Genomic DNA, 55457 nt, shown 5'->3' with positions numbered 1-55457 from the left:
GTGCGTGGCCTGGCCTTGAGAAGATCAAGAGCGACAGCGAAAAAGGCTGCCGCCAGGGGCTCCCGAAGCATGATGCGAGCGGGCATCCCGTGAGCCTCAGGTACATCCACCCGACCGAGGAGAGCTGGAAGCTCGGCGATCGTCTGGTCGTCTGCTCCGATGGACGGAAGGATCACAAGAAGCTGACCGCTGCCCTTTGACATCGCAGCGTCGAAGGGCAGACGGGCGCCGCGGACGCGCATGGGGCGGAGCGTACGGGAGCGGCGGGCGGTCAGGTGAAGGTGGCGGTGACGGTGTGGCCGTGGTCGGGGTCGCCGGTCCAGGTGACGCGGGTGGCGAGGTCGGCGACGATGGGGAGGCCGCGGCCGTTCTCGGCGAGGTCGTCGTCCTGCGGTCTTCGGTGCGGACCGCTGTCCTCGAGCGACCCGCCCTGATCGGTGACGGAGACCGCGAGGCCGTCCTCCCAGCGGCGGACCTCGACGACGAACGTGCCGCCGGGCCGACCGGAGCGCGTGTGGATGAGGGCGTTGCCGGCCAGCTCGGCCACCACCTGGACCGCGTCGTCGGCGTGCCGGCAGTCATCGAGGAGGAAGGCCACGAACCGGCGGACGAGCCGAGCCTGGTCCGGGCGGCCGGGGAACGTACGACGCCAGTACATCAGCGCCGTGGTGGCGGTCGACATCGTCTCGTGGAGCGTGGCGGTCACGGTGGTGCGCCCTCCCGTCGGATGGGGTGAGTGCCGAGGGCACGGGGAGACAGGTCGATCTCCCAGTGGTCCCGGGGAGCACGACACGGACCCGAGGGGCGGGTCGGGGGCCGGCCCCGCCGGAGCGGTGGTGATTCAAGCGGCCGGTGACGTAGCGGCGCGCCTGCGATTCCCTGCCGTACCCAACTCGAGCGACCCCCTCGATCACATGGCGTGTTCGGGTTCTTACGCATAGTGCTCCGCGCTGCTCATCCACGCAAGCGATTCGCTGAGAATTCTCACAATGTACCGTTCGGTAACAATCTGAAACCGATTGCTTGCACTGAGTGACGTCGCCACACTGGGCTCGTGCCGGATCCCTCACCGACCATCCGCGAACGCCGAATCGCGATCGAGCTACGGCGTCTTCGCGAACAGACCGGTCTCACGCTCGACCAGGCGGCGGAGCGGCTCAAGTGGAGCCGTGCCACGCTCGGCCGGATGGAGACCGCCGTCCGACGGATCAAACCCGTTGAGCTCCAACGGCTCCTCAACACCTACAAGGTGGACGGCCGGCGCCGCGCCGACCTCGTGGAGCTGGCCCGCGGCGCACGAGAACGCGGCTGGTGGCATCGCTACACCGACACCCTGCCCGCCGCGTACGCCACCTATATCGCCCTGGAAGCCGAGGCCCGCTCACTGCGGTGCTACGACGCGTTGGTCGTCCACGGACTGCTGCAGACCGAGGACTACGCACGGGAGGTGATCCGAGCCGGGCTCATGCAGCTCGCCCCCGACTCCGAGGTCGAGCGGCGGGTCGAGGTGCGCCTCAACCGGCAAGTGCTTCTCGCCGAGCGAAAGCCTCCGCTGGAGCTCTGGTGTGTCATCGACGAGAACGTCCTGCGCCGCATGATCGGCGGTGCGGACGTCATGCGGGCCCAATACGCCCGTCTCGCCGAACTCGCCGAGCTCCCCAACGTGACCCTTCAAGTCCTGCCGCACGACGTCGGCGCGCATCCAGGCGCGGCGGGCACGTTCGCCATCCTGGAGTTCCCAGAGCGTTACATGCCCGAGGTGGGGTACATCGAGGCATTCAACAGCGCCTTGTACCTCGAGGACGACGCCGACGTCCATGCCTACTCGCTCGTGTTCAACCGACTTGTCGCCGAGGCCATCGGCATCGACGAATCCGCCGCCGTCCTTCGTCGGCTGGCGGCGTCACAACCCTAGGGAAGGCTCAGATGACCCGCATCGATCAGTTCAGGCTCGCATGGCGCAAGTCCATCCGCAGCAACGCTTCAGGGGGCTGCGTCGAAGTCGCCCCCGTCGACGGCCTGCGGCCCGACGAGGTGGACATCCTCACGGTCCGCTCATCCGGCTGACGACGCGGCGCGAAGCTCCGTCCATGTATGTCGTCGGTACCCGAGGTGGCCGCCTCGGGTACCGATCCGTGGTCGTTCAGGCGTGGTCCTTGCGGAGGGCGTCGAGGGCGAGCAGGGCGACGTGCAGGGAGGCGCACGACTCGACGTCCTCCAGGTCCACGCCGAGCACGCGTTCGATGCGGCGCAGCCGCTCGTACAGCGCCGGCCGGGACAGGTGGGCGCGCTGGGCGGTGAGGACCTTGTTGCGCCCGCTCCCCAGGTAGAGGCCGAGCACGTGGACGAGGTCGCTGCCGCGCTGCGCGTCGTACGTCAGCAGCGGTTCCAGCTCGCGCTCGGTGAACGTCTGCAGGCGCGCGTCGTCGCGGAGCAGGTGCAGGAGGCCGCGCAGCCGCAGGTCGGGCAGGCGGTAGAACAGCCGGTCGTCGGTGCGCCCGGCGGCGACGTCGGCGACCTGCTCGGCCTCCAGGAACGATCGGCGGACATCGCGTACGGACTCCACGGTCGAGCCGACGGCCATGACGAACGCGTCCGCGCCGCCGCGTGCCCGGGCGGACCGGCCGCCGTGGTCGCGCCCGGTCACGGCGGCACCGCAGTGGTGGGCGCGGAGACGGCGCGCGACCTCGCACAGGACGTCGTCCTCGACGGCGCGGGAGGGGAGTGAGGCGAGCACGCCGACCCGGGCCTGCGGGGAGCTCTCGTCGAGGGCGCCGACGAGGGCGGACAGGTTCGCCTCCCGGCAGGCGGCGGCGGTCGCCTCGGCCAGGTCGGCGATCGATGCGGCGGACGACGTGGCGCCGCCGTCGGCCAGGCCGAAGGCCGGGGGAGAGGCGGGCCGGGCGGACGGCCGGGGGAGGACCACGATGCCGAGCAGGCGGCGTCCGGTGAGCGGTACGCCGAGGGCGCGGGCGCGGGCGGCCGCCTCCTGCGGGTCGGCGTACGCGTGGGCGAGGATGCCGCTGATGATCGAGCCGTGGGCCTGGCGTTCGAGGCTCTCGGCGTGCCGGTCGAGCAGCCGGCCGAGGGCGAGGGTGGTCGCCGCGCGCTCGACGAGGACGACGTCGCGGGGTGACGGCGGGTCCATCGAGGTGATGATGAGCCGTCCCCAGTCCTCGCCGCGCGCGCCGACGACCGTGACCAGCCAGCGCGAGGACTCGTCGTACGCGGTGCGCTCCTCGGGGCGTACGGCACGCGAGCGGATCTCCCAGCCGGTCAGCAGCTCGGCGGGGTCGGAGCCGGACATCTCGGCGGCGAGCACCTGGTGGGCGAGGTTCTCCAGCACGACGGGATGCCCGGCCAGGCCGGCCACCTGACGGACCACCTCGGCCGGCGGCGCGCCGTCGACGGACAGCTGGGTGAACACCTCGTGCAGCTTCTCCGAGGCGCGCAGCTCGGCGATCTGGGCGTCGATGATCTGGGCGTGCACCGCCTCGGTGACGTCCACGAAGGGCGTCTCCCGGGCCCAGGCGATCAGCGGGAGGCCGTGCTCCTCGGCTGCCGCGACGAACGCGTCGGGCAGCTCGCGCGCGTACTTACGGCCCAGCTCGACGATGAGGCCGCTGACGCCCACATCGGCCAGCTCCGCGACGTACGTCCGGAGGCGCGATGGATCGTCCGGCAGCGCGATTCCGGTGGTGAGCACCAGCTCGCCGCCGCGCAGCAGGTGGGCGATGTCGGTGACCTCGGCGACGTGGACCCACCGCACGCGGGCGTCGAGGTGGTCCGCGCCGGCGATGATCCGGGGCTCGCCCCGCCGGACCGCGTCGAGCCGCAAGACGTCGGCCAGAGTGGGCAGCACAATTGTGATGCTAGTTAACCGACGCGAGGAGGAGCCAGATGGACCGGCTGGACAGCGATGCCATCGACCGCGAGCTGGCGACGACCCCGGGCTGGGAGCTCGCCGAGGACGCGATCGTCAAGACGGTGACGTTCAAGGACTTCAAGGAGGCGATGGCGTTCGTGAACCGGGTGGCGGAGGTCGCCGAGGAGCACAACCACCACCCGGACATCGCGATCCGGTGGAACAAGGTCACCCTGACGCAGAGCACGCACGTCGCCGGAGGCCTGACGGAGTACGACTTCCGGCTCGCCCGCCACCTCAACGAGCTCTGACGGTGACGGCACGCCCGACACATTGCCAGATGCGGCGTATCGACGTTGACAGTCTGTCGGCTGGCGCTTTGGGGTGTTCAGCGGGAAGACTCGTGTTATGTCGGACTTGCTTGCACGTCATCGCGCGGTCATGCCGAACTGGATGGCCCTCTACTACGACGAGCCCATCGAGATCGTCAGCGGGAAGGGCAACCGCGTCACCGACGCGGGCGGCCGCTCGTACCTCGACTTCTTCGCCGGGATCGTCACCAACACGCTCGGCTACGACCTCGCCGAGGTGCGCGAGGCCGTCGAGCGCCAGCTCCGTACCGGGGTCGTGCACACCTCGACGCTCTATCTGATGCGCGGCCAGGTCGAGCTCGCCGAGAAGATCGCCCGCCTCTCCGGCATCGACGACGCCAAGGTGTTCTTCACCAACTCCGGGACCGAGGCGAACGAGACGGCCCTGCTGCTCGCGACGTACGCGCGCAAGAGCAACCAGATCCTCGCCATGCGGCAGAGCTACCACGGCCGGTCGTTCGGCGCGACCGCGATCACCAGCAACCGCACCTGGAAGAACAACGCGCTCTCCCCGCTCACCGTGAACTTCCTGCACGGCGGCGACCGGCATCTGCCGCAGTTCCGGGGGCTCTCGGACGCCGACTTCATCGAGGTCTGCGTGGCGGACCTGCGGCACAACCTCGCCACCGTCACGGGCGGCGACGTGGCCGCGATCATCGCCGAGCCGATCCAGGGCGTCGGCGGCTACACCGTTCCGCCGGACGGGCTGTACGCGGCGTACCAGGAGGTTCTGGCCGAGCAGGGCATCCTGTTCATCGCCGACGAGGTGCAGACCGGCTGGGGCCGGACCGGCCAGAACTTCTGGGGCATCCAGAACCACGGCGTGACGCCCGACATGATGACGTTCGCCAAGGGGCTCGGCAACGGCTTCGCGATCGGCGGCCTCGTCGCCCGCGGCGAGCTGATGGACTCGCTGCACGCGACCGGCCTGTCGACGTTCGGCGGCAACCCGATCTCCACCGCCGCCGCCAACGCGACGCTCGACTACATCCTCGACCACGACCTGCAGGCCAACGCAGCCAAGGTCGGCGGGCAGATCATCGACGGCCTGCGGGAGGCCGCCGCCCGGCTGCCGATCGTCACCGACGTGCGCGGCAAGGGCCTGATGTTCGCCGTCGAGCTGACCGAGCCGGAGCTCGCCGTACGGGCGCTGGAGGAGACCAAGGCCCGCGGCCTGCTCGTCGGCAAGGGCGGGCTGTACGGCAACACGCTGCGGATGGCCCCGCCGCTCACGCTCACCGAGGATGAGGGCAACGAGGGGCTCGGCATCCTCATCGACGCCCTGGAGGCGATCTCGTCATGAAGCAGATCACGCACTGGATCGGCGGCAAGCCCTGGACCGGGACCGCCGAACGTCAGGGCGACGTGTACGACCCGGCGACCGGGCAGGTCGCCGGGCGGGTGGACTTCGCCTCGGCCGACGAGGTGAACGCCGCCGTGGCGGCGGCGCGCGAGGCGTTCCCCGCCTGGCGGGACGCGTCCCTCGCCAAGCGCGCGAACGTGCTGTTCGCGTTCCGTGAGCTGGTCAACCGGCACCGCGACGAGCTCGCCGCCGTGATCACGTCCGAGCACGGCAAGGTACGGGCCGACGCGGCCGGCGAGGTCGCCCGTGGCCTGGAGGTGGTGGAGTTCGCCTGCGGGATTCCGCACCTGCTCAAGGGCGGCTACTCGGAGAATGTCTCCACGCGGGTCGACTCCTTCTCCATCCGCCAGCCGCTGGGCGTGGTGGCCGGCATCACGCCGTTCAACTTCCCCGCCATGGTGCCGATGTGGATGTTCCCCCTCGCCATCGCCTGCGGGAACACCTTCGTGCTCAAGCCCTCGGAGAAGGACCCGTCGGCCTCGGTGCTCATCGCCGAGCTGTGGAAGGAGGCCGGGCTCCCCGAAGGCGTCTTCAACGTCGTGCACGGGGACAAGGCGGCCGTCGACGGGCTGCTCACCCACCCGGACGTGAGCGCGGTGAGCTTCGTCGGCTCCACGCCGATCGCGCGCTACGTGTACGAGACCGGTACCGCGCACGGCAAGCGGGTGCAGGCCCTCGGCGGCGCGAAGAACCACATGCTCGTGCTGCCCGACGCCGACCTGGACCTGGCCGCCGACGCGGCCGTCTCCGCCGGGTTCGGCTCGGCGGGGGAGCGCTGCATGGCGATCTCCGCGGTCGTCGCGGTCGACCCGGTCGGCGACGAGCTGGTCGCCAAGATCAAGGAGCGGGTCGCGAAGCTGACCGTCGGACCCGGCGACGACGACCGCTCGGAGATGGGCCCCCTGGTCACCGGGGTGCACCGGGACAAGGTCGCGTCCTACCTCGACGGCGGCGTCGCCCAGGGCGCCACGCTGGCCGTGGACGGGCGCGAGCACGGCCTGCCCGACGGCGACGGCTTCTGGCTCGGCCCGACGGTCCTCGACCACGTGACGCCGGAGATGGCCTGCTACCGGGACGAGATCTTCGGTCCCGTCCTGTCCGTCGTACGGACGTCGTCGTACGAGACCGGCATGGAGCTGATCGCCGCCAACCCGTACGGCAACGGCACCGCCGTCTTCACCAACGACGGGGGCGCGGCCCGGCGGTTCACCAACGAGGTCGAGGTCGGGATGGTCGGCGTGAACGTTCCGATCCCGGTGCCGATGGCCTACTACTCCTTCGGCGGCTGGAAGGCCTCGCTGTTCGGCGACACCCACGTGCACGGCACCGAGGGCGTGCACTTCTACACGCGCGGGAAGGTCGTCACCTCCCGCTGGCTCGACCCGTCCCACGGCGGCGTCAACCTGGGGTTCCCCACGAACGGCTGACCGGCGTCGGCGTGATCGCATCCGCGCCGGCGGGTGCGGTCACGCGGCCGGGCCGGGCAGCGTGCTCACGAGGCGAGGGACGCTTGGCGCCGGCCTGGTGACGAAAGGGCGGCATGGTGCGTTCCAAACCGCTCGTCACGCGTGCCGTTATTCGGCTTTAAAGAGTCTGATGCCCGTTTCATCGTGCAGGTCGCTGAATTTCGATATCGGCGGCCTGTTTTCAATTCACGTTAAAAGGGATTTCCGGACGGCGTGAAATCGGGTGGTTGTCACCTGGAGGTCAAAGCGGGGTGGCGGAGGGTGGCCTCGGGCGGCGGGGTGGGTCACGATGGGGCGAGGGGTCCGTCCGCGGGGGATTGAACAAGATCATCTTCGCGCGTCCATCGCGAGCATCCGATCATCTTGAAAATCTCTCAGCTTTGGCGAGTATTGGTTTGCCCTGACGTGGCAGCTTGACAGCCAAAACTACAAATACTAGCCGGAGCTCTTGACCTGCTCTGTGGCATACGACACACTGCGTTTGTCGATAGCTGTTGGCGCAAACTTCAGAAGTTCCCCGGTTCCCAGGGAGCACCCCATGTCTGCCGACGACTCGCCCGACCAGACGCCGTTCTCGTTGCTCGCCGTGCTGGCGGCGCGCTACCCGGAGTGGACGATCTGGTTCGGCGAGGCCACCGGTCACTGGTGGGCGCTCCCTCCCCACGACCGGGGGCCCGGCGAGTTCATCGAGGCTCCGACCGTGAAGGAACTGGTCGAGTCGATCGAGGCGCTCAAAGCGCGCCCCCGAATCCCCTACCAGACCGGCGGTCCACCGCCGGGCACCGCGTCGGGACGGCTTCCCGCCGCTTCCCGACCAGGCAGGTCGTTCCGATGACCCGCCGCCGTACGCGACCCGAGATGGCCGCACCGAAGCCGCGGTCTCAGGCGAGCATTTGTCGGTCACGCCGCCTCCCCCTCCAACACCTCCGTGACAGGCGTGACCGCAGAGGGGCGCTCTCCTGAGGCCGCAGGAGTCCGGGCAACCGTGTAGCCCCCGGCACGGTTGCCCGGACCTCCACCCCGCCTCATCGTGGGTCCGGTCCGCACCCGCCCGCACATGTCGTTACGCTCGCGAGAGACGTGTTCGATGAGACGGGAGCGGGATGAGGGGTTCACGACGGCGCGCGGCAGCCGTGGCGGCGACCGTGCTGGCCGCCGTGCTCGGCCTGGCCGGCTGTAGCGGAGGCGGTAAGGACGGCGGCCACCCCGTACGAGAGGTCCGGGCGGCCGACACCATGGGACCGGGCGAGGGCTCGGTCTCGCTCCTGACCTGGAGCGGCTACGCCGAGGACGGCTCCAACGACCCCCGGGTCGACTGGGTCACGCCGTTCCAGAAGAAGACCCGGTGCCGGGTGGACGTCAAGTACGCGGCCAACGCGCAGGAGATGCTCCAGCTGATGTCCAAGCCGAATCTCCACTACGACGGCGTCGCCGCGCCGCCGGAGATCGCCGGGCAGCTCGTGGCCGACCGCCAGGTCGTACCGGTCAATCCCGACCTGATCGACGGGTACAAGGACCTCGAACCGGCCCTCCGCGCACAGCTCACCAAGGACGGCAAGCCCTACGGAGTGCCCTTCACCTGGGGGGCGAACCTCCTGATGTACGACCAGAAGGTCGTGCGCACGGCCCCGGACAGCTGGGGCGCGCTGTTCGACCCGGCGGAGGCCAAGAAGTACGCCGGCCGTCTCGTGGTCCGCGACAGCCCGCTGACGTTCGGTGACGTCGCCCTCTACCTCAAGGCGCACGATCCGAAGCTGCACATCAAGAACCCGTTCGCGCTGACCGCCAAGCAACTCGCCGCGGCGCAGTCGGTCATCGACAAGCAGCACCCGTACGTCAGCACGTACTGGCTCAATCCGTCCGACGCCATCGCGCCGTTCGCCGACGGGCAGGCCGCGCTGGGTCAGGTCTGGCCCTACCAGGTGGACGTCCTCAGCCGGAGCGGCCGGTCCGTCGCCGGGGTGACCCCGCGCGAGGGCGTCACCGGCTGGATGGACGCCTGGATGATCGGGGCCCGCGGGGACCATCCCAACTGCATGTACCAGTGGCTCAACTGGGCGAGTTCCCCGGAGGTCCAGCAGCAGGTGGCGGAGTGGGACGGCGTCGCCCCGGCCAATCCGGAGGCCTGCGGGCACGACCGGCTGCGTGCCCAGTTCTGCAGCGCCTACCACGTCGGCGACCGGTCGTACCTCGACAAGATCATCTTTGCCCGTACGCCGACGAAGGACTGCGGCGGGGCCGGTGGCGACTGCGCCGACTACGCCGCCTGGACGCGCGCCTGGCAGGCCGCGCGCCACTGAGCCGTGTCCGGCGAAACACCCATGAGCCCGCGAAAAGCCGGAATCCGCGAAACGTCATGACCCTGTGAAGCGCCATGAGCCCGCTGGGTGGAACATCCGCCACTGAGCGGTCGCGGAATCCGCCGGATGACCGAAAAGAGGAGACGCGCGCTCGGCCGCCCCCGCCGAGCGCGCGTCCCCCATCGGGCGTCCCGGGCTCCCCCCGGACCCAGGACGCTCCTTTTCCGGTTAAGCTCTGATCTTCGCGCGCCGGCCCCGGGTCTGCTGGACCGGAATGCGCAGCGCGGGGGCGCAGTCGTCGCAGGCGAACACGCGAGAGTCGTCCGGCAGCCGGCCGACGTGGACACGAGGCCGAGGCCACCTCTTGTGGCAGATCACGCACGCCTCACCCCAGCACTGCTCGATGGTGAGACCCTTCGGATCGAATGTCGGTGTGGAACGGGCCATGACGTCCCCCCAAACTTCTCGGCTCCGTTCGGCCTCCATTTCTACCGGTGGGTCGGTGAGGCATCAGTGTGGGAAACCACAAGGAAGGGCAAAACCCTGGAGAATTGCCGGTCGCATACGATTCTCCGGGATTAGCGCTCAGTTTTGGTCAGGCACCCAACTGCCATGAAAGCCGGCCGGAACTCGGATCGGCAGGTGGACCCGAGCGACCGGTTCGCCGGTGAAATCCTGTGCGGCGAGAATGACGAGGTCGGTGGCGCCACGTCCGGGATCGAACGCAAGGGCCATTACGTAGCCGTCGTCCTCGGCGGCGTCGGGCGAGCGCGGGGCGAAGACCGCCTCCCCGACGGCGGAGCCCGCCGCGAACTCCCGGACCTCGGCGACGCCCGTCATGTAGTCGTGCTTGAGCAGTGCCTCGCCGGCCTTCGTGCGGAGCAGCTCCGCCGCGCTCACCGTGTAGCCGTAGCGGTGCGGCTCGGATACGCGACGCTCGTCGACCCGGGGGAACTCCTGCGGCCGGTCATCGACGCGCTGGGACGAGAGCTTCCCGGCCGCGGGGTCGATCGTCCAGCGGTCCAGGGCGGGCGCCGGGACGTCCTCGAGCCGGCCGGCCACCAGCATCTCCGGGTACCGCGCCACGTCGACGACGAGCCGGTCCCCGTCCTCGTACGCGTTGAGGGTGTGGAACACGAAGCAGGGATCGATGTCGATCCAGCGCACGGAGGAGCCGTCGCCGTCCCGGGGCATGATCCCCACCCGCGCCGGATGCGAAGGGTTCCAGGCGTAGGGCAGCCGCGCGCCGTCGGCCGCGAGGTCCATGCTGAAGGTCACCGGCAGGTCGTACAGGATCACGTGGCGTTCGGTGAGCGCGAAGTCGTGCATCATTGGGCCGCCCTGCACCGGGACGTTCACCGTGCGGGTGACGGCGCCCCGGGCGTCCACGACGACGTACTGGACGTACTCCCAGCCGAAGTGGTACGCGACGGCGTGCAGCTCGCCGGTGCGCGGGTCGTGTTTCGTGTGCGCGGTGTAGGCCCCCGGCAGCGTGCCGCCGAAGTCGCACGGGCCGACCGTGTCCAGCTCATAGGACAGCTCGTACGGGCGCGGGCCCGCCTCGACCAGCGCGAGTGTGCGGCCCGCGTGGGCGAGGACGTGCGTGTTGGCCGCGAAGTCGAAGTCCTCGGTGTCGGGGTCGCCGGACCACTCCTCGCCGAGCCGGCCTGCGACCTCCCGCGACCGGACCCACCGGTTGCGGTACCACTCGGCGCGGCCGTCGCGCAGCCGGACGCCGTGCACCATGCCCTCGCCGAGGAACAGGTGGTAGGCCTCCGGGTCCTCCAGGCCGAGCGGGTTGGGGCCGTTGCGCAGGTAGCGGCCGTTCAGTTCGTCCGGAATGCGTCCGGTCACGGGTAGGTCGAAGGCGGTCACCTCGTCGGTGGCCGGCGCGAACGCGCCGGTCAGGAATCGATTGGTCATCGGTCCTCCTCGGCCGGCGCGAAGCCGACTCCGATGGCGGTCACGGCCGCCGTGAACACGGCGTCCGGATCGGACAGGTGGCCGGCGAGCTCCAGGCTGACGACGCCGTGGGCCACCGACCAGAGCGACTCGGCGATCACCTTCGGATCACCCGAGGGGATGCGGCCCTGCTCCAGGCAGGCGGTGACGGCGCGCTCGAGGTGGCCGAAGGTCTCCTGGGCGACGTCCATCGCCTCGGGACTCGGCTCCCATCCGGGGATCGGCCGGCCGAACATGAGGTCGTAGTAGTTGCGTGCGGTGAGCGCGGTGGCGCGGTAGGCGTGGCCGAGCGCGTACAGGCGGTACAGCGGGTCTTCCTCGCGGACGGCTTCGAAACGCCGGCTGAAGCGGGAGAACCCCTCGACGTACAGCGCCTCGACCAGCCCGTCCTTCCCGCCGAAGAGGGTGTACAGGACCGTCGTGGAGCAGCCGGCGGCCGACGCGATGCGCCGCATGGACAACCCCTCGGGCCCCTCGGTCGCCAGGAGCTCGCCGGCGATGTCGAGCAGGGCCGTACGCAGGGCGGACTGTCCGCGTCCCTGGGCCTGCGCGTAGGGGGTTTCTGCCATCTACGATTCCCTCAAAAACAGCGTTATTTGCTGATAACACTGTTACTACGCTCGCCCGGGGCGGCGTGTCAAGTCCCTGGCCGGCTGACAGCGGAGCGGACGCTGTGCCATCCTGCTGACGGTGCGCAAGTACGTCATCATGGGAGTGCCGGGGAGCGGCAAGAGCACCCAGAGCACCATGCTGTCGCGCGAATACGACCTCGTGCAGATCAGCGTCGGCGACGTCTTCCGGTGGCACGTCAAGAACCACACCAAGATCGGCGCCCAGGTGCGCCGGGTCATGGCCGCCGGCCAGCTGGTCGGCGACGACCTCGTCGAGCGGATCGTCCGGGACCGCTTGGACCAGCACGACTGGAACTACGGGTTCATCATCGACGGGTTCCCGCGCAGCCGCCGCCAGGCCGAGTTCTTCCTGGAGAGCTACGACATCGACGGCGTGATCTACCTCGACCTGCCGGACTCCGAGGTCCGCCGCCGGGTCCTCGCGCGGCGGCTGTGCTCCGTGTGCGGCATGGACTACAACCTCATCGAGGACCGGCCGAAACGGCCCGGTTTCTGCGACGTCTGCGGCGGCGAGCTGGTCACCCGCGAGGATGACACCCCCGAGGCGCTGGCGACCCGCCTGCACGACTACCACGAGAAGACGAACCCGGTCCTGGAACTCTTCCGGCGCAAGGAGTTCGTCTTCGTGATCGACGCGCGGCGCGACCCGGAGGCGGTGCAGCGGGAGATCCGCGATCGCCTGGGTCTCGACGGGCGCCATCCCGTCCGGCCTCTGGAAGAGGACGACTCCGCGCGTCCCGATTGACGCGGGCGGCGGCCGGATGTTCGGCTGAGGCCATGACCGCCGCCGAGGACCTCGTCCGCCGTGCCCGCGAGGAGAACCCGCCGGGAGGCAACCGCTTCCTCGACCTGCTGGAGGCCTCGGCCGTGCCACGGGAGCGGCTGACCTGGCTCGCGGGGGAGCAGTGGCACATCGTGCGCAGCGACCGCCGCAGCTTCGCGCTCTTCGCCGCCCGCTTCCCGGACCCGCCGTCAGGCGACCTCTTCCTCGCCCTGGCGGGCGGCGAGGGCACCGCGCTGGACCTGCTGTCCGGCTTCGCCGGCGCCCTCGGCTGGACGGAGAACGACCTGCGGGCGTACGAGCCGCGCCCGCTCGCGCAGGCCTACCCGGCGTACCTCGCGTGGAGCGCCCTGTCGGGCACCCGCAGCGGCCTCGCGCTCGCGATGCTGGCCAACCTCGAGGAGTGGGGGACGTACTGCGGCCGGACGGCCGACGCCCTCGCCTCCCGGTACGACCTCGCCGAGGAGGGCGTCGCCTTCTTCCGCTACTTCGCCGCGCCGCCGCCCGGCTTCGCCGAGCAGGCGACGGCGGTCATCGAGCAGGGACTGGCGGCCGGGGAGGACCCACGGGAGGCGCTGCGCGCCGCCCGCATGCTCCACGCCTACGAGTCGGCGTTCTGGGCAGCGCTCGCCGAGGGGCTGTGACCCGGGGGAGCGGGCGATTCCAAGCCGAGGGACGTGAACATGTCGGCGAGTTCGGCCTCGAACAGGGGCGCCCCGTCGTCCAGCATGAACTTCACGTGCCCGAACGCCTCCATCGCGACGAGGCCGTACAGCCGCACCCAGGCTGCGGCGTAGAGGCGGATCAGGCCGAGCGGGATACCGGCCCGGTCGAGGCCGCACGCCTTGGCGAAGTGCAGGAGCTGGTCGCGCAGGGCGGGCGGGATGTCCTCGTCGGCGGGCACGGGGAACCGCTCGCGTTCCCATAGATCGGCGAGCATGGTGAAGAAGACGGCGCCGAAGCCCATGGGGGAGGGGCCGCCGTCCTTCGCCGGCGGCTCGTACCCCGGGAGCGGAGCCCCGAAGATCATCGTGAACTCCGGCCGGTGGTCGAGCGCCCAGTGCCGGAAGGCCCGCGACGCCTCGGCGAGCCGGCCGCTGAGATCCTCGGCCGGCATGGTGTCCCGGGCCGCCTCGACCGTCTCGCGGATCTCGCCCTTGTAGCCCTCGATCATGGCCGCGATGAGGTCGTCCAGGCTCGCGTAGTACCGGTAGAGGGCGGGCGCGGTCATGCCCATGTCGCGGGCGATGGCCCGCAGGGAGATGCCCGAGGGGCCGTGGGCCCGCAGGTGCCGGCGCGCCGCCTCCTGGATCTCGCGCACGGTGGCCTCGCGCATGCGTTCGCGGCGGGTCGTCACGCTGCTCCCTTGACATTTGTTAACGACGTATGCTTCGGTAAACGGCGTTAACGGATAAACGGTGTTAACTCTTCTGATCGTCGATAACAGGTTACTCCGGGGGGAGCCGACCATGCTCGAATCACTCGCCCGCCTGACCCACCGCCGACGCCGGTGGGTCCTGGGCGCGGCCGCCGTCTTCGCCGTTCTCGCCGTCGTGTGGGGCACCCAGGTCTTCGGGGCGCTCAAGGGGGGTGGCTTCGAGGATCCACACTCGGAGTCGGCCCGGGCCACCGCGCTCATCAACGAACGGATCGGCCCGCCCGCCGGAGACCTGGTCGTGCTCTACGAGAGCGCGTCGCGCACCGTCGACGACCCGGCCTTCCGCGACGCCGTCACCGGCACCCTCGGCCGGCTGCCCCGCGACCAGGTCCGGGGCGTCACGACGTTCTGGAGCACCGGCTCGCCGGCGCTGGTCTCCCGCGACCGGCACGCGACCTACGTCGCCGTACGGCTCGCCGGGGCCGACGTCCCCGCACGCGTCACGACCTACGAGAAGGTCCGCGACAGGTTCGCCGCGCCCGGCCTCACGACCCTGCGCGGCGGCACCGTCGCCGTGAACAGCCAACTCCACGACCAGACCTCGAAGGACCTGGCGCGGGCCGAGATGATCTCGATGCCCATCCTGCTGGTCCTGCTCGTCGTCATCTTCGGCAGCGTGGTGTCCGCGCTGCTCCCGCTCACGATCGGCGGCGTCGCCATCCTCGGCGCGTTCACCGTCCTGCGCCTGATCACCATGACGACCGACGTGTCCACGTTCGCGATCAACATCATCACCATGCTGGGGCTCGGGCTGGCCATCGACTACTCGCTCTTCGTCGTGACGCGCTTCCGCGAGGAGCTCGGCCGCACGGACTCCGAGCGGGAGGCCCTGACGCGCACCATGGCGACGGCCGGCCGCACCGTCGCCTTCTCCGGCGTCACGGTCGCCATCGCGTTCGGCGGCCTGCTGCTCTTCCCGCAGATGTTCCTGCGGTCCATGGGCCTCGGCGGCATCGCGGTCGTCCTCGTCGACATGGTGGCCGCCCTCACCGTCCTGCCGGCCCTGCTCGCGGTCCTCGGACGGCGGGTCGACGCGCTCCGCGTCCTGCCCCGGCGGCGGGCGGACGGCGCGGAGCGCGGGCCGTGGTTCCGGCTCGCGCACAGCGTCATGCGCCGGCCCGTGGCGTACGCGGTCGGTGTGACGATCGTGCTGCTCGCCCTGGGAGCGCCCTTCCTCGGCATCCGGTTCGGCAGCGTCGACGTCCGCGCCCTGCCGAGCGGCGCGGAGGGACGTACGGTCGCGACGACCCTCGACCGCGACTTCGCGCACGGCGCGCTCTCCCCGATCGACGTCGTGGTCGCCGGCCCCGTGTCCCGTCCGCAGACCGACGCCTACGTGAACCGGCTGCGCGGCGTCCCCGGGGTCACGGCGGCGGCGATCGCCGACACCGGACGGGACGCGACGCACATCGCCGTACGGTTCGGGGCCGACCCCCAGTCCGGCGACGCCCGCGACCTGGTCCGGCGGATCCGGTCGCTGCCCGCGCCCGGCGCCGCGTACGTCGGCGGGGAGACGGCTCAGCTGGTGGACCTGCTGAGCAGCCTCGGGCACGTCCTGCCCTGGGCCGCGCTGTTCGTCGGGGCGGTGACGTTCGCGCTGCTGTTCGCCGCGCTCGGATCGGTGCTGCTGCCGCTCAAGGCCCTGCTCATGAACGTGCTGTCGCTGAGCGCCGCGTTCGGCGTGATGGTCTGGGGATTCCAGGACGGCCACCTCGCCGGCGTGCTCGGCTTCACCTCCACCGGCACGGTCGAGGCGTCGCAGCCGGTGCTGATCCTGGCGGTGGCGTTCGGGCTGTCGATGGACTACGAGCTCTTCCTGCTCAGCCGGATCCGGGAGGAATGGCAGCGGACGCGGGACAACACCGCCGCCGTGGCCGCGGGGTTGCAGAGCACAGGCCGGATCATCACCAACGCCGCCCTCCTGCTGGCCATCGTGATCGCCGCGTTCACGACGTCCGGCATCTCCTTCATCAAGCTCATCGGCGTGGGCCTGCTGGTCGCCGTGCTCGTCGACGCCACGCTCGTACGGGCGCTGCTCGTGCCGGCGACGATGCGGTTGCTGGGCCGGGCCAACTGGTGGCTGCCCGCACCTCTGCGGCGTCTGCACGCCCGCGTCGCCCTCCGGGAGTCCGGCTGAGCCGAGCGGCGGGACCCGCGTTCGGAGTCGTGTTCGCAGGCCGGCCGATACGTGCTGACGGGGTCCGGCCGGTGCGGGCTCCCCGTTTCGACGGGGTGACCACACCGGCCGGTCACGGCGACGGAGGTCGTGGGCCGGCCTCCGCCCGGAGCGTCTTCTCGAAGCAGAGGCTTCGCGGCGGGTGGGACCCGAAGGGCGGGATGCGCACGTACCCGCTGGACTCGTACAGGCCCGCGTCCCGGAGATCCGCCGCCTTCAGGCGCGCGATCCGGCAGCCGCGCCGGCGAGCGAGATCCTCGGCCCCGCGCAGCAGGAGCCGGGTGACTCCGATGCCGCGGTACTCCGGCCGGACGTAGATCTGGCCGACCTCGGCGCCCTGCCCTCCGGACGGCTGCCCGCCCGCCGCGGCGACCCACCGCACCCCGGCGCAGCCGATCGGCTCACCGCGTTCACGGGCGACCAGGAAGACCGTTCCCGGCTCGGCCACCGGCGGGCGGTCGGCGTCCGCGCCGAACCGGGCGGCCAGCTCGGCCGCCTGCTCTACGTGCAGACCCGTCACGATCGGATCGTCGAAGGAGGTCTCGACCAGTTCCACGCGGGGGCTGTTGATCATGCCGGGCCAGAGTAGAGAATCCGCCGACCTTGCGCGGGGGATTTGCGGGTCACGCATGCTGTGCCTGTTCGTACACCCGGCGGACGGCCGCGCCGAAATACGGGCCGTACATCGTCGCCGGATCGTCGGAGTACTTGAAGCTGTTCACCGAGGTGACCACGCCTCTGCCGGTCACGGGGTCGAAACCGGCCAGCCACGGGCCGCCACTCGACCCCTCGGACATGTCGCAGCGCAGGCCCTGGTCCTGCGTGAGCCGATGGGCGTCGGGATAGGTCCGGCCGCTGCAGTAGGCCAGCCGCTCTCCGTCATAGTGGCCGCCTGTGGGGTAGCCGAAGCCGTAGACGACGGCGCCCCGCGGCTGGTCGAACCCCACGGTCTGGGCGCCGACCACGTCGGTGACGTGGCTGCCGCCGACGGTGGCCAGCGCCACGACTGCGACGTCGTGGTTCTCGTCGTGCCGTCCGGACCAGGCGGTCGGCACGAACAGATGCCGGGCCGTGAACGCGCCGTACGGCCGGCGGCCCTCGTCGTATCCGGGGACGTAGAGCCAGTTGCGGGCCCAGGCCCCCGCGGCGTCCTGCACGCAGTGCCCGGCCGTGACGACGAGGTCGCGGTTGGCGCCGGCGATGGTGCCCGCCGAGCATACGTAGTCGCCGCCGTTGATGGTGAAGAACACCTTGCCGGTCGTGGCCCGCACCGCGCCGGAAAAGCCCCAGGGCGAGCCGGGAGCACCGTGGACGGTGTACCGGTCCGCGGCGTCGACGACCCGCCGGCCGGTCATGGCGACGCCCTGCCGGCCCGGGGTGTCGGTGGTGTCCCGGTCCGGCACGGTGGCGGCCGGGCGCGCGATCGTCATGGTGACGGCGGCCGTGACCGGCGGGCTCACCGGCGGCGAAGCGACCGGCGGGCGGTGCCATAGCCGCTCGGGCGGGGTCACGGCGCGCAGCATCCGCCGCACGGTCCAGTACCGCAGGACCGCCGACCGCTTGGTGGCGATCACGTGGTCGGTCACCCCCGCCACGCCCGGCGCGGGGCGGGGCGCCCCGGTGCCGAGCGTGCCGAGGAGGGCTCCGATGGTGGACACGGTGCAGGCGATGCGGGCGGGCGTGGGCATGGATCGAAAGTGTGCAGGACCATGCGTGGTCGCATCGTGACTTGGTGTAAAGCGATGCCCCCGATCAGGTGTTCTGTGCTTTGTCGTAGAGGGCCTTGGCGGCGGTGCCGAAGTACGGCCCGAACATGACGTTCGGCATCGCGTCGTACTTGAAGGAGTTGACGGAGGTCTGCGTGCCGACGCCGGTCTTCTCGTCGAAGCTCAGAAACCACGGACCGCCGCTGGACCCGGAGGTCATGTTGCATGTCAGCCCCAGATCGTGGGTCTTGCCCGGGTCGTCCTTCGGCGTGCCGCTGCAGTAGGTCAGCTTCGACCCGTCGTACGGGGCCTCGGCGGGGTAGCCGAAGGCGTGCATCGGCCGGTGACGGCTCTGGTTGAACGCGATGCCCTGGCCGCCGACCACGCTGGTCAGCCTGCGGCCGTTCAGCGGGGCGACGGTGGCGACGCCGACGTCGTAGTCGAGGTCTTCGCGCGCCTCCCACTGGGCCGTGGTGAGCGTCCGCACGGCGGTCCACTTCCCGTATGGCGCCTGACCGTCGTGGTAACCGGGCACGAACACCCAGTCGGTGTGCCAGGCGCCGTCGAGCCGTACGCAGTGCCCCGCGGTGATGACCGTGCTCTGGTTCGCGCTGGTGACCGCGTCGCCCGAGCACGACGCCGGGTGGCCCTGATAGGTGAAGAACACCCGGCCGGCGGTCTGCGCCACCTTGCCGCCGGAGACCCAGGCGGCCCCGGTCGACGGCGTCGTCGCCGGCGTCTCGGAGGGGCGTCCGGCCGGGACGGGCCGCCAGGTCATCGGGACGGCGGCGAGATCGTCCAATGGGTCCGCGCGGCGCATGCGGTCGGGCGTCCACCAGCGCTCGAGCCGATCACGCGCGATCCGGGACGCCGCCATCGGGTGGACGGCCGGAGACACGTCCTGGGCATCGAGGGCGGGACCCCCGGAACGTACGGGAAGGGACGCGCCGGGAAGGCCGGGAACCACGGTCCTGGCGCGATCGGAGGACGCGCCGGGGCGGCCGGGTGCCCCCCGGCGCCCCTCGCGTACGGGATGGTGGCCGGTGCGGTCGGAGCCGGAGGGGGCCGCCGCGCGGAGGCCGGGGCGTGCCGGATCGGCCTGTGCCGCGTGGGCCGGGGGGACCGACAGGAGCGCGCCGACCGCCGCCGACACGGCCGCGAGGCGGGGGGAGTTCTTCATGGCCCTTGTGCCCTTCTGCGGTCGCCACGGGGAGACGGCCGCGATCGAGAGACGGTGGGCGAACCCTAGCGCGAAGAGTGTTCACATGACTACGGAGAGAAATCGCCATATAGGCGTCCTGCTCCGGTTCGCAGCGTTATCGCGATCGGGCATCGGTGGGCGGTCGGGGGTGGGGCGGGGCAGGGGACAATGGGGGCGTGATGCCCGACGACAGCCCTTCCGCAGCCGCCCGCAGAGATGTCGTGATCCTCGGTTCGACCGGGTCGGTCGGCACTCAGGCCATCGACGTGATCCACCGCAACCCCGACCGCTTCCGGGTGGTCGGCCTCGCCGCCGGCGGAGGCAAGGTCGACCTGCTCGCCCGTCAGGTCCTCGACCTGCGGCCCGACGTGGTCGCCGTCGCCAGGGGCTCGGTGGCCGAGGATCTCCAGCTCGCGCTCTACGCCGAGGCCCAGAAGCGGGGCTACTCCTCGGGGGACTACCGCCTGCCCAGGCTCCTCGCCGGGCCGGGCACGATCGCCGAAGTCGCCGCCTGGCCGTGCGACGTCGTGCTCAACGCCGTGGACGGCGCGGCGGGCCTCCGCTCCACGCTGGCCGCCCTCGACGCCGGGCGTACCCTCGCCCTGGCGAACAAGGAGTCGCTCATCATCGGCGGCCCGCTCGTCAAGCGCCGGGCCAAGCCGGGCCAGATCGTGCCGGTCGACTCCGAGCACTCCGCGTTGGCCCAGTGCCTGCGCGGAGGTACCCGCGGCGAGCTGCGCCGGCTGGTCGTCACCGCCAGCGGAGGGCCGTTCCGGGGGCGGACGCGCGCCGAGCTGGCCGACGTCACGCCCGAGCAGGCCCTCGCCCATCCCACCTGGGCGATGGGGCCGCTGGTCACGGTCAACTCCGCGACGCTCGTCAACAAGGGCCTGGAGGTCATCGAGGCCCACCTGCTGTTCGACGTGCCGTTCGACCGGATCGAGGTGATGGTGCACCCGCAGTCGATCATCCACTCGATGGTGGAGTTCACGGACGGGTCGACGATCGCGCAGGCGAGCCCGCCGGACATGCGCCTGCCCATCGCCCTCGGCCTCGGCTGGCCCGATCGGGTGCCCGACGCGGCGCCCGCCCTCGACTGGTCGCGGGCCCACACGTGGGAGCTCTTCCCGCTGGACGACGAGGCGTTCCCCGCCGTGCGGCTGGCCCGGGAGGTCGGAGAGGCCGGTGGCACGGCGCCCGCGGTCTACAACGGCGCGAACGAAGAGTGCGTCGCCGCCTTTCTCGCCGGAAGGCTGGCGTTCCCGGCGATTGTCGACACGGTCTCGCGGGTAGTGTCCGAGCACACGAATGGTCCGGGCCCCCTGAACAGGGACGATCCGGGTGGCGGGCTCGCCGTGGACGACGTGCTCGCCGCCGATCAGTGGGCGCGGACCCGGGCACGGGAGCTGACGTCTGGTTGACCTATCTGCTCGGAGCGCTGGCCTTCGTCCTCGCGCTGCTCCTCTCGGTGGTGTTGCACGAGGCGGGGCACCTCATGACGGCCAAGCGCTTCGGCATGAAGGCGACGCAGTTCTTCGTGGGTTTCGGCCCGACCCTGTGGTCGCGCCGCAAGGGTGAGACGGAGTACGGGGTCAAGGGCATCCCGCTCGGCGGCTTCGTGAGGATCGTCGGCTACACCCCGCTGGAGAAGATCGCGCCCGCCGACGAGCCTCGGGCGTTCTACCGCCAGCCGGCGCTGCGGCGGGCGATCGTCATCGTGACGGGCGTTGTGGTCAACATCGTCCTCGCGTTCCTGCTGCTGGTGGTCCTCGCCGTGGCGGTGGGCGTCCCGGACGGCAAGGACGCCACCACCCTCGTACGCCAGGTCTCGCCGTGTGTCCCGGCGAGCGGCGGTGCCTGCACGACCCGCGATCCGATCTCGCCCGCGTCAGCCGCGGGTCTGCGACCGCGGGACCGCGTCGTCTCGTTCGCCGGGACGCCCGTGCGCGAGTGGAACGGCCTGGCCGGCCTGATCCAGAGGACCCCGCCGGGCACCACCGTGCCGGTCATCGTCGAACGGCAGGGATCCCGGAGGACCGTGTGGGTCCGGATCGGGCGACTGGACGGGCACGGCTACCTCGGGATGGAACCGGTTCCGCGCATCCGCACACTGGGTCCCGTGGCGGCGCTGCGTTTCGCGGGCCGGTTCACCGGCCAGATGGCGGCCTCCATCGGCGGCATCGTCGTCGACATCCCGCAGGCGGTCCCGAAGCTGTTCTCCCGCGAGCGGGCCAGCACTCCGGGCGGCCAGGCCGGCAGCGTCGTGGGCGGAGCCCAGGTCTCGGGCCAGGTGTTCTCCTCCGGCGACGGCTGGCGCACGAAGATCGGCATGTTCCTGCTGCTGGTCTCGTCGCTCAACCTGTTCGTCGGGCTGCTCAACCTGATCCCGCTGCTGCCGCTGGACGGCGGCCATCTGGCGGTCGTCTGCTACGAACGGATCAAGGTGTGGATCTTCCGCCTGCGCGGCCGGCCCGATCCAGGTCCGGTCGACCTGACCAAGCTCATGCCCGTGACGTACGCCTTCGTGGTCCTGCTGGTGGGCCTGGGTGTTCTACTGATTCTTGCCGACCTTATAAATCCGCTCAAACTTCCCCAGTAGGCCCTGGCGTGTGCAGCATCCCCGCCGGTTGCCTAGGCTTGGTACCACTGTCGAGCACCCACTGGAAGGAGGGCGCGGCGTATCGGGGCATGGGCTCCGCGCCGCGTTGCCGATGAGCGTCGATCTTGGAATTCCGCAGGCCAAGCCCAGGCCGCTCGCCCCGCGCCGCAAGTCGCGCCAGATCATGGTCGGGTCGGTGCCGGTCGGCGGTGACGCTCCGGTGTCGGTCCAGTCGATGACGACGACCCTGACCGCCGACATCAACGCGACACTGCAGCAGATCGCCGAGCTGACCGCCTCCGGCTGCCAGATCGTACGGGTGGCGGTTCCGTCCCAGGACGACGCCGACGCGCTGCCGGCGATCGCCCGTAAGTCGCAGATCCCGGTCATCGCCGACATCCACTTCCAGCCGAAGTACGTCTTCGCCGCGATCGACGCGGGCTGTGCGGCGGTACGGGTCAACCCGGGCAACATCAAGAAGTTCGACGACAAGGTCGGTGAGATCGCCCGGGCCGCCAAGGACGCGGGCGTGCCGATCCGTATCGGGGTGAACGCCGGGTCCCTGGACAAGCGCCTGCTGGAGAAGTACGGCAAGGCGACCGCCGAGGCGCTCGTGGAGTCGGCGCTGTGGGAGTGCTCGCTGTTCGAGGAGCACGACTTCCGGGACATCAAGATCTCGGTCAAGCACAACGACCCGGTCGTCATGATCAACGCGTACCGCCAGCTCGCCGCCCGGTGCGACTACCCGCTGCACCTCGGCGTGACCGAGGCGGGCCCGGCGTTCCAGGGCACGATCAAGTCGGCGGTGGCGTTCGGCGCGCTGCTGGCCGAGGGCATCGGCGACACGATCCGGGTCTCGCTGTCGGCGCCCCCGGTGGAGGAGGTCAAGGTCGGCATCCAGATCCTGGAGTCGCTGAACCTCCGCGAGCGCGGCCTGGAGATCGTCTCCTGCCCCTCCTGCGGGCGCGCGCAGGTCGACGTCTACACCCTGGCCGACGAGGTCACGGCCGCGCTGAAGGACTTCCCGGTGCCGCTCCGGGTCGCGGTCATGGGTTGCGTCGTGAACGGCCCGGGCGAGGCGCGCGAGGCCGACCTCGGCGTCGCCTCCGGCAACGGCAAGGGCCAGATCTTCGTGAAGGGCCAGGTCATCAAGACGGTGCCCGAGTCGCAGATCGTCGAGACCCTCATCGAGGAGGCCGTCCGCATCGCCGAGGAGATGGGCGTCGACGTCACCGGCGACGGCCCGGGCGCCGACGTCACCATCTCCTGAACCGGGAGAGCCGCCGTCTCCTGAAAGGTCACCGTGCTGCGCGCGGTGACCTTTCGCAATCGTGACGTGAAGAGTTCGGTCACGCCCGAATTCGTGCCTGACATTTCTGTATTTGTCACGATTCCGCATCCTTGATTCGCAGGTCTTGATCGCCCTACCCGCCGCACGCGCACAATGCCCCGGCATCCACCGAATTGCGGGGCTCAGTGGGGAGCTCGCGCGGAGGAGGGGACAAGTGAAGAAGCTCGTAGTGGTCACGGCCGCCGCCGGCCTGACCCTCACCGGAGTGGGGGTGGCGGGAGCCGCCGGGCGTCAGCCGACGCCCACGCCGGCCCCGGCGGGAGAGTCCGCGCAGGCCGTGGCCGCCGGAGTCGCGTGGACCCCGTGCCCGGCCAACGACCCGATCGAGGGCACGAAGCTGCAGGGCCTGGAGTGCGGCACGCTGAAGGTCCCGCTCGACTACGCCCACCCGCACGGCCGGCAGATCACGCTCGCGCTGACGCGCGCCAAGGCGACCGACACCCAGCACTACCAGGGCATCGTGCTGCTCAACCGGGGCGGGCCGGGCGGGCACGGCCGTGACCTGCCCACCCGCTTCGCCAAAGGGACGTACGGTCTGCCGACGTCGGTCGGCGCGACGTACGACTGGATCGGCTTCGACCCGCGGGCCGTGGGCGCCAGCTCGATCGACGGCAGCGGCAAGGGCATCATCTGCGACCCGTCCTTCCAGGCGCCCGGCAAGGCCCGCCCCGACTACACGCCGGCCTCCAAGGCGGAGGAGCTGGCCTGGCGGGCGAAGGCGAAGGCGTACGCCGAGGACTGCGGCCGCCGGTACGGCTCGGCGCTGAAGTACATGACCTCCGCCAACTGGGCGCGCGACATGGACTCCATCCGCGCGGCGCTCGGCCAGCACAAGACCAGCTACTACGGCTACTCCTACGGGACGTACCTCGGGTCGGTCTACGCGTCGCTGTTCCCGACCCACGTGCGCCGCATGGTCCTGGACAGCGTCGTACGGCCCAGCGGGGTCTGGTACGACGACAACCTCGACCAGGACGTCGCGTTCCAGAAGCGCTTCGAGATCTTTCTGACCTGGATCGCGAAGTACGACTCGGTCTACCACCTCGGCGCGACGCACGACGCGGTGAAGGCGAACTACTACAAGGCCCGCGCGGCGCTCGCCAAGAACCCGGTCAACGGGCAGCTCGGCCCGGACGAGCTGGACGACACGATGCAGGCCGACGCCTACCGCGACTACACCTGGGTGGACCACGCGCAGGCGCTGTCGGACTACTTCGTCAAGCACGACGCCCAGCCGCTGCTCGACCAGTGGGGCGGCTTCCCCACCGACGACTTCCTCACCCAGAACAACTACGCGGTCTACGACGCCGTGCAGTGCGTGGACCGGCAGTGGCCCACCGACTGGAAGAAGTGGGACCGGGACAACTGGCAGCTCTACCGGCAGGGCAACAAGTTCCTGACCTGGGGCAACGCCTGGTACAACGCGCCGTGCGCGTACTGGCCGGTGCCCGGCGGCACCCCGGTGACGATCAAGGGCAAGAAGGGCCTGCCGCCGATCCTGATCGTCCAGGCCACGAACGACGCGGCCACCCCGTACGCCGGTGGGGTCGAGGTGCACAAGCGCTTCCCGAACTCCCGCCTGCTGGTCGAGAACGGCGGGATCAACCACGGCGTGGCGCTGACCCCGAACGGCGACACCTGCGCGAACAACCTCGTCTCCGCCTATCTCGGCTGGGGCGCGCTGCCGCCGAACAAACGCGGCGCGGACGCGCAGTGCGACGCCCCGCCGCTGCCGGTGCCCGGCAGCGCCTCCGCGAAGGCGACTTCCGCGAAAGCCGACGCGGCGGCGATCGCGAAGTAGGGCTCACTGAGTAGAGTCTCGAGAGCCCCCGGTCCTGCCGACCGGGGGCTCTCGCAGTTCGCGGCGGCGCTCCGACCTGGTCGGTCATGGCCGCGCCCCTCCCGGCCGCTTTCCGGAATCACCACCATCGTGCGTCACGCACGGCGGGGAGCCCTCCTGCGCTTCCCGCGAGAAAGGGGTTACGTGAACAAGCTCGTCATCACGTCGGCCGCCGCCGGGGCCGGGTTGGTCGCGCTGAGCCTCGCGCCGCTCACGGCGCAGGCGCATCCCGCCCAGCCCGCCACGGGCCTGACCTGGTCGCCGTGCGCCGAGGAGAGCCTCAGCGGACTCGAGTGCGCCACGCTGAAGGTGCCGCTCGACCACGCCGTTCCCCGCGGCCCGCAGATCACCCTCGCCCTGTCCCGGGCCAGGCACACCGGGACGACCGGCTACCAGGGCGCACTTCTGGTCAACCCGGGCGGACCCGGCGGCGCGGGCCGCGACTTCGCGTTGCGCGTCGCGAGCCGGCTGCCGGCGGCCCTCAAGGCCGCGTACGACGTGGTCGGTTTCGACCCGCGCGGCGTCGGCGCCAGCAGCCCCGCGCTCAGCTGCGACACGGGCTACTTCAAGCCCGTACGGCCCGACTACGTGCCGCGTACGGCGTCGATCGAGACGGCCTGGCTGCGGCGGTCGGCGGGCTACGCCGCGGCCTGCGGGCAGAAGTACCGGTCGGTGCTGCCGCACATGCGGACGATCGACACCGTCCAGGACATGGACGCCATCCGCACCGCCCTGGGTGAGCGGCAGCTCAACTACTTCGGGGCGTCGTACGGGACGTACCTCGGCGCGGTGTACGGCACGCTGTTCCCGACCCGGGTCCGGCGCATGGTGCTGGACAGCAACGTCCGGCCGAGCGGCGTCTGGTACGACGACAACATCGACCAGGACCGGGCGTTCGAGGGGAACATCGACGCGCTCTTCGCCTGGATCGCCAAGTACGACGCGATCTACCACCTCGGCGCCACCCAGCGGGAGGTCCGCGACTACTACTTCGCGACCCGGGAGAAGCTGGGGGCCGCTCCGGCGGAGGGCATCGTGGGCGCCGACGAGCTCGACGACGCCTTCCTGGTCGCCGGGTACATCGACCTCGGGTCGTACTGGCCGCACCTGGCGAGCGCGCTGGCCCGTTACAAGGCCGGTGACACGGCGCCGCTGATCAACGCTTACCGGACGTTCGGCGAGACGACGGACGACAACGGCTACGCGGTCTACAACGCCGTGCAGTGCACCGACATGGCGTGGCCCCGGGACTGGGCCCGGTGGCGTCAGGACAACCGGAGGCTGTACGCCCAGGGGTACCGGTTCGAGACGTGGGGCAACGCCTGGTACAACGCGCCGTGCGCCTTCTGGCCGGCCAGGGCGGGCCGTCCGATCGACGTCGGCGGCGTCTCGGCCCTGCCCCCCGTCCTGCTCTTCCAGGCGACCGCTGACGCCGCCACCCCGTACGCCGGCGGGCTGGAGATGAACCGGCGGCTCAAGGGCTCCCGGCTGGTGATCGAGGACGGCGGCCGGACGCACGGCGTCGTGGAGCGCGGCAACGCCTGCGTCGACGACAAGTTCGCCGCCTTTCTCGCGACCGGCGCCCTTCCGGCGAACCGGTCGCACTGCGCACGCCTGCCGGAACCGGTGCCGCCGTCCACCGTGGCGGCGCGCGAGCTGACCACGGACCGGTTCCCGCCGGTGCTGCGCCGGCCGTAAGGCACTGAGACCGGTGTCCCCGGCGGCCTTTCCGGTCGCCGGGGGGGTGCTGCGCCGGCTGTGAGGTACTGAGATCGCTGTCCCCGGTGGCCTTTCCGGTCGCCGGGGACAGCGCATTACGGCGGCCGCAACGGGCGAGCCGTCACGATCCAACAACGGTTCCTTGAGTCTCTTCCGTCCCTTTTCTCCCTAGCGCAACAATTCTTCGCATTCCTACCAGTGCGGGCCCGTTCGTGAGCCCGTGCGCAAGGGGGTCATGTGAAGAGACTCATGGTCATCACCGCTGCGGCGGGCGTCGGACTCTCCGGCGCGGCGGTGGCCGTTCCGGCGCAGGCGGAGCCGGCGCAGGCCACCGCCAAGATCGCCTGGTCGAAGTGCCCGACCGACCAGCCCTCCCTCGCCAAGGCCGAGTGCGGGCAGCTGACGGTGCCGCTGGACTACCGGCATCCGAAGGGCAAGAAGATCTCGATCGCGGTGTCGCGGCTCAAGCACACCGACACCAAGCACTACAAGGGCGCCCTGATCGCCAACCCCGGCGGTCCCGGCGGCAGCGGTCTGTACCTCGCCGGCTCGCTCGCGAGCTGGTTCGCCGGGGTGGGCCACAAGGAGATCCCGGCGCAGTACGACATCATCGGGTTCGACCCGCGCGGCGTCGGACTCAGCAAGCCGGCGCTGACCTGTGACCCGAACTACTCCAACCCGATCCGCGCGGACTACGTCCCCCACTCGGCGAAGGCGGAGGCGGCCTGGAAGGCCAGGTCCAAGGCGTACGCCAAGGACTGCGCCAAGAAGTACGGCTGGCTGCTGCCGCACCTGCGCACCACCGACGCGGCCCGCGACATCGACGCCATCCGCGCCGCCCTGGGCCAGAAGACGATCAGCTACTACGGCTTCTCGTACGGCACCTACCTCGGTGCGACGTACGGCACGCTCTTCCCCAAGCGCGTGAAGCACATGGTGCTCGACGGCAACGTCGACGTCCGTGAGGTCTGGTACGACGCGCAGCTGTCGCAGGACAAGGCGTTCGAGCGGAACATCAAGCTCTTCTTCGGCTGGATCGCCAAGTACGACTCGCGCTACCACCTCGGCACGACCGCCGCGGCGGTGGAGAAGAAGTACTACAGCGTCCGTTCCGCCGCGTTCGCCAAGCCGATCGGCGGCAAGCTCGGCGGCGACGAGCTCGACGACACCTTCCTCAACGCCGGCTACAGCACCGGCTGGTACCAGCCGGTCGCCGACGCGTTCTCGGCGTTCGCCACCAAGAACGATGCCTCCGGGCTCGTCGGCCTCTACACGAACTACATCCAGACCGCCGACGACAACGGCTTCGCCGTCTACAACGCCGTCCAGGCCGCGGACGCGAAGTGGCCGCGCAACTGGAGCAAGTGGCGGGGCGACGCCGCGAAGCTCTACAAGCAGGGCTACCACTTCAACACGTGGAGCAACGTCTGGTTCAACGCGCCGATCGCGTACTGGCCGTTCCAGGGCGGCCCGGCGCTGAAGATCAAGGCCAAGGGCATGGCCACCGCGCTCCTCGTGCAGTCCACGCTGGACGCGGCGACCCCGTACCCGGGCGGCGTGGAGATGCACAAGCTGCTGCCGTCCCGCCTGGTCGCCGAGCAGGGCGGCAAGACCCACGCCAACACGCTCAACGGCAACGCGTGCCTCGACGACAAGGTCGCGGCCTACCTGAGCACCGGCGCGCTGCCCAAGAACAAGCCGGGCAGCGGACCGGACGTGACCTGCAAGGCGCTTCCGGACCCGGTTCCGACCGACAGCGTGGCGCGTTCGGTCGCCCCGAAGGTGCTTGCCCGCCCGCTCATCGGCCGTCCGTGACGCTGTGACGCGCTCATCCCGTTGATCGGGATCGCGTGAGGACCCCCGGCCCCGGCCGGGGGTCCTTCGCGTTATGCCGGGAACGAGGCGGACTTATGCCGAGAACGAGGCAGGACGCGGTGTGCCGGACCTGGTTACCGATCTTGCCGGGATCCTCCCGTACCCTTACAGGGTGAGCGGAGCGAACGTGCCTCCACGGCGACCCGCCTCACCGAAGACCGGATCCTCAGCCCGGGAGCCAACGTGAGTCCGATGCTGCGCACGTCTCCGGTGCGCCTCCTGGACGACCGCCACCGTGACGCGGTCCTGGAGATCCTGGACGCCGATCCGGTCTCCAACGTGTTCGTCGGATCCCGCGTGTACGGCGCGGGCGTCGACCCGGGGCGGCTCGGCGCCGAGATCTGGGGATTCCACCGCGGCGGCCGCCTGACGTCCCTCTGCTACTCCGGCGCCAACCTCGTCCCGGTCGCGGCGGACCGGGAGGCCGCCCGCCACTTCGCCGACCGTGCCCGCTCCCAGGGGCGCCGCTGCTCCTCCATCGTCGGCCCGGTGCCCGCGGTCACCGAGATGTGGAACGCCCTGCGCCCGTCCTGGGGCCCGCCCCGCGCTGTCCGCGCCGCACAGCCGGTGATGTCGACGGTCGCGCCGCCGCCCGTCCAGCCCGACCCGGCCGTGCGCCGCGTCACCATGAACGACTTCGACATCCTGTACCCCGCCTGCGTCGCGATGTTCACCGAGGAGGTCGGCGTCTCCCCGCAGTCGGGCGACGGGGGAGTGCTGTACCGCGCGCGCGTCGCCGAGCTCATCCGCGCCCGCCGCGCCTTCGCGCGCATCGAGGACGGCCGCGTCGTGTTCAAGGCCGAGATCGGCGCCGTCACCCCCTACGCCTGCCAGGTGCAGGGCGTGTGGGTCCACCCGGAGCTGCGCGGACGCCGCTACGCCGTGCACGGCATGGCCGCGGTCGTCATCGAGGCGCTGCGCTCGATCGCCCCCGCGGTGACGCTCTACGTCAACGACTTCAACGCCCCGGCCCGCGCCACCTACCGCCGCGTCGGCTTCCACGACGTCGACACCTTCATGTCGGTGATGTTCTGACCGCTGTTGATGGTCGGTTCGAATCGAAGTTCGAAAAACATGCGTCACTAACAGCGATCATGTTGTAGCGTTCCGTGACATGCCGTCCCCCCGACATGACGCGATCAACGATATGTTCCGCAAGCGCCCGGAGTTCGCCGTGAAGGTCCTTCGCGAGATGAAGGGCGTCCAGGTGCCCGATGCCGCGCCGGTGCAAGTGGAGTCCAACGACTTCAACGACCGGCCGTCGAAGGACTTCCAGCCGGACACGGTGATCACGGTGGGTCCTCTGCAGGAGACACGGCACGGGATCATCGTGGAAGTCCAGCAGGAGAAGGCCGCGTCAAAGCGGCGGCAGCTGCCCCGTACGCAGCGCAGCTGTGGCTGCTGCTGCGCCGGCCGGTGACCGTGCTATGCGTGTGCCCGGACGCGGACGCGGCGGCGTACTACGCCGAGCCGATCGCGACCGAGCTACCCGGTTACATCTTCCAGGCCGTGGTGCTCGGTCCGAAGGACGTGCCCATCATCACCGACCCGGCCGAGGTCGCGGCTCACCCTGAGCTGGCCGCGATGGGGGTGATGATGCACGGCCGACAGGAGCCGGTGCTGAAGGCGTTCGTCGACGCGCTCGAACTGGTTGAGCCCGATTACGGTCCGCAATACCTTGAGTACGCTTACAACATGGCCGCAGCGGCGGTCCGACGCATCCTGGAGGAGCTCGTGTCTTCTACGTCCTGGCCCGTCTACACCCCCTTCGCAAAGCAACACTTCGGCCGCGGCAAAGCGGAAGGCCGCACGGAAGGAGAAGTCCACGCCGTTCTGACGGTTCTGGACTCGCGGGGCATCGAGGTTCCGGAAAGCGCTCGTGCACGCATCCATGCGTGCACGGACCTTCAGGAGATCGATGCGTGGCTCAAGAAGGCGGGGGTCGTCCAGACCGTCGACGAGCTGTTCGACTAAGCCGCGCTTTCAGCGGCGAGCGGTGCTCGTCGCTGCCGATCGCCTCCGCCGACAGGCGGCCGGCGCTCTCGGCGTTTTCTGCTGCAGCGCATGAGGCTGCTTGCCGTATGACCGCCGCAGCGGTCCGACTCATCGTGGAGGAAATCCGTGCCTACGGACCATTGGCCTGTCTACAGCCCCTTCGCGAAGGAACATTTCAATCGCGGCAAGGCGGAAGGCCTGGCGGAAGCTCGAGCGGAAGGCCGAGCCCGAGGGCGGGCTCGGGCCATCCTGATCGTTCTTGCCAGCCGAGGTTTCGAGGTGCCGGAAGACGTCCGTGCTCGTGTCGGCGAGTGCACGGATCTGGAACAACTCGATGTTTGGCTCAGGCGGGTGGCGGTGGCGACGTCCATCGACGACGTGTTTCTGAACGGCTGACTTCTGCCGCCGGCGGCGTGTCGCGTGAGGCGCCTCGGCTGATCAGCCGTCGGTCCTTTCGCTGGCGAGCCAGCGGCGGGCCTGGCGGGCGGTGTGCAGGTGGATCACGGTGACGGTGGGGTGGCGGGTGGCGCGTTCGGTGGTCTCTCGCCTTTTGCGGTCGAACTGCGTCCACGCCCAGCGGATGGGGTGGTCGGCGTCGAGCCAGTCGCGGAAGCTCTCCCGGTTGCCGTTCCACAGCAGCCGTCGTGTGATGGAGCGGGCGATGGACCGCCGGATGACCCGCCACATCACCGTACGGCGGGGCAGGTCCAGCCAGACGACCGTGTTGGCACGTTCCCAGAGCAGGTCGCCGAGTGCCCGGTGGTACTGGTCCTCGGTAACCCAGCGATCCCGCTCGCTGAACTCCTTCACGTCGGACTCGAACTCCGCACGCCTGACCCAGCCGGGGCCGTGGTGCAGCGCGTCCAGCTCATAGCGCGGCAGGCCTTACCGCTCGGACAGCTTCCGCGCGAGCGTCGTCTTCCCGGCTCCCGAGATGCCCGCGACGAGAACCCTGTCCACCAGCCCACCCGACTCCTGTGAATTTGATCAGGACGCACAGTAGCTGGTGCCGTCCAGCGATTCGAAGAGCTCCGGCTGCCATTGCTCTCACCGGATGACCTCGCGCGGTTCGATCAGCTCCTGGCCGAGTTGGAGGAACGATGCCACCAGGCCGGCAAGGAGATCGATGCACTCGACGAGCTACGCCGCATCGCCGCCGTGCGCTGGATGGCGTGGGCTTGCCAGCGGGATCGGGTCCGACGCATTCACGCCTCCAGCAGGCGCACCGCGTCGTCCAGGTGTCGGTGCACGACCTTCACGTACATGGGGTCTGCGTCCGGGTCGTTGATCCAGCGGATGGCCTGTTCCATGAACCATTCGACCGCCCAGACGCGGTGCCAGCCGAGCGCCCATGCTTCCGCTTGCAGGCCCCCACGCCGCGCCAGGGCGTCGGGGTGGCCACCCGCGTCGATGTATGACTCGATGAGCTCTCGCAAACGGGCCGGTTCAGGGTCGCCCACGGTGCCGTACCAGCTGGCCAGGTCCAGCAGTCCCGGCCCGGTGAACGCGCGGGCGAAGTCCAGCAGGTGCCGGCCTCGCTCGCCGATGTGGACGCTGGTGGGATGGAACTCCGAGTGCACCCAGCCGTACGGGGCCGTGCGGGTGCCCGCGGCGCGTTGCTCGGCGGCGTCGGCGGTCCGCAACAATGCCTCTCCGATGGCGGACGTGTTCTGCCATCGTCCGGCCTCCTGGAGTCCGTGCAGATGCCCCAAGGCTCGGCCGGGCAGGGCGCGCAAGGCTTCCTCGTCCAGTACCGGCAGTTCGGCGGCGCTGTCGGCGCGGTGCAGGACGACGGCGGCGGCGACGCCATCGCGATCGCCCGCGTCGCGAATCGCGGGGCCGAGGTCTTCCAGCAGCATCCCGAGCCGGCCGCCCGCGACAGTGGACGCGATCACTTTAGGTACGGGAACACCACGCCCGGCGGCGATCCTAAGGGCCTGATCCTCTCGGGTGAACGGCTCGGTGGCGTATTTGAAGACGGCGGTGGTGCCGTCGGGGAAGGCGAGACGTTCCACACCGGACATGGACCAGACCCGTATCCGCTCTCTGTGCGGGAGGGGCAGTCCAGCGGCCTGGCAGAGGTCGGCGAGCAGGTCGGCGTTGAGAGCGGTGTCCACGGATGACGCTCCGTTCGAATGGAGTGGCGCGGCGGTCCGGTGCCGGTCGTGCGGGAGCTTCCCGCACCGGCGTTCACCGACCGTGCGGGTATTTCAGGCGGCGGTCACGCGATGGGCATAGACTCGCGCCGGACCGCCCGGGTCAGCCTTGCAGGTAGGTGTGGAGTTCTTCGGCGGTCATCTCATCGAAGCGTGCCAGGGCCACGCCGAGGAACCGGAGCTGGTCGATGTCGCCGGTCGCCACACAGACCTGGCCGCCGGCCCACCGCCACAGCGGTAGCCCGTCGACGTCCGGCGTTGGTGACCAGCCCGGAGGCGCCGGTAGGTCGGTACGAGCCCGCTGCTGGAGCTGCAGGCTCTTCCGCGCGGCGGCCGGATACTTCCGGACGAGGAAATCAAGCTGAAGCAGTTCGTTGGCTGCGGAAGGGGAGCGCGTCGCCAATGAGTCGACCAGTGCGCGGAGCGTGGAAAGCGAGCGCATGAGCCGATCTTCGGGTGTCGTCATCGTCGCTCCGGAATCGCGACGACGTTCTTGATCGACCGAACCAGCTCCTCCACGTCGTCGACCCCGGGCAGCATATGTTCCGATGTGTACGGTTTCACGATTGATCTCCGTTGATTCGTCACGGTGATTTCGGTGACAAAACTCGCACGGCGCGTTACGTTACGCTATTAACTGCCGGCTACCGCAGCGGAACCTGACGCGAACCGCGCAAGCTTGATCGGCGGGCGCACCGACTGGTTTCGCCACTTACCTCCGGAGATCCCCCGATGGCAGCACAGCGTGACGCGCACGAAGCCCCGGCAATCCGCGCGTTCGGCATCGCGCTTGAGGCGCGGCGTTCCGCAGCAGGGCTGAGCAAGAACGAACTTGCCGAGAAGCTCGGATGCTCGCCGCAATACGTCGGCCAGATCGAGGTGGCGAAGAACACGCCATCGAAGGCATTCGCTCAAGATCTCGATACCCTATTCGAGGCCGGTGAGCAGTTCTACAAGCTCTGGAAGCTGGTCAACGACACACGCCACCTGACCACGCTTCCGCCGGGCTTCGAGAAGTACGTGAAGCTCGAAAAGCAGGCTTCGAAGATCCAGAAGTTTGAGCCGCTGCTGATCACCGGCCTGTTCCAAACCGAAGCATACTCGCGTACGATCATGGGCCATTCCTTGCAGCCTGACGCGGCCGACAGTGCGATCGCGGCACGCATGAAGCGGAAGGAACTCCTCTTCCAAGCCAACCCTCCGCACGTCTTCCTCATACTTGATGAAGGAGTGATCCGCCGGACCGTTGGGACCCGCGAGATTATGCGCGAGCAACTGGAGCACCTTCTCGAACTCAGCGATGAAGGCGGCAAGGTCAAGATCCAGATCGTCCCCAGCGGTGTGGGGTATTACGCTGGTCTTACGGGCGGATTCACTATTCTCGGATTCGACGATAAGCCCGATGTCGCCTATACCGAGTCCGCTGGAGAGGGCAAGCTCGTGGAAGGACGCGACAGGGTTGCACTCAAGGTCATAGCCTGGGATCTCATTCAAGGCCACACCCTTGACGTGGTCCGGTCACGAGCCCTGCTCAAAGAAGTGATGGAGAGCTATGAACGCGTCTGACCTGCTGGCCGTCCAGTGGCGCAAGAGCACCGCCAGTGGGCATGAGGGCGGAGACTGCGTCGAGGTCGCCGACCTCTGCATTGCGACCGTCGGGCGGGACACTAACGCGCCGGATGGCGCATAAGCGTCACGTTGCACCTCGGACGGCCCCGACCGGCATGCGGATCCAGCATTTAAGTCGTTTCGGCGCTCGACTACTGGAAGGGGCGGGCGGATCGCTCGGTGAAAGGCCGGAGCGGAGTCGTGATGCCGGGTGGTCTGCCCCGTTGCTAGCGGACAGCCGGAAGTGCAGGTAGGCGGACAGCTGTGTGGTGGCTGGTGGCCAGTGTCTGTGCTGGTGGGCGGACGGCCGAGTGTGGTCTGGCGGACAGGCTGAGTGCTGGCTGGCGGACAGCGGGTGCTGGTAGGCGGACAGGGAAAGTGCCGGTCGGTGATCGGGTCGGGGTTGATCAAGGGGGCGTGTTCATGGCTCGGGGTCCCCTGGGTTCGGTGATATCACTCAACGAACACCTCTCACGGAGGGACCCTGATAAGTGAACAATTTGGGGGCTTCGGTGACGGATCTTACGGACTCGATCGAATCGATGGAGCAGCTCGCTGTGGTATGGCGTGCCATGGTTCTCGACCGGGATGCGGGTGCGGACGTACGGGACCTGCCAGGTATCGCCGTTCGCTGGGCCGACTGCCGGTTCGCCTTTTGGAACTGCATCACGTTGACCGACGTCGGCGCGGACGCGGGACTCGCCGAGCAACGTTTGATCCAGGCAGCGGACATCATGCGCTCGAAGAAGCAGCCGGGCTTCCTGTGGCTCTTCGAGGACCTCCTCGATGAGGAGGCGCGCGCAGCGCTGGGCGCAGCGGCCGACAAAGCAGGCCTCGAGCACGCCTTCCCCGGCACTGGCATGGCCGGAGACCTGCTGCCCATCCCCGAGCCGACCCACCCGGACCTGACGTTCGTGCGCGTGACCAGTGACGAACAGCTGCGAGCCTATGCGGACCTCAACTCGCGCGCTTACGGATTCGCCCTGGAAGACGGCCGCGATGGACTCGTCGGCTCCACGCTGTGGAAGAACCACGTGCATGCCTACCTGGGCATGCGTGACGATGTCCCGGTGACGTGTGCCGGGACAGTGGAAGCAGATGGCCGTCTGTTCGTCGTGCTCGTCGCCACAGACCCGCAGTGGGAGCGCAGGGGCTACGGCGAGGCGGTGACACGGAAGGCACTGTACGAGGGCGCCAAGGCCACCGGACTGACCCGCGCCACCTTGCACGCGACCGTCGCCGGGGCGCCGGTGTACCCACGTATCGGCTTCAAGCCGAACTCACCGATGCACTTCTACAGCCTGAAGGGCTGATCCCACCGACGGTCATGGCCCGTACTCGCGGGCGCGGAGCTCCTCGCCCGCGAGCCGTAGCATCCACTCGCCCGGCCAGGGCCGCCGACAGGGATCCGGCCCCGCCGCCACGCTCACCCCCGCACAAGACCCCCGTCTGAACCAGCACATTCGCTGTCCGCCAGACCGCACTCGGCCGTCCGCCCACCAGCACAGACACTGTCCGCCAGCCGACACTTCCACGACCATCTATCCGCACTCCCAGGTGTCCGCCAGCACCCGTTCCGGGATCGCCATCACCGAGACTTCGGTACGTCGGCCTGCCTCCGGCTGGTCAGTGCTCGGGGGACCAGTTCAGGAGCTTGACGTCGCCGACGCTCTGGACGTGCGCGTGCATGGCGGCGGCCGCGGCGGCGGGGTCGCCGGCGCGGATGGCGTCGGCGACCTTTTCGTGCTGGAGCAGCGAGTTGGCCGGTCGGCCGGGCTGACGCAGGGACTCGCGCCGGCTCTCGGCGATCTCCCGGGACAGGTGGGTCATGAAGTCGGCGAGCAGTGGGCTGCGCGCCGCCGCGATGACCGCGCCGTGGAACCTCTCGTCCTCGTCGACGCCGAGTTCGCCGCGCTCGATGGCAGCACGCATCGTGGCCAGGGCGGTGTCGATGGCGGCGAGGTCCGTGTCCGTGCGGCGCTCGGCGGCGAGGGACGCCAGCTTGGTCTCGGCCGCGTCACGCGCCTCGAGGATCTCCGGGAGCCGCCGCTTGCGCGCGAGGAGGTTCTCCATCGGCTCGGGCTCGAGGCGGTCCCGTAGCAGGTAGTTGCCGCCGCCGTGCCGGACCTCGATGAGCCCCTGGACCTCGAGGGCGACGATGGCCTGGCGGACGGAGGTGCGGCTGACCTGCAGGCGGTCGGCGAGCTCGCGTTCCGGGGGAAGCCGGTCTCCGGCCTCCAGGCCCTGATCGGCGACGTACTCACGGAGCCTGGCCGCGACCTGTTCGTACAGGCGGGGCCGGGCCAGGGGACGGAGAGATTCGGACACTTCGCCCTCTTGACGCCTCGGGGGGTAGTTCACGACACTCTACCCCATTGGTTGTAAGGTCCAGTGGTCCAACCAATTGGGAGACGCGATGTTCAACGGCGCGCTCGCGGGCGTGCGGGTGCTCGACCTGTCCCGGATCCTGTCCGGCCCCTTCGCCAGCATGATCCTGGCCGACCTCGGCGCGGACGTGATCAAGGTCGAGGACACCCGGAAGGGCGACGACACCCGTCAATGGGGTCCGCCCTTTCAGGGGGACGACGCGGCGTACTTCCTGTCCGTCAACCGCAACAAGCGCTCCATCAGCGTGGACCTGAAGACGGAGAAGGGCCGTGACGCCGTCCAGCGGCTCGCCGACCGCGCCGACGTGCTCCTGGAGAACTTCCGGCCGGGCACCGCCGCCCGCCTCGGCCTCGGCTACGAGGAACTGTCGGCCCGCAACCCCGGCCTCGTATACGCGTCGATCAGTGGATACGGCCACACCGGCCCGTACGCCGAACGGGCCGGGTACGACGCCGTCGCCCAGGCGATGAGCGGGATCATGAGCGTGACCGGCGAGGCCGACGGCCCGCCGGTGCGCATGGGCACGTCCGGCGCGGACCTCGGAGCCGGGATGTGGGCGGTCATCGGCGTCCTCGCCGCGCTCAACGCCCGGCGGCAGACCGGCCGCGGGCAGCACGTGGACATCTCGCTGCTCGACGGTCAGGTCGCCTGGCTGACGTACGTCGCGGGCGGCTACTTCGCCGGCGGGGAGACGCCGCGCCGGTACGGCTCGGCGCACCCGTCGATCGTGCCCTACCAGGCGCTGCCCACCGCCGACGGCCATCTCATGGTCGCCGTGGGCAACGACGGGCTGTGGCGGCGTTTCGCGGCGGCCGTCGGTCTCGGAGATCTGGCCGACGATCCCCGCTTCGCCACCAACCCGGACCGGGTACAGAACCGGGAGGAGCTGCTGGCCCTTCTCGAGGAGGCCATGGCCGCGCGGACCGGCGCCGAGTGGGCGGAGATCCTCACCGAGGCGGGCGTTCCGGCCGGGCCGATCAACACCGTGCCCGAGGCGCTCTCCCATCCGCAGGTGCTGGCCCGGGAGATGGTCGTCGAGACCGAGCATCCGAGGGCGGGACGGCTGCGCATGCTGGGCTCGCCGATCAAGCTGTCGGCGCAGCCGCCGGCCGTCCGGTCCGCGCCGCCCGGCCTCGGCGAGCACACCGACGAGGTCCTCGCCGAGCTCGGCCTGACCGCGGAGGAGATCGCCGCGATGAGGGAGGAGGGGGCCATCCGATGAAGGTCAGACTGCACCGTGACGTCGAGGTCGCCGAGGTGGCCGTCGGGGACGGGCGTCGTGGCAACGCGCTGTCCAGCCGGGACTGGCGGGAGCTCGAGCGCACGTTCCGCGACCTCGCCCGCGAGGACGACCTGCGGGCGGTGGTCGTCCGCGGCCGGGGCGGCATGTTCAGCTCGGGCTCGGACATGCGGGAATGGGTCGAGGCCGACGTCACCGGCGTCGCCGACAGCTTCGCCGCGATGGAGGCCGCCTTCACCGCGATCGAGGATCTGCCGGTGCCGGTCATCGCGCAGGTCGAGGGCGTCGCCGCCGGAGCGGGCTGCCAGCTCGCCCTCGCCTGTGACCTGCAGGTCATGGCGGAGAGCGCACGGATCGGGATGCCGATCGCGCGGCTCGGCATCCTCGTCAGCCCCGCCTTCGCCGCGCGGCTGGCCGTGCTCGCCGGGCCGGGCGTCGCGCGGGAACTGCTGTACACCGGCCGTCTCGTCCCCGCGGCCGAGGCGGTGCGCCTCGGGCTCGCCACCCGCTGCGTTCCCGACGAGGAGCTGGCCACGGCCACCCGCAGGCTGGTGCTGAACATCACCCGCCATCCCAGCGCGGCCGTCCGGGCCGCAAAGCACGCGGTCGGAGCCGTGCTCACGCCGGCGTGGGCCGCGGCGAAGGCACAGGCCGCGGGGCCTCCCGTCGCCTTCGACGACTTCCAACGGGGGATCACGACCTTTCTCACCCGCGATCCGCGGCCGACATCCCCTGCGGAAGAGATCCAGGACCAGGAGCTCCCCGGACGTCGATGAGGCGTTCCGGATGAAGGTCAGCGGACGAGAACGTCGAGCAGGCGGTCGAGTTCGGCGGCCGCGTCGGCGGTCAGGCCGGAGTGCACCGGGCCGGGCTGCACCACGGTGCTGCGCGGCGCGGTCAGCCAGCGGAAGCGGGCGCCGAGGGACTCGCCCGCCGCCTGACCCGCCTGGGGCCCGCCGCAGCAGATGCCGTCGACCGCCTTGAGGGCGGCGCGCACTCCGTCGACGTCGAGGTCCGGGGCCAGCGCGCGGAGCCGCGTCTCGTCCACGTGCGTCCGGCAGCCGAGGAAGTCCTCGCTCTGGCAGTAGAGGATCACGCCGACGTTGATGGTCTCGCCGCGTTCGACCCGGGGGATGACCCGCAGCACGGCGTACTCGAAGATCTTCATGAGAGCCAGTTGGGTCGGGCCGACGGGCGCTCGTCCGTGTGGGGGGCCGCGGGCCGGGCCTCTCCCACCTCCGGCAGCCAGACGTCGGACGTCGTCACGCGGGTGCGAAGGTGCCCGACGTACGCCTCCGCGACCTCGGCGGGGGAGTCGAAGCCGGGCTCGTCGGCCAGCCACTCCTCGGGAACGAGCGCCACGACCTCGCGCAGCAGGTCCTCGGTGACCTTCGGGCCCAGGTCGCGGCCGGCGCGGGCCAGCCCGGCGTCGTCGACGAAGGTCGCGAGCACGTGGTCGCTCGCGTCGTACGGGCGGGAGATCAGCTTGTCCGCCGAGGCCCACGCGTGGTGGAAGTACAGGCTCGCGCCGTGGTCGATCAGCCACACGTCGCCGTGCCAGACGAGGAGGTTCGGGTTGCGCCAGCTCCGGTCGACGTTGCCGATCAGCGCGTCGAACCACAGGACGGACGCGGCGAAGTCGGCCTCGGGCGTCCAGGCCAGCGGGTCGAAGCCGAGCGAGCCGGGCAGGTAGTCGACGCCGAGGTTGAGCCCGGGACTGGCCTTGAGCAGGTCCTGGATGTCGGGGTCGGGCTCGTGCCGGGCGATCACCGGTTCGACGTCCACGGTCACCAGGTCGGGCACTCGGAGGCCGAGCCGCCGGCCGAGCTCACCGGCGATGATCTCGGCGATCAGCGCCTTGCGGCCCTGCCCGGCGCCGTGGAACTTCACGACGTACGTGCCCAGGTCGTCGGCCTCGACGATGGCGGGCAGGGACCCGCCCTCCCGGAGGGGGGTCACGTAGCGCGTGGCCGTGACGTTGGTCAGCACGCGCCAACCGTACCGGGCGTGTGCCGGCACGCGTGCACGACGTACGCGCATGCCGGCCCCGCTGCGCACACGCTCCGGTGCCGAGAAAGATCCTATGAACGCGCGCCGAGCAGGCATGATGCAGATGTCACACACCGTGTTGACTCATTGAACGAACCAATATCTAATATATTGCATGCCCTCTGAACGGCTTCCCCGTCTCGACCGCTCCCTGCTCCGCGACCAGGCGTACCGCATGCTGCGCGACGCGATCGTCGACGGCGACCTGGCGCCGGGAGAGATCATCCGGGACGGCGAGCTGGCCGAGCGGGTCGGCCTGTCGCGCACGCCGGTCCGCGAGGCGCTCGCCCGCCTCTCCGACGAAGGACTCGTCGAGACCAAGCCCCACGCCTACACCCGCGTCACTCCGCTCGTGGTGCGCGACGTCCGCGACGCGTACGTCGTCGTCCGGGCCATGCACGAGCTGGCCGTGCGCACGGCGGTGCCGGTGCTGACGGAACGGCACCTCGAGACGATGCGCGTGGCCAACGCGCGGTTCGCCGCCGCCCTGGACACCGGTGACGTCCAGGCGGCGCTGGCCGCCGACGACGAGCTGCACGACGTGCCCGTCGCCGCGGCGGGCAACCGCGCGGTGGCCGCGACGATCGAGCGTTACCTGCCGCTGATCCGGCGGCTGGAGCGGCTGCGGTTCGGCTCCCTTCCGGGGCGGCGCTCGATCGCGCTGCACGACCGCCTGATCAACGCCTGCGCCGCGGGCGACGCCGAGGCGGCCGTGGCCGCCACCGCCGAGATCTGGGCCACGCTCGGCGACCTTCTCGACAAGGAGATCTGATGACGACGCTGGACGACTTCCCCCGCGAGCGGCTGCTGTTCGGGCCCTCGCCGGTGCACCCGCTGCCCCGGCTGACCGAGCACCTCGGCGGCGCGGTGAACCTGTGGGCCAAGCGGGAGGACTGCAACTCCGGGCTCGCCTACGGCGGCAACAAGACGCGCAAGCTCGAATACCTGGTCGCCGACGCACTCGCCCAGGGCTGCGACACGCTCGTGTCGATCGGCGGCGTGCAGTCCAACCACACCCGGCAGGTCGCCGCCGTCGCCGCCCGGCTCGGCCTGAAGTGCGTCCTGGTGCAGGAGAGCTGGGTGGAGTGGCCCGACGCCGTCTACGACCGGGTCGGCAACATCCTGCTGTCCCGCCTGCTCGGCGCCGACGTCCGGCTGGTCGAGGCCGGTTTCGGCATCGAGTTCAAGGAGAGCTGGGAGAAGGCCCTGGACGACGTCCGGGAGCGCGGCGGCAAGCCGTACGCCATTCCGGCGGGCGCGTCGGACCACCGGCTCGGCGGCCTCGGCTTCGCCGGCTGGGCGCGGGAGGTCGAGGAGCAGGAGCGCGAGCTGGGCGTCTTCTTCGACACCATCGTCGTCTGCTCGGTCACGGGCAGCACCCAGGCCGGGATGGTCGCCGGTTTCGCGGGGAAGGGACGGCGGATCATCGGCATCGACGGCTCCGCCAAGCCGGAGGAGACGCGCGACCAGATCGCCCGGATCGCGCGGAACACCGCCTCGCTGATCGGGACGGAGGTCCGCGACGACGAGATCATTCTCGACGAGCGGTACCACGCCGGGACGTACGGCATCCCGGACGACCAGACCCTGGAGGCGATGCGGCTCGCGGCGCGGTTCGAGGGGATGATCACCGACCCGGTGTACGAGGGCAAGTCCATGGCCGGACTTGTCGATCTCGTGACGAACCAGGAGATAGAGGCAGGATCCACCGTCCTCTACGCTCATTTGGGAGGGCAACCCGCGCTGAACGGATACAGCGCGCTTTTCCGCTGAGGGGCTGACATGCAGGACGTTCGTGACAATGAGGTCGCGGGTGTGGACCTGGCCGGCGTCGACCTGGACGTGCTGGAGGAGATCCAGCGCCGCGTGCTCTGGCTGGCCGTGCGCATCGTCGACGCGGCCAACCGCGAGCGCGACACCGGCGACGGCGTGAAGGTCGGAGGGCACCAGGCGTCGAGCGCCTCGCTCGTCACCGCGATGACCGCGCTGTGGTTCGCGCACCTGAACGCCGAGGACCGGGTGAGCGTCAAGCCGCACGCCTCCCCGGTGTTCCACGCGATCAAGTACCTCCTCGGCGACCTCGACCGCTCCTACCTCACGACCCTGCGCGCCCGCGGCGGCCTGCAGTCGTACCCGAGCCGCACCAAGGACCCCGACGACGTCGACTTCTCCACCGGCTCGGTGGGCCTGGGCGCGGCGGCGCCGCTGTTCGCCGCCGCCGTCCGCCGCTACGTCGACGCCCACTGGCGCGATGACTCCGCCGCGAAGGCGCGGTTCGTCGCGCTGCTCGGCGACGCCGAGCTCGACGAGGGCAACGTCTGGGAGGCCATCGCCGACCCGGCCACCCAGGGCCTCGGCAACGTCATGTGGGTCGTCGACTTCAACCGGCAGTCGCTGGACCGCGTCGTGCCGGGCGTGCGGATCGCCCAGTGGCGCGGGCAGTTCGAGGCGGCCGGCTGGCACGTCGTCGAGGTCAAGTACGGCCGGCGGCTGCGCGAGGCGCCCGCCGCCGTGCGCGGCTGGATCGACGCGATGCCGAACGAGCACTACCAGGCGCTGTTCGGGCTCACCGGCGCGAAGCTGCGCGAGACGTTCCTGGACGGCGCGCCCGCCGAGGTCGTCGCCGCCGTGGCGGACGTGCCCGACGACGAGTTCGCCGGGCTCGTCCAGGACCTCGGCGGCCACGACCTGGTCGCCATGCTCGAGGCGTACGCCCAGTGCGACGCGGTCACCGACCGGCCCAGCGTGATCTTCGCCTACACGGTCAAGGGCCATGGCCTGCCGATCGCCGGGAATCCGCGCAACCACTCCGCGCTGCTCACCGGCGAGCAGGTCGACGCGCTGCGCGGCGCCCTGCGGGTGCCCGGCGACGAGTGGGCCCGGTTCGACCCGGCGACGCCCGAGGGCATCCTGTGCAACCAGCGGCGTGAGTCCCTGCGCCGTACGCCCGTTCCCGGCGCGCTCGGCGTGAGCGTTCCGGCGGCGACCGGGGTACGGACGTCGCGGCCCGTCTCGACCCAGGACGCCTTCGGCAAGATCCTCGTCGACCTGTCCCGGGCGGAGGAGGTCGCGCCGTACCTGGTCACGACCGCGCCGGACGTCGCCACCTCGACCAACCTCGCCGGGTTCATCAACCGCACGGGCGTGTTCGCGCCCGCCGAGCAGCGGGCGTGGAGCGTGGATCCGCTGCTGAAGTGGACCGAGGGGCCGACGGGCCAGCACATCGAGCTGGGCATCTCGGAGATGAACCTCTTCCTGCTCCTCGGCCAGCTCGGGCTCGCCGGCGACCTGCACGGGCAGCCGCTGCTGCCGGTCGGCACGGTGTACGACCCGTTCGTCTGCCGGGGCCTGGACGCCTTCATCTACAGCGTCTACTCCGGGGCGCGGTTCGTCGTGGCGGGCACGCCGTCGGGGGTGACGCTCGCGCCGGAGGGCGGGGCGCACCAGTCGACGATCACCGCCTCGATCGGGCTCGAGCTCCCGAACGTCACCTACGTCGAGCCCGCCTACGCCACCGCCCTGGACTGGCTGCTGTGCGACGCGCTCGGCCGGATCGCGGCCGGCCCGGCGGAGACGACCACCGCGGTCCCGGCCGAGGACGGCGCGTACTACTTCCGCCTGACCACCCGGCCCCTCGATCAGACACCGTTCGAGCAGGCGCGGGAGCGGCTCGGGGACGCGGTGCTGCGCCGCCAGGTGCTCGCCGGGGCGTACCTGCTGCACCGGTCGGAGGTCGACGGCCCCGCCGTGCAGCTGGCCGCCTCGGGCGCCGTCCTGCCCGAGGCGCTGGCCGCCGCCCGCGAGCTGGAGGAGGAGGGAATCGCCGCGCACGTCGTCGACGTGACCTCCCCGGATCGGCTCTACTCCGCGTGGCAGCGGACCCTGCGCCAGGGCGTCCGGACGGCGACGACCCCCTCGGAGGCGGGCGCGCTCCGCGCCGCCTTCCCGGTGCGGGCGCCGATCGTCACCGTCCACGACGCCGCGTCGCACGCGCTTGCGTGGCTCGGCTCGGCGTTCGGCGTGCCGAGCGTGCCGCTCGGCGTCGACCAGTTCGGCCAGTCCGGGACGATCGCCGAGCTGTACGAGCTGCACGACCTGCTCCCGGGCTCCATCGTCAACGCCGCCCTGGCCGCCCTCGCCCTCGGCTGATCTGGAAGAGGGGCCGGATCTGATCCGGCCCCTCGATAAGAGGCTCAGCGGTCGGCGGGGACGTACGCCGGCCGCACGAGGTCGGGGACGGTGGCGGGCGCTTCGCTGTGGGACAGACCGGGCAGCCAGGACAGCCATCGCGGGAGGTACCAGTTCGCCTCGCCGAGCAGCGTCATCACCGCCGGGAGCAGCACCGCGCGGACGATCGTGGCGTCCAGCAGCACGGCGATGGACAGTCCGACGCCCATCTGTTTGAAATCCTGCATCGACAGGGTGCCGAAGACGGCGAACACCGCGACCATGATGACGGCGGCGCTGGTCACGGCGCCGGCCGTCGCGCGGATGCCCTGCGCCACCGCCGGCGCCGTCGGCGTGCCCTGGTCGTGGGCCTCGCGGATCCGGGAGACGACGAACACGTGGTAGTCCATCGACAGCCCGAACAGCACCACGAAGACGAACAGCGGCAGCCACGACTCGATCGCCCCGACGCCGTGGGTGCCGACGAGACCGGCGCCCCATCCGTGCTGGAACATCGCCACCATCACCCCGTACGCCGCGCCCACCGACAGCAGGTTGAGCACGATCGCGGTGGCGGCTATCGGGATCGAGCGGAACGAGACGAGCATCAGCACGAAGGTGATGCTCAGCACGAAGACGAAGACCGGCACGATGCTGCGCCGCAGCTGGGTGTTCCAGTCGGTGGAGAAGGCGAGGGTGCCGGTGACGTGCGCCTCGGCGACCCCGCCGAACGCCGCGGGCACCAGGCGCTGCCGCAGGGTCGCCAGGGCGTGCCGTGACGTGGCGTCGGAACCGTTCCCGGCCAGCGGCACGCTGATCGTGGCGACGTTCGCCGCCGCGTGGACCTGCGTACGGACCGGCCGGCCGAACTCCCCGCTCTGCCGCGCGGCGTCCTGGAGCGACCGGATCGCCTGCCGGACGCGCGGCGCCTGGACGTCCGACGCCTTGACCACGACGAGGGCGGGGTCCGGGCCGCCGGGGAAGGCCGCGTTGATGTGGTGGTAGGTCTGGATCAGGGCGGCGTTCTTGGGGATCTGCTGCTCCATCCGGAGCTTCTCGGTGTGCATGCCGAGCGCCGGGGCGGCCAGCGCCAGCAGGAAGGCGGCGGCCAGCGCGGCGGCGATGCCCGGGCGGGCCAGGACGGGGCGCAGCACGGCGTTCCAGAAGCGGCCGGTCGACCGCCTGCGGTGCAGGAACGGGATGCGCCCGAACTCCACCTTGTCGCCCAGCAGCGACAGCAGGGCGGGCAGGACCGTGACGGATCCGATCACCGCGATGAGGACCACGAGGATCGTCGCGACCGCGAAGCCCTCGAACAGCAGCATCCCGGACAGGAACATCCCGGCCATCGCCACCATGACCGTCAGCCCGGACACCAGCACCGACCGGCCGGACGTCGCGGCGGCGATGCGCAGCGCGGTCTCCCGGTCCCGCCCGGAGGCGCGTTCCTCGCGCTCCCGGCGCAGGTAGAACAGGCAGTAGTCGACGCCGACGGCGAGGCCCATCAGCAGCATCACCGAGTTCGCCGAACCATCCACGTGCATGGCGTGGCTGACGACGGCGAGCAGCCCGTTCGCCGCGAGGAACGCGGTCAGTGCGACGGCGACGGGGACGATGGCGGCGAGCAGCGCCGCGAAGGCGACCAGCAGGATGCCCAGCGCCAGCGGTACGGCGGTCAGTTCCGCGCGGGAGAAGTCCCTGCCCAGCGTCTTGTTGAACCACCGCTCGCCGGACGCGTCCCCGAACTCCTCCACCCGGACCTCAGGGTGCCGGGCCCCGGCCCGTGCCACCGCGGCCTGGACCGGCTCGACGCGGTCGGCGGCCGTCTTCGGATCGCCGGCCAGGTCGAACTGCACCAGCGCGTCCCGGCGGTCGCGGGAGACCAGCGGTTCGCGCACGGTCGCCGCCCGGCCGCTGTCGCGGATCGCCCGGGTCACGTCCGGGACCGCCGCGCGGAACCCGTCCGGAGCGGCGCTGTGCACGAGCACCATCTCGGTGGCCGGGCTCTTGATGCCCGCGTCCTCCAGGATGCGGACCGCGCGCCCGGAGTCGCCGGTGCCCTGCTCGCCGTTGGTCAGCTGCTTCTGTCCGGCCATGCCGCCGATGAGCACGGCCGCGACCACGAACAGCAGCCACCCGAAGATCGCGGTCTTTCTATGGCGGGCGCTCCAGCCGCCCAACCGCGCGGCCACGTTGTCCTTCATCCCCGTCCCCTTCACCGTCCGGCGGGTTCATGTCGTCGCTGATGACGGTAGGAATCCGGCGATTCGACTCCCAGCCGGTGAGCCCCCGGCCCGGCGGGGAGGTGGCACCCCGCCGATGGTGGGGCTGCCTCCACCTTCGCCGGACCAGGTCTCCCTATCCTTGAGGCATGACCACCCAGCTCCGGTTCGACCGCGGCCACACCGACGACCTCGCCGGCTTCATCGCCGCCAGCCCGTCCCCGTACCACGCGGTGGCGAGCGCGGCCGAGCGCCTGGAGAAGGCCGGGTTCCGGCAGGTGGCGGAGACGGACGCCTGGACCGGTGAGACCGGCGGGCGCTACGTCGTACGCGGCGGGGCGATCGTCGCCTGGTACGTCCCGGAGCACGCGCGCCCCGAGACCCCGTTCCGGATCGTCGGCGCGCACACCGACTCGCCCAACCTGCGGGTCAAGCCGCTCCCGGACTCCGGTGCGTACGGCTGGCGGCAGGTCGCCGTGGAGATCTACGGCGGGCCGCTGCTCAACAGCTGGCTCGACCGCGACCTCGGATTGTCCGGCCGGATCGTGCTGCGCGACGGGACCACGCGCCTGGTCGCCGTCGACCGGCCGCTGCTGCGGGTGCCGCAGCTGGCCATCCACCTCGACCGGGCCATCGGGGAGAAGGGCCTCCAGCTGGACCGGCAGCGGCACACGCAGCCGATCTGGGCCCTCGGCGCGGTCGACGAGGGCGCGCTGATCAGGTTCGTCGCGGAGGAGGCGGGGGTCGAGGCGCGGTCGATCGTCGGCTGGGACCTGATGACCCACGACGTGCAGCCGCCCGCGTACCTCGGCCGTGACCAGGAGTTCCTGGCCGCCGCGCGGCTCGACAACCAGCTGTCGGTGCACGCGGGCACCGCCGCGCTCGCGGTCGCCGCAGGCTCACCCGACCTGCCGTACATCCCGGTCCTCGCGGCGTTCGACCACGAGGAGAACGGCAGCGAGGCCGACACCGGCGCGGGCGGCCCGCTGCTCGGCGCGATCCTCGAGCGGTCGGTCCACGCGCGGGGCGGCTCGTACGACGACCGCGCGCGGGCGTTCGCCGGCACGATCTGCGTCTCCGCCGACACGGGCCACGCCGTCCACCCGAACTACCCCGAGCGCCACGACCCGACCCACCGCCCGATGCCGAACCGCGGGCCGATCCTCAAGGTCAACGTCAACCAGCGGTACGCCACCGACGGGGTCGGCCGCGGCGTCTTCACCGCCGCCTGCGACCGGGCCGGGGTGCCCGTGCAGGCGTTCGTGTCGAACAACGCGATGCCGTGCGGCACGACCATCGGCCCGATCACCGCCGCCCGCCACGGCATCACCACGGTCGACGTCGGCGTCCCGATCCTGTCCATGCACTCCGCGCGCGAGCTGTGCGGTGCCGACGACCCGTACCTCCTCGCCCGCGCGCTGACGGCGTTCCTGGAGGGCTGACCGCCGCTCAGCCGGCGGTCACCGTGATGGTCACCGTGGCGGTGCTCGTGGCGGCGGGCAGCCTGGTCGTGTCGATCGCGAGGTACTCGCCGTCGTCCTGCCGGCCGTCGGGCAGCGTCTTGACGTGCAGGGCGTACGGGGGCGTGGCGTTCGTGACGCCGTCAACGCCGAAGTCGCTGTCGTTGCTGATCACGAGCGTGCGCCCGCCGTCGGTCGTGGCGACGCCCTCGACCTTGTCGTGCCCGAAGAAGCCGCCCGTCGGGTCCAGGCCGGTCAGCAGCCCGCCGAGGTCGAGGCCAAGGCTCTTGCGTACCGGCGTGATTCCGACGGCGGCCAGGTGCGACCGCGACGTCGCGGTGTCGTCCGAGCCGACGTACGCGTCGATCGTCTTGTGGTCCGTGCCGACGAGCAGCCCGCCCTTGGCCGCGTCGTACACGGCGCCGGGCACGGAGGCCCGCGGCCCGACGCCCGTCGCACCCGCCAGGTCGATCGTGAAGAGCCTCTTGTACGCGCCCGGCTCCATGTTCCCGTCACGCTCGTCGACGAGGAACCTCGTGCCGGACATCGCGGTGATCTCGCTGACCGCCCCGCTGTTCTTCTTCGGGTCGTCGAGCAGGTAGACGTACTCGTGCGTCGCCCGGGTGCGCAGGTCGTACGTCACGATGCGCAGCGTCGTGATGTTCTTCGGCTTGGCGGTCACGTCAGGCTGCTGCAGCGCCGACTGCATGATGCCGACGAGCGTCCTGCCGTCGGGGGTGATGGTCAGCCCTTCCATGCCCTTGTTCGGCACCCGGTTCGCGAGTTCGCGGGGCAGGGAGCCGTCGAAGGGGGACAGCCGCTCGAGCGCGCGGCCGGTCCGGTCGAAGTGCGTGATGAACGGCCCGTACTCATCCGACACCCAGAAGGACCCGTCCCGCATCGCGACCAGGCCCTCCGAGTCGTACCCGCTCGCGCTCGGCGCCAGGGGGTTCCCGTTCAGGTCGACGAGGTTCTCCCCGGTGGTCGCCTGCGGGTTCACCCGGCCGGAGTACGGGGTGCCGTCGGCGGCGCGCAGCGGGATCGTCCGCTCGAGCACGGCCTTGCCGTCCCGCAGGCGGAACCGCCCGATGGACGGGGTGAATCCGGGCAGCGGCAGGATCTTCTCGCCGTTCGGGCCGTCGACGTTCGGCCCCCGGTCGGTCAGCCCGTAGAACTCGTCCCGCGAGCCGGGCACCGGAGCGAGCGCGGAACCGTACGCGCCGGCGGTGACTTTCACGCCGCCGATCGTGGCGAGCGGCGGCAGGTGGATGGCGTAGAGCCGGACCGCGTCGGTGACGGTGTAACGGAAGGTGTCGGTCCCGGTGAACCCGGCGGCCGGCGTGTACCGGAACGAACCGTCGGGGTTGAGGCTCAGCGATCCGTGCGTCGGCGAGGTGTGCGAGATCAGCGTGATCGGCCGCCCGCTGTCATTGCGGAAGAGACCGTGGCCGCGCACGTCGAGGCTCCGCCCGGCGCGCACCCGGTAGGCGTCGTCCCGCGCCCGCAACGAGGGGTGGGACGCGCCGGCGGTGGCGATCCCGGCGCCGGAAAGGGACAGGGCCAGTGTTCCGGCGGCGGTGGCCGCGACGGCGCGACGGTTCATCCGAGGTCTCTCCCATGGACGGTGCGAATCTGCCTTGCGGATTGTGCCGATCATGGGTGGACGGTTCGCGTCGTCCGGGCGACGCGGCGGTTAACCGCCGCTGGTGAGTGCCCGAGTGCACTGCCGCAGCGCGTACGAGCCGAAGTCGTCGGCGAGCCGCTCGGAACCGCCTCGATCGGCCGAGCCCGGGTCCCAGACGACGACCGGTGACTCCCCGGCGCCGTCCCGGCGCGAGAGGTCGAGACACACGAGCCCGCCCATCCCGTCGTACTGGATGATCAGCAGGTCCGCCGGGAAGCGGGGATCCGTCCGTGCGTCGAGCGTCCCGCTGACCGTACCGAGGAGCGTGTCTCCCATGGCGGGCGTCCGGTAGACGCCGAGGAAGTCCGTGCCGTCCACCTCGCAGGAACCCACCTCTGCGAGGAAGCGGCGATAGGAGGGCGGGAACGACGCCCCGAGCTTCCGCTCCGCCCCGGCGAGGTCCGCCGGGCTCAGCCCGCCCGTCCACCGGCAGGACTCGGGGTTGCCCCGCAGCAGTTCGACGAGGGAGACCACCGACGCGACGCCGCTCATCTCCCGCACCTTAGCGATCCCACCTCACAGCCGCCCGGTGCGTCGGTCGAGAGCGGCGACGCCTCAGTCGGAAGGACCGTGTCACGGCAGGGAATTCCGGATGCCGCCGATGATCAGTTCGAGGCCTGCGAGGAAGGCGCGGTCGCGTTTCTCCCGGGGCCAGGTGCCGGCCTTCCGGGTCTGTTCTTCCATCGTGGAACCGTTGACGTAGGCCAAGACGGTGTCCACGGCGACGGTTGCGCCGTCTTCGGACAGGCCGGCGGCGACCAGGGCGGCGACGAGGCCGTCGAAGGCGGCGACCGCCTCGTCGCTCGGCTGCTGGAAGCCGGCCAAGAGGCGTGCGCCGTCCCGGTGCGCCAGCATGACCTCGCGAGCGCCGATCGCGACGGCACGAAGCCGCTCGTCCCAGGGGCCTTCGACCGGCGGGGCGGCCCCGTCCGGCGGGACGATCAGGTGCGCGACCATCGCGTCCAACAGCGCCTGCTTGCTGGGGTAATGCCGGTAGAGCGCGCTCGCCCGCACCCCGAGCCGGCTCGCCAGCAGCCGCATGGTGAGGCCGTCCAGCCCGACCTCGTCGAGCAGCTCGATCGCCGCCCGCAGCACCTCGGTGCGCCGCTGCCCCATCCACTCCTCCTGGCCGGTTGACAGATCGCCTCGGTCTAGGTGAACAATGTACACGTGAACGTTGTTCACGTGGAAAGCGGAGGGATGTCATGACGGATCGGGTACTGGTCATCGGGGCGGGGCTCGGCGGGCTGACGCTCGCGCACGCCCTCATCCGCGCGGGCGTCGACGTGCGGGTGTACGAGGCCGACGACGGGGCCGACGAGCGGCTCCAGGGCTACCGGATCGGGCTCGGGCGGCCCGCGATGGACGCGCTGCGCGCGAGCCTGCCGCAACGGCTCTACGAGCTGGTCGAGGTTACCAGCGGAGGCCTGACCGGGCCGGGGCTGATGTTCGACGAGCAGCTGAACGTGCTCAGCCGCGACCTGCAGGGGCCGCCGGCGGAGGCCCGGGCGGTGGACCGGCAGGTGCTGCGGCGCATCCTTCTCGGCGCGCTGGAGGACCGGATCACGTACGGCAAGCGGCTGACCGGCTTCACCGAAGCCGACGGGACCGTGACCGCGCGCTTCGCCGACGGTACGGAGGCGACGGGCCAGGTGCTCGTCGGCGCCGATGGAGGGAACTCGGTCGTGCGGCGGCAACTGGTGCCCGAGGTCCGGCTCGTCGACTCGGACCTCTGCGGCGCGATGGGCCGCACGTCCCTCACCGACCGTTTCCTGCGGCTCGTGCCGGGGCGCGGCACGATGGTCAGGGGCCCTGAGGTCACGCTGATGCTGGGCCGCATGCAGTTCGACAGGGAACCGTCCGAGGCCGCCGCCGAGCTCGCCCCCGAGCTGCCCATGCCCTACCGGGACAGCTACGTGAGGTGGGTGCTGATGGTCCCGCCGGAGCACCCGGCCGCGACCGGACCGCGCATCGAGGACGCGCGGGACCTGGTGCTGGAGCTCATCGACGGCTGGCATCCCGACCTGCTGGACCTGGTGCGCTCCGCCGACATGAGCGCGAGCGGCCGATCCCGGATCTTCGACCGGCCGATGCCGCCCTGGCCGGTCGGCCGGGTCACGCTCTTGGGCGACGCCGCGCACCTGACGCTGGCCAGCGGCGGAAACGGCGCGAACACCGCCATGCAGGACGCCGTACGGCTGGCCGCGCGCCTGTCCGAAACCGGGCGCGGTGAGGGCGACCTGACGGCGGCGCTCGGGGAGTACCAGGCCGACCTGCTCGAACGCGGCAACGCGGCGGTGGAGCACGGCAAGGCGAAGCTGAAGACGTTCATCCCGTGACCGGCCCTCGCCGGCGGGTCGGCTTGGCCGGGCAGGGGCGGGTCACGACCGACTGTCGCTCGCGATCCTGGCGGCACGGACCCCGACCGGTGAGGCGTCTCGTCCTGCGGTGTCTACTGGGGCGAGCAGATTTCTTGTGTGAGTAGACGGTGTGGAATGAGCTGGCGGCCGACGCCACGGCCGCCGTGATCGCCGTGGATTGCCGTGGCTGGAGCAACGAAAATCCGCGGCACGAGCCATCAGGCCCTCGCGGCCGGTGGCGGCTCATCGAAGCGGCCGATCCGGAGGAGCTGACCGGCGCGGTTCTCAGCGCTCGCGCCCGAGCCGGGGATGGCGGCCTGCCCGGCACCCGCCGACGCTGACCGGCGCGGCCCTCAGGGCGCGGACGCGACGCTTTCGCTCAGCAGGCTGTGGACGGCCTGGACGGCGGGGGAGACCCAGCGCGACCGGGGGCGGAGCAGCCAGAGGCGCTGCTCGGACAGGTCCGGCGGCCGGAGTCGTACGAGTCGGCCATCTGATAGTTCCTCGGCGATGGTCACGGTCGGGAGCAGGGCCACGCCGAGGCCGGCCGCGACGCAGCGTTTCACCGTCTCGACACCGCCGAACCGGGGCTGGGCCACCGGGGCTCCGGCGGCCGCGATCAGGGCGGCGAGCTCGTCGCTGTAGGCGCAGCCCTCCTCCAGGAGGAGGACGCCTGCGGCAGCGAGCTCCGCCGGCGTGACGGGGCGGTCGCGGGGGAGGCCCGTCGTGGCGGGCGCGACGAGCGACATCTCCTGGATTCCCAGGTCCACGACGTCTGCTTGGGGCGTGTTCAGCGACGGCTCGAGGGTGAGGGCGAGGTCGGCGCGGCGGTCGGCGATCGCGGTCAGCGCGGTGCGGGTGTCGGCGGGGAACAGCGACAGGTCCACGTCGGGGAAGCGCTCCCGCAGCGCGGGCAGGAGCGGAGTCAGCTGGTAGGCGCACACGGACTCTGGGGCGCAGAGCCGTACGGGACCGGCGGGGCGCTCCGGGTCGGCCGTGAGCTCGGCGAGCATGCGTTCTTCGAGGTCGAGGATCTGCTCGGCGCGCTCGGCGAGGAGTGTGCCCGCGTGCGTGGGGGAGACGCCGCCGGGGTGCCGGTCGAGGAGGGGGGTTCCGGTGAGGCGCTCGAGGGCTTGGACGTGCGTGGTGACCGTCGACTGGACGAATCCCAGCTCGGCGGCCGCCGCTGTGATCCCACCGGTACGGACGACCGCGAGGAAGCTCCGGAGAAGACGGGTGTCCATCGAAGACCGCGATCCCCTTCATCGGAATTCATCGTTGGACGCGATGGTATCCCGGCCAGCAGAATCATGGACATGACGAACACCGCACTGGAAAGCCAGGGCCGCGACCTGCCGTCGGCCGTCCTTCGCTACACCGCCTTCGACGTGGACGGGAAGGGCGGCAACCCGGCCGGCGTCGTGCTCGACGCGCGAGGCATGGACGAGACGCGGATGCAGGAGATCGCCGCCGAGGTCGGTTACTCCGAGACGGCCTTTCTGACCAGGGAGGAGGAGCGGCGCTTCCGGATCCGGTACTTCAGCCCGCTGGCCGAGGTGGCGTTCTGCGGCCACGCGACGATCGCCACCGCCGTCGCTCTCGCCGAGCGCGAGGGAACAGGCGACCTGGTGTTCCTCACCTCCGCCGGAGAGGTCGCGGTCGCGACGCGGGAGGAGGACGGCCGCGTTCTCGCCACGCTCACCAGCGTGGCCCCGGCAGTGCGCGCGGTGGACGACGCCGACCTCGCCGCGGCGCTGGCCGCTCTGCGCTGGGAGTACGCCGAGCTGGACCCGGCCCTCCCGCCGCGCATCGCCAACGCGGGCAACGACCACCTCGTCCTCGCCGCCGCCTCACGCGAGCGGCTCGCCGACCTGGACTACGACCAGGACGCGCTCGGCGACCTCATGGCGCGCCGGAGCTGGACGACCGTGCACCTGGTGTGGCGCGAGACGGAGACCGTCTTCCACGCCCGCGACCCGTTCCCGCCGGGCGGCGTCTTCGAGGACCCCGCCACCGGCGCGGCCGCCGCCGCCTTCGGCGCGTACCTGCGCTCCCTGGAGCTCGTCGCCCCGCCGGCCCGCGTGACGATCCACCAGGGCGAGGACATGGGCCGCCCGAGCCGCCTGCTCGTCGACGTCACGCCCGGAGCCGACGCCGGCATCCGGGTGAGTGGTACCGCGGCCCCGATCGTCGGCTGACGGTTCCGGCCGTCGCGTCCGAACGGCCCGGCGCGCACAGGACGTGACTCGACGCCGGCATCCGGGTGAGTGGTACCGCCGCCCTGATCGCCGGCTGAGGGCTCAGGCCGCAGGTCCGGAACATCCCGGGCGGCAAAGGGCATGACCGGGGTGCGCCGGGACACCGGCGGCCGGGGCGGAGCCGCAGCAGGCCACGGCGGCGGTCAGCGTCGGTCCGGCGGCCGCGAGCGGGGCGGTCAGCACGGCGGTCGCGACGGCGAGGCCCAGCAGGGCCCGCGTACGGCCGAGCGGCCGGGTGCCGGTGATGAGGCGGCGCGCGCGGGCGCCCGTCGTCGTGCCGCCCGCCGCGAGCGCGGGGGCCATCGCACCGGCCGGGATCGCCTCGGCCAGGGCGAGCAGGGCTTCGGCGACGGTGAGACGACCGGAGCCTTTCGCTGCGGCGTCGTCGGCGGCCAACTCGACGAGGAACGCGATCTGCTCCCTGGCGGCCGTGAAGACGGGGAGCGGGCCGAACGCCCGGGCGAGGGCCTGGGCGGCGGTCAGGGCGAGGTGGTGACGCTGGCGCAGGTGGGCGCGTTCGTGTGCGAGCACGGCGGCCAGCTGATCCTCGTCGAGCGCCGCCAGCGCCCCGCTGGTCACCACGATCCGGCCATGGCGGCCGGGGACGCAGTAGACGGCCGGGGCGTCGTGGTCGACGACGGTCACGCCCAGCCGGGCGTCGGGGCGGCCGACCAGCGCGAGCCCGTCGCGGCGGAGACGCCGTTCGCGGGAGGCGACGCCGTACGCGCTGCACAGGCACCACAGGACGCGGGCCGCCACGGTGAGCGCCAGGACCGCGCCGGTCGCGACGGGCACGGCCGCGACCGAGAGGGTGTCGGGCGCACACGGCCACTCGACCGGCCCGTAGCACCGTCCCGAGACGACGCCGGCCCGGGTGGCCGCCGTCGTCGCGGTCAGCCCGGCGAGGATCACCGAGCCGACGACGGAGGCGGACAGCGCCTGCCAGGCGGCGATGGCCAGGAGGGGAGCGCGGGACGGCCACGACGCCCGCCGGAGCAGGGCGGTCCCGGCGGTCGCCAGCAGCAGTGCGTAGCCGAGGAGGAGCAGCGTCACGGTCATCGCGGCCGCCGCTCGGCGTCCTTGGCCGTCTCGAGGGCGCGGCGGATCTCGGCCATCTCTCCCGGCTCCATCCTCTCCATGAACCGTACGAGCGCGGCCGCCCGGTCCTGCGCGGAGTCGAGCGCCTCGGCCATCAGCTGGGCGGTGTAGTCGTCCCGGCTGCCCG

Annotated in this window: 53 protein-coding genes (2 of these 53 running past the window's edge); 32 read left to right on the top strand and 21 right to left on the bottom strand. The window is 70.9% G+C overall.

The genetic code is table 11. The features are described 5' to 3' along the window. Positions 1-200, top strand: partial view of a septum formation family protein gene (locus ABEA24_RS17305; protein ID WP_345431877.1) — the end only. 691 nt of this gene lie to the left of the window's left edge; 200 of the gene's 891 nt are visible here — the last part of the coding sequence; the start codon falls outside the window, past its left edge; the stop codon is at positions 198-200. 71 nt (positions 201-271) lie between these two features. Here ABEA24_RS17305 and ABEA24_RS17300 read toward each other — a convergent pair whose 3' ends face one another. Continuing rightward, positions 272-706: an ATP-binding protein gene (locus ABEA24_RS17300; RefSeq protein ID WP_345431876.1), complete on the bottom strand. Its 435-nt coding sequence runs from the start codon at positions 704-706 to the stop codon at positions 272-274. Positions 707-1054: 348 nt separating this feature from the next. On the opposite strand from ABEA24_RS17300, the gene ABEA24_RS17295 reads away from it, so the two are divergent. Then, positions 1055-1915 carry a helix-turn-helix domain-containing protein gene (locus ABEA24_RS17295; protein WP_345431875.1) on the top strand — a complete coding sequence of 287 codons (861 nt, stop codon included), beginning with the start codon at positions 1055-1057 and terminating at the stop codon, positions 1913-1915. 11 nt (positions 1916-1926) lie between these two features. Next, on the top strand, positions 1927-2067 hold the full coding sequence (locus tag ABEA24_RS17290; RefSeq protein ID WP_345431874.1) for a DUF397 domain-containing protein: 141 nt from the start codon (positions 1927-1929) through the stop codon (positions 2065-2067). 76 nt (positions 2068-2143) lie between these two features. Here ABEA24_RS17290 and ABEA24_RS17285 read toward each other — a convergent pair whose 3' ends face one another. Then, on the bottom strand, positions 2144-3862 hold the full coding sequence (locus tag ABEA24_RS17285; protein WP_345431873.1) for a PucR family transcriptional regulator: 1719 nt from the start codon (positions 3860-3862) through the stop codon (positions 2144-2146). A 38-nt stretch (positions 3863-3900) separates the two neighbouring features. On the opposite strand from ABEA24_RS17285, the gene ABEA24_RS17280 reads away from it, so the two are divergent. The 5 genes from ABEA24_RS17280 (at position 3901) to ABEA24_RS17260 (ending at position 9365) form a co-directional block, all read left to right on the top strand. Continuing rightward, complete coding sequence (locus tag ABEA24_RS17280) at positions 3901-4176, top strand: 4a-hydroxytetrahydrobiopterin dehydratase (RefSeq protein ID WP_345431872.1); 276 nt, start codon at positions 3901-3903, stop codon at positions 4174-4176. A gap of 97 nt (positions 4177-4273) precedes the next feature. Continuing rightward, on the top strand, positions 4274-5539 hold the full coding sequence (locus ABEA24_RS17275) for an aspartate aminotransferase family protein (protein ID WP_345431871.1): 1266 nt from the start codon (positions 4274-4276) through the stop codon (positions 5537-5539). Further along, complete coding sequence (locus ABEA24_RS17270; protein ID WP_345431870.1) at positions 5536-7026, top strand: CoA-acylating methylmalonate-semialdehyde dehydrogenase; 1491 nt, start codon at positions 5536-5538, stop codon at positions 7024-7026. Before ABEA24_RS17275 ends, ABEA24_RS17270 begins: the two co-directional genes overlap by 4 nt. Positions 7027-7603: 577 nt before the next feature. After that, complete coding sequence (locus ABEA24_RS17265) at positions 7604-7900, top strand: hypothetical protein (protein WP_345431869.1); 297 nt, start codon at positions 7604-7606, stop codon at positions 7898-7900. Positions 7901-8168: 268 nt separating this feature from the next. Further along, on the top strand, positions 8169-9365 hold the full coding sequence (locus tag ABEA24_RS17260; protein WP_345431868.1) for an extracellular solute-binding protein: 1197 nt from the start codon (positions 8169-8171) through the stop codon (positions 9363-9365). Positions 9366-9950: 585 nt separating this feature from the next. Here ABEA24_RS17260 and ABEA24_RS17255 read toward each other — a convergent pair. Together ABEA24_RS17255 and ABEA24_RS17250 are read right to left on the bottom strand one after the other, a co-directional pair. Further along, complete coding sequence (locus tag ABEA24_RS17255) at positions 9951-11288, bottom strand: carotenoid oxygenase family protein (protein ID WP_345431867.1); 1338 nt, start codon at positions 11286-11288, stop codon at positions 9951-9953. Further along, a complete protein-coding gene (locus ABEA24_RS17250; RefSeq protein WP_345431866.1) occupies positions 11285-11896 on the bottom strand; it encodes a TetR/AcrR family transcriptional regulator in 612 nt (203 codons plus the stop codon). Before ABEA24_RS17250 ends, ABEA24_RS17255 begins: the two co-directional genes overlap by 4 nt. Before the next feature lie 121 nt (positions 11897-12017). Between ABEA24_RS17250 and ABEA24_RS17245 the strand changes: the two genes are divergently transcribed. Both ABEA24_RS17245 and ABEA24_RS17240 read left to right on the top strand, forming a co-directional pair. Beyond that, positions 12018-12704, top strand: coding sequence for an adenylate kinase family protein (locus ABEA24_RS17245; RefSeq protein WP_345431865.1), 687 nt, complete (start codon positions 12018-12020; stop codon positions 12702-12704). Between the two features lie 32 nt (positions 12705-12736). Continuing rightward, entirely contained in the window at positions 12737-13384 is a 648-nt protein-coding gene (locus ABEA24_RS17240) for a thiaminase II/PqqC family protein (RefSeq protein WP_345431864.1), read from the top strand. Here ABEA24_RS17240 and ABEA24_RS17235 read toward each other — a convergent pair. Then, on the bottom strand, positions 13342-14097 hold the full coding sequence (locus ABEA24_RS17235) for a TetR/AcrR family transcriptional regulator (RefSeq protein WP_345431863.1): 756 nt from the start codon (positions 14095-14097) through the stop codon (positions 13342-13344). The genes ABEA24_RS17240 and ABEA24_RS17235 overlap by 43 nt on opposite strands. Positions 14098-14209: 112 nt before the next feature. On the opposite strand from ABEA24_RS17235, the gene ABEA24_RS17230 reads away from it, so the two are divergent. Then, a complete protein-coding gene (locus ABEA24_RS17230; protein ID WP_345431862.1) occupies positions 14210-16315 on the top strand; it encodes an MMPL family transporter in 2106 nt (701 codons plus the stop codon). Between the two features lie 112 nt (positions 16316-16427). Here the strand turns inward: ABEA24_RS17230 and ABEA24_RS17225 are convergent, their stop codons facing one another. The 3 genes from ABEA24_RS17225 to ABEA24_RS17215 form a co-directional block, all read right to left on the bottom strand. Continuing rightward, complete coding sequence (locus ABEA24_RS17225; RefSeq protein ID WP_345431861.1) at positions 16428-16928, bottom strand: GNAT family N-acetyltransferase; 501 nt, start codon at positions 16926-16928, stop codon at positions 16428-16430. Between the two features lie 49 nt (positions 16929-16977). After that, complete coding sequence (locus tag ABEA24_RS17220; protein WP_345431860.1) at positions 16978-18042, bottom strand: trypsin-like serine peptidase; 1065 nt, start codon at positions 18040-18042, stop codon at positions 16978-16980. A 64-nt stretch (positions 18043-18106) separates the two neighbouring features. Next, positions 18107-19240, bottom strand: a complete 1134-nt coding sequence (locus tag ABEA24_RS17215) for a trypsin-like serine peptidase (RefSeq protein WP_345431859.1) — start codon at positions 19238-19240, stop codon at positions 18107-18109. A 200-nt stretch (positions 19241-19440) separates the two neighbouring features. On the opposite strand from ABEA24_RS17215, the gene dxr reads away from it, so the two are divergent. The 10 genes from dxr (at position 19441) to ABEA24_RS17165 (ending at position 31036) form a co-directional block, all read left to right on the top strand. Further along, complete coding sequence (gene dxr, locus ABEA24_RS17210; RefSeq protein ID WP_345432189.1) at positions 19441-20682, top strand: 1-deoxy-D-xylulose-5-phosphate reductoisomerase; 1242 nt, start codon at positions 19441-19443, stop codon at positions 20680-20682. Next, complete coding sequence (locus tag ABEA24_RS17205) at positions 20679-21860, top strand: M50 family metallopeptidase (RefSeq protein WP_345431858.1); 1182 nt, start codon at positions 20679-20681, stop codon at positions 21858-21860. The genes dxr and ABEA24_RS17205 overlap by 4 nt, the downstream gene beginning before the upstream one ends. Positions 21861-21972: 112 nt before the next feature. Then, positions 21973-23130, top strand: a complete 1158-nt coding sequence (gene ispG / locus ABEA24_RS17200; protein WP_345431857.1) for a flavodoxin-dependent (E)-4-hydroxy-3-methylbut-2-enyl-diphosphate synthase — start codon at positions 21973-21975, stop codon at positions 23128-23130. A 235-nt stretch (positions 23131-23365) separates the two neighbouring features. After that, complete coding sequence (locus ABEA24_RS17195; RefSeq protein WP_345431856.1) at positions 23366-25012, top strand: alpha/beta hydrolase; 1647 nt, start codon at positions 23366-23368, stop codon at positions 25010-25012. Positions 25013-25195: 183 nt separating this feature from the next. Beyond that, positions 25196-26749: an alpha/beta hydrolase gene (locus ABEA24_RS17190; protein WP_345431855.1), complete on the top strand. Its 1554-nt coding sequence runs from the start codon at positions 25196-25198 to the stop codon at positions 26747-26749. Between the two features lie 258 nt (positions 26750-27007). Continuing rightward, entirely contained in the window at positions 27008-28585 is a 1578-nt protein-coding gene (locus ABEA24_RS17185) for an alpha/beta hydrolase (RefSeq protein WP_345431854.1), read from the top strand. A 252-nt stretch (positions 28586-28837) separates the two neighbouring features. Next, entirely contained in the window at positions 28838-29680 is an 843-nt protein-coding gene (locus tag ABEA24_RS17180) for a GNAT family N-acetyltransferase (protein ID WP_345431853.1), read from the top strand. A 79-nt stretch (positions 29681-29759) separates the two neighbouring features. Next, positions 29760-30065 (top strand): hypothetical protein, encoded by a 306-nt coding sequence (locus tag ABEA24_RS17175; protein ID WP_345431852.1) that lies wholly within the window; start codon positions 29760-29762, stop codon positions 30063-30065. Between the two features lie 11 nt (positions 30066-30076). Next, positions 30077-30619 carry a hypothetical protein gene (locus ABEA24_RS17170; protein ID WP_345431850.1) on the top strand — a complete coding sequence of 181 codons (543 nt, stop codon included), beginning with the start codon at positions 30077-30079 and terminating at the stop codon, positions 30617-30619. Between the two features lie 147 nt (positions 30620-30766). Continuing rightward, on the top strand, positions 30767-31036 hold the full coding sequence (locus tag ABEA24_RS17165; protein ID WP_345431849.1) for a hypothetical protein: 270 nt from the start codon (positions 30767-30769) through the stop codon (positions 31034-31036). Between the two features lie 42 nt (positions 31037-31078). Here the strand turns inward: ABEA24_RS17165 and ABEA24_RS17160 are convergent, their stop codons facing one another. The 3 genes from ABEA24_RS17160 to ABEA24_RS17150 all read right to left on the bottom strand — a co-directional run bounded on the left by ABEA24_RS17160 (position 31079) and on the right by ABEA24_RS17150 (position 33262). Then, a complete protein-coding gene (locus ABEA24_RS17160) occupies positions 31079-31450 on the bottom strand; it encodes a P-loop NTPase family protein (protein WP_345431848.1) in 372 nt (123 codons plus the stop codon). 395 nt (positions 31451-31845) lie between these two features. Next, complete coding sequence (locus ABEA24_RS17155; protein WP_345431847.1) at positions 31846-32757, bottom strand: aminoglycoside phosphotransferase/kinase family protein; 912 nt, start codon at positions 32755-32757, stop codon at positions 31846-31848. Between the two features lie 142 nt (positions 32758-32899). After that, a complete protein-coding gene (locus ABEA24_RS17150; RefSeq protein ID WP_345431846.1) occupies positions 32900-33262 on the bottom strand; it encodes a hypothetical protein in 363 nt (120 codons plus the stop codon). 266 nt (positions 33263-33528) lie between these two features. On the opposite strand from ABEA24_RS17150, the gene ABEA24_RS17145 reads away from it, so the two are divergent. The 3 genes from ABEA24_RS17145 to ABEA24_RS17135 all read left to right on the top strand — a co-directional run bounded on the left by ABEA24_RS17145 (position 33529) and on the right by ABEA24_RS17135 (position 35717). Then, on the top strand, positions 33529-34362 hold the full coding sequence (locus ABEA24_RS17145; protein ID WP_345431845.1) for a helix-turn-helix domain-containing protein: 834 nt from the start codon (positions 33529-33531) through the stop codon (positions 34360-34362). Then, the gene (locus ABEA24_RS17140; RefSeq protein ID WP_345431844.1) at positions 34349-34486 is read left to right on the top strand and encodes a DUF397 domain-containing protein; all 138 of its coding nucleotides are present in this window, start codon (positions 34349-34351) and stop codon (positions 34484-34486) included. The genes ABEA24_RS17145 and ABEA24_RS17140 overlap by 14 nt, the downstream gene beginning before the upstream one ends. Before the next feature lie 409 nt (positions 34487-34895). Continuing rightward, positions 34896-35717, top strand: coding sequence for a GNAT family N-acetyltransferase (locus tag ABEA24_RS17135; RefSeq protein ID WP_345431843.1), 822 nt, complete (start codon positions 34896-34898; stop codon positions 35715-35717). A gap of 313 nt (positions 35718-36030) precedes the next feature. Here the strand turns inward: ABEA24_RS17135 and ABEA24_RS17130 are convergent, their stop codons facing one another. Continuing rightward, positions 36031-36732 carry a FadR/GntR family transcriptional regulator gene (locus ABEA24_RS17130; protein ID WP_345431842.1) on the bottom strand — a complete coding sequence of 234 codons (702 nt, stop codon included), beginning with the start codon at positions 36730-36732 and terminating at the stop codon, positions 36031-36033. Between the two features lie 88 nt (positions 36733-36820). Between ABEA24_RS17130 and ABEA24_RS17125 the strand changes: the two genes are divergently transcribed. Both ABEA24_RS17125 and ABEA24_RS17120 read left to right on the top strand, forming a co-directional pair. Further along, positions 36821-38014 (top strand): CaiB/BaiF CoA transferase family protein, encoded by a 1194-nt coding sequence (locus tag ABEA24_RS17125; RefSeq protein ID WP_345431841.1) that lies wholly within the window; start codon positions 36821-36823, stop codon positions 38012-38014. Then, the gene (locus ABEA24_RS17120; RefSeq protein WP_345431840.1) at positions 38011-38808 is read left to right on the top strand and encodes an enoyl-CoA hydratase/isomerase family protein; all 798 of its coding nucleotides are present in this window, start codon (positions 38011-38013) and stop codon (positions 38806-38808) included. The genes ABEA24_RS17125 and ABEA24_RS17120 overlap by 4 nt, the downstream gene beginning before the upstream one ends. A 17-nt stretch (positions 38809-38825) precedes the next feature. Here the strand turns inward: ABEA24_RS17120 and ABEA24_RS17115 are convergent, their stop codons facing one another. Next, positions 38826-39200 (bottom strand): DUF3037 domain-containing protein, encoded by a 375-nt coding sequence (locus ABEA24_RS17115; RefSeq protein WP_345431839.1) that lies wholly within the window; start codon positions 39198-39200, stop codon positions 38826-38828. Next, on the bottom strand, positions 39197-40021 hold the full coding sequence (locus ABEA24_RS17110) for a HipA family kinase (RefSeq protein ID WP_345431838.1): 825 nt from the start codon (positions 40019-40021) through the stop codon (positions 39197-39199). The genes ABEA24_RS17115 and ABEA24_RS17110 overlap by 4 nt, the downstream gene beginning before the upstream one ends. Before the next feature lie 175 nt (positions 40022-40196). Here ABEA24_RS17110 and ABEA24_RS17105 point away from each other — a divergent pair, with 175 nt between their 5' ends. From ABEA24_RS17105 to ABEA24_RS17095, 3 genes are read left to right on the top strand one after another with little or no spacing between them, the layout of a single operon-like run. After that, positions 40197-40853, top strand: coding sequence for a GntR family transcriptional regulator (locus ABEA24_RS17105; RefSeq protein ID WP_345431837.1), 657 nt, complete (start codon positions 40197-40199; stop codon positions 40851-40853). After that, positions 40853-41854, top strand: coding sequence for a 1-aminocyclopropane-1-carboxylate deaminase (locus ABEA24_RS17100; protein WP_345431836.1), 1002 nt, complete (start codon positions 40853-40855; stop codon positions 41852-41854). The genes ABEA24_RS17105 and ABEA24_RS17100 overlap by 1 nt, the downstream gene beginning before the upstream one ends. 9 nt (positions 41855-41863) lie before the next feature. Continuing rightward, the gene (locus tag ABEA24_RS17095) at positions 41864-44230 is read left to right on the top strand and encodes a transketolase-like TK C-terminal-containing protein (RefSeq protein ID WP_345431835.1); all 2367 of its coding nucleotides are present in this window, start codon (positions 41864-41866) and stop codon (positions 44228-44230) included. A 44-nt stretch (positions 44231-44274) separates the two neighbouring features. On the opposite strand, the gene ABEA24_RS17090 is transcribed toward ABEA24_RS17095, so the two are convergent. Continuing rightward, a complete protein-coding gene (locus tag ABEA24_RS17090) occupies positions 44275-46452 on the bottom strand; it encodes an MMPL family transporter (protein ID WP_345431834.1) in 2178 nt (725 codons plus the stop codon). Positions 46453-46619: 167 nt separating this feature from the next. Between ABEA24_RS17090 and ABEA24_RS17085 the strand changes: the two genes are divergently transcribed. After that, on the top strand, positions 46620-47912 hold the full coding sequence (locus ABEA24_RS17085) for a M18 family aminopeptidase (RefSeq protein ID WP_345431833.1): 1293 nt from the start codon (positions 46620-46622) through the stop codon (positions 47910-47912). A gap of 7 nt (positions 47913-47919) precedes the next feature. Here the strand turns inward: ABEA24_RS17085 and ABEA24_RS17080 are convergent, their stop codons facing one another. The 3 genes from ABEA24_RS17080 to ABEA24_RS17070 form a co-directional block, all read right to left on the bottom strand. Further along, positions 47920-49533 carry an esterase-like activity of phytase family protein gene (locus ABEA24_RS17080; RefSeq protein ID WP_345431832.1) on the bottom strand — a complete coding sequence of 538 codons (1614 nt, stop codon included), beginning with the start codon at positions 49531-49533 and terminating at the stop codon, positions 47920-47922. 90 nt (positions 49534-49623) lie between these two features. Next, positions 49624-50106, bottom strand: coding sequence for an SMI1/KNR4 family protein (locus ABEA24_RS17075; RefSeq protein ID WP_345431831.1), 483 nt, complete (start codon positions 50104-50106; stop codon positions 49624-49626). 81 nt (positions 50107-50187) lie between these two features. Beyond that, positions 50188-50730, bottom strand: a complete 543-nt coding sequence (locus tag ABEA24_RS17070; RefSeq protein WP_345431830.1) for a TetR/AcrR family transcriptional regulator C-terminal domain-containing protein — start codon at positions 50728-50730, stop codon at positions 50188-50190. Between the two features lie 89 nt (positions 50731-50819). Here ABEA24_RS17070 and ABEA24_RS17065 point away from each other — a divergent pair, with 89 nt between their 5' ends. After that, positions 50820-51953 (top strand): FAD-dependent oxidoreductase, encoded by a 1134-nt coding sequence (locus tag ABEA24_RS17065; protein ID WP_345431829.1) that lies wholly within the window; start codon positions 50820-50822, stop codon positions 51951-51953. A gap of 374 nt (positions 51954-52327) precedes the next feature. Here the strand turns inward: ABEA24_RS17065 and ABEA24_RS17060 are convergent, their stop codons facing one another. Further along, positions 52328-53218 carry a LysR family transcriptional regulator gene (locus ABEA24_RS17060; RefSeq protein ID WP_345431828.1) on the bottom strand — a complete coding sequence of 297 codons (891 nt, stop codon included), beginning with the start codon at positions 53216-53218 and terminating at the stop codon, positions 52328-52330. A 72-nt stretch (positions 53219-53290) separates the two neighbouring features. Between ABEA24_RS17060 and ABEA24_RS17055 the strand changes: the two genes are divergently transcribed. Next, the gene (locus ABEA24_RS17055; RefSeq protein ID WP_345431827.1) at positions 53291-54172 is read left to right on the top strand and encodes a PhzF family phenazine biosynthesis protein; all 882 of its coding nucleotides are present in this window, start codon (positions 53291-53293) and stop codon (positions 54170-54172) included. 102 nt (positions 54173-54274) lie between these two features. Here ABEA24_RS17055 and ABEA24_RS17050 read toward each other — a convergent pair whose 3' ends face one another. Continuing rightward, a complete protein-coding gene (locus ABEA24_RS17050) occupies positions 54275-55291 on the bottom strand; it encodes a M56 family metallopeptidase (RefSeq protein WP_345431826.1) in 1017 nt (338 codons plus the stop codon). After that, on the bottom strand, positions 55288-55457 hold the end of the coding sequence (locus ABEA24_RS17045) for a BlaI/MecI/CopY family transcriptional regulator (protein ID WP_345431825.1). 205 nt of this gene lie beyond the right edge of the window; only the last 170 of its 375 coding nucleotides appear in the window; the start codon falls outside the window, past its right edge; it ends in the stop codon at positions 55288-55290. Before ABEA24_RS17045 ends, ABEA24_RS17050 begins: the two co-directional genes overlap by 4 nt.

This window comes from Actinoallomurus vinaceus (assembly GCF_039542055.1).
GTDB lineage: Bacteria > Actinomycetota > Actinomycetes > Streptosporangiales > Streptosporangiaceae > Actinoallomurus > Actinoallomurus vinaceus.
Note: the sequence above shows the minus strand (reverse complement) of the source record. Positions and strands in the feature narration are given on the sequence as shown.

What these genes read in the sequence shown, in the direction of transcription:
- ABEA24_RS17055 (WP_345431827.1), top strand. Translation starts at nt 53,291, where the DNA reads ATGACGAACACCGCACTGGAAAGCCAGGGCCGCGACCTGCCGTCGGCC.
- dxr (WP_345432189.1), top strand. Translation starts at nt 19,441, where the DNA reads ATGCCCGACGACAGCCCTTCCGCAGCCGCCCGCAGAGATGTCGTGATC.
- ABEA24_RS17265 (WP_345431869.1), top strand. Translation starts at nt 7,604, where the DNA reads ATGTCTGCCGACGACTCGCCCGACCAGACGCCGTTCTCGTTGCTCGCC.
- ABEA24_RS17140 (WP_345431844.1), top strand. Translation starts at nt 34,349, where the DNA reads ATGAACGCGTCTGACCTGCTGGCCGTCCAGTGGCGCAAGAGCACCGCC.
- ABEA24_RS17095 (WP_345431835.1), top strand. Translation starts at nt 41,864, where the DNA reads ATGCAGGACGTTCGTGACAATGAGGTCGCGGGTGTGGACCTGGCCGGC.
- ABEA24_RS17070 (WP_345431830.1), bottom strand. Translation starts at nt 50,730, where the DNA reads ATGGGGCAGCGGCGCACCGAGGTGCTGCGGGCGGCGATCGAGCTGCTC.
- ABEA24_RS17115 (WP_345431839.1), bottom strand. Translation starts at nt 39,200, where the DNA reads ATGAAGATCTTCGAGTACGCCGTGCTGCGGGTCATCCCCCGGGTCGAA.
- ABEA24_RS17050 (WP_345431826.1), bottom strand. Translation starts at nt 55,291, where the DNA reads ATGACCGTGACGCTGCTCCTCCTCGGCTACGCACTGCTGCTGGCGACC.
- ABEA24_RS17250 (WP_345431866.1), bottom strand. Translation starts at nt 11,896, where the DNA reads ATGGCAGAAACCCCCTACGCGCAGGCCCAGGGACGCGGACAGTCCGCC.
- ABEA24_RS17085 (WP_345431833.1), top strand. Translation starts at nt 46,620, where the DNA reads ATGACCACCCAGCTCCGGTTCGACCGCGGCCACACCGACGACCTCGCC.
- ABEA24_RS17065 (WP_345431829.1), top strand. Translation starts at nt 50,820, where the DNA reads ATGACGGATCGGGTACTGGTCATCGGGGCGGGGCTCGGCGGGCTGACG.
- ABEA24_RS17180 (WP_345431853.1), top strand. Translation starts at nt 28,838, where the DNA reads ATGCTGCGCACGTCTCCGGTGCGCCTCCTGGACGACCGCCACCGTGAC.
- ABEA24_RS17240 (WP_345431864.1), top strand. Translation starts at nt 12,737, where the DNA reads ATGACCGCCGCCGAGGACCTCGTCCGCCGTGCCCGCGAGGAGAACCCG.
- ABEA24_RS17280 (WP_345431872.1), top strand. Translation starts at nt 3,901, where the DNA reads ATGGACCGGCTGGACAGCGATGCCATCGACCGCGAGCTGGCGACGACC.
- ABEA24_RS17215 (WP_345431859.1), bottom strand. Translation starts at nt 19,240, where the DNA reads ATGAAGAACTCCCCCCGCCTCGCGGCCGTGTCGGCGGCGGTCGGCGCG.
- ABEA24_RS17145 (WP_345431845.1), top strand. Translation starts at nt 33,529, where the DNA reads ATGGCAGCACAGCGTGACGCGCACGAAGCCCCGGCAATCCGCGCGTTC.
- ABEA24_RS17100 (WP_345431836.1), top strand. Translation starts at nt 40,853, where the DNA reads ATGACGACGCTGGACGACTTCCCCCGCGAGCGGCTGCTGTTCGGGCCC.
- ABEA24_RS17090 (WP_345431834.1), bottom strand. Translation starts at nt 46,452, where the DNA reads ATGAAGGACAACGTGGCCGCGCGGTTGGGCGGCTGGAGCGCCCGCCAT.
- ABEA24_RS17255 (WP_345431867.1), bottom strand. Translation starts at nt 11,288, where the DNA reads ATGACCAATCGATTCCTGACCGGCGCGTTCGCGCCGGCCACCGACGAG.
- ABEA24_RS17060 (WP_345431828.1), bottom strand. Translation starts at nt 53,218, where the DNA reads ATGGACACCCGTCTTCTCCGGAGCTTCCTCGCGGTCGTCCGTACCGGT.
- ABEA24_RS17220 (WP_345431860.1), bottom strand. Translation starts at nt 18,042, where the DNA reads ATGCCCACGCCCGCCCGCATCGCCTGCACCGTGTCCACCATCGGAGCC.
- ABEA24_RS17260 (WP_345431868.1), top strand. Translation starts at nt 8,169, where the DNA reads ATGAGGGGTTCACGACGGCGCGCGGCAGCCGTGGCGGCGACCGTGCTG.
- ABEA24_RS17175 (WP_345431852.1), top strand. Translation starts at nt 29,760, where the DNA reads ATGCCGTCCCCCCGACATGACGCGATCAACGATATGTTCCGCAAGCGC.
- ABEA24_RS17270 (WP_345431870.1), top strand. Translation starts at nt 5,536, where the DNA reads ATGAAGCAGATCACGCACTGGATCGGCGGCAAGCCCTGGACCGGGACC.
- ABEA24_RS17150 (WP_345431846.1), bottom strand. Translation starts at nt 33,262, where the DNA reads ATGACGACACCCGAAGATCGGCTCATGCGCTCGCTTTCCACGCTCCGC.
- ABEA24_RS17125 (WP_345431841.1), top strand. Translation starts at nt 36,821, where the DNA reads ATGTTCAACGGCGCGCTCGCGGGCGTGCGGGTGCTCGACCTGTCCCGG.
- ABEA24_RS17120 (WP_345431840.1), top strand. Translation starts at nt 38,011, where the DNA reads ATGAAGGTCAGACTGCACCGTGACGTCGAGGTCGCCGAGGTGGCCGTC.
- ABEA24_RS17075 (WP_345431831.1), bottom strand. Translation starts at nt 50,106, where the DNA reads ATGAGCGGCGTCGCGTCGGTGGTCTCCCTCGTCGAACTGCTGCGGGGC.
- ispG (WP_345431857.1), top strand. Translation starts at nt 21,973, where the DNA reads ATGAGCGTCGATCTTGGAATTCCGCAGGCCAAGCCCAGGCCGCTCGCC.
- ABEA24_RS17290 (WP_345431874.1), top strand. Translation starts at nt 1,927, where the DNA reads ATGACCCGCATCGATCAGTTCAGGCTCGCATGGCGCAAGTCCATCCGC.
- ABEA24_RS17080 (WP_345431832.1), bottom strand. Translation starts at nt 49,533, where the DNA reads ATGAACCGTCGCGCCGTCGCGGCCACCGCCGCCGGAACACTGGCCCTG.
- ABEA24_RS17225 (WP_345431861.1), bottom strand. Translation starts at nt 16,928, where the DNA reads ATGATCAACAGCCCCCGCGTGGAACTGGTCGAGACCTCCTTCGACGAT.
- ABEA24_RS17105 (WP_345431837.1), top strand. Translation starts at nt 40,197, where the DNA reads ATGCCCTCTGAACGGCTTCCCCGTCTCGACCGCTCCCTGCTCCGCGAC.
- ABEA24_RS17230 (WP_345431862.1), top strand. Translation starts at nt 14,210, where the DNA reads ATGCTCGAATCACTCGCCCGCCTGACCCACCGCCGACGCCGGTGGGTC.
- ABEA24_RS17275 (WP_345431871.1), top strand. Translation starts at nt 4,274, where the DNA reads ATGTCGGACTTGCTTGCACGTCATCGCGCGGTCATGCCGAACTGGATG.